The following is a 44,567-nucleotide window of genomic DNA, read 5'->3' on the forward strand; positions in this document are numbered from 1 at the left end:
AAAATTATTAATATGTTTTGAATTTGATTTTTTGATAATTGTAATTTATTTGAATTTTGTTATTTGGATTTTGGAATTTTATTATAAAGTAACTGCACCTTCTCTTACAACCTTAATTTTTTGGTTCACAACTTTTACAATTGTTGAGGGTTTGTTTGTAAATGTGTGAATTTTATCAATAACAATTCCATCAATCTGAGATTCAAATTTTGTGATAATATCTTCTGTTTTTAGTGCTTCTTTCTCTCCAGAGATATTTATACTTGTACTAATTATAGGTGTCCCAACTTTATTTATTATTTCGCGTGTAATCTCATTTCCTACAAGCCGAACAGCAATGGTTTTGTTATAACAAATCGGTCTTTGCCAATACTTTTTTTTTGCATTAAGTATAATTGTGAGAGGTCCAGGCCAGTATTTTTTTATCAATTCATTTTCAGAAGTAGAGATGCTGCAAACGAGAGAATGGATTTGTGAGAAATTACCAATCAAAACTATAAACCCGGATTTTTCTTTTCGTTTTTTCATTACTTCAATTTTTTTAATAGCAGTTTCAGATGATATTATTGCACCAAATCCGTATAGATTTTCAGTTGGATGGATTAGGATTTTTCCCTCTTGTAAAATTTGCGAAGCTTGCTTGATTTTTCTTTCTTCAATTCGGTTTACGAATATTATTTTTTTCATCTGAAAATCACTTTTTCTTTATCTCAATTCGGGATAAACCCGTCCCCAATTCAATTGGGGATACCCACCAGTCCCGATTTATCGCGACTCCGTCTCGGAGTTGGCGGGTAGCAACAGGTTTATCCTGTTGCTGCTTCTTTAAGCCACCTGAAATTTTCATGCTCCTTTGTGTCTGCTTGCTGACATGTGGGTTTCATCTGAAAATCCCTTTTTTGCCACGAATTTACCCTGTGAAATCCTTCAAAGAAGGAATCCCGACATATCGGGATTATTTCACAGGGCGAGCACGAACTAACACGAACAATATTTTACTTATAAAATTAAATCTATTTAAAATTATTAGTAATTTTCATTCTTCTTTCAGGCTCGGCGTCCAGACGGGTGCGTCTCAATTTTTTTCGGGACATGAACTTTTCATCTGAAATAGTACGCAGGTTACACACCCCGTCCTCCGATTTCATCGGAGTCCACCCCTCTCAAGAGGGGAAATCCCGATTCCCGCCTGCCATAGTCCCAATGGAATCGGGACGGCGGGCAGGTATCGGGAAGGGGTGTGTTATTTTCATTCTTTTTTGTGCCTCTGATTTATCGCTGGAATGATAAGCACGCCCTATCATCTTAGATAATCCAATGGGTCAACAGCCTTACCAACCTTGCGCAATTCAAAATATAAGCAATCCTCATCAAGAAATAAGTTATGCCCGGAATATGCAATAATTTGTCCTTGTTCTACTCTTTGTCCTTTGTTCACGGCTAATCTGTAATTGTATCCATAAAGGCTGTAAAATCCATTCTGATGATCAATAATAACTAAATTCCCTTTATTTTCAAACCAGTTAGAAAAAGCAACAATTCCTGAAGCAATACTTTTTACAGGGGTTCCAACTTCTGCTTGAATGTATATTCCTTTACTGGCAATTGTGGTTTTTGAATTATTTGGTCTTATAACTCCAAACTCTTGAATGATATTACCGCAAACAGGCCATATAATACCTTTTTTAAATTTAAAGCTATATTCTCTACCATGTTTTTCTGCTTCTATTTGCTCCAGAAAATCTTCCAATGAAGTAATTCCTTCCTTCAAACTTTTCATCTGATTTTTGTAATCATCCTGTAAATTAACAAGTAAATTCAATTCCTCCTGCTTAGATCCCTTTTTAGAAAGAGCATAATTGTAATTTTCCTGATTGCTTCTAATTCTATTTCTAATATTTTGAATATTCTTTTCTTTTTTTAAACTAATATTTTTTTGGGCTAAGTAGTCCCGGCTAAGATTACAAAGATTTGTTAGAATTAAATTTGAACACATTTTAATATTGGAAATACTTGAATTCCTTATACAGTTTTGATTCAGATAAATGCTACTTACATAAAATATATTTAGATTTTTTATGATATTGTTAAGCAGAATTTTGTTTTCTGAAATATCTTTTTTGCTTTTATTAATAATGGCATTGACTTCTTTTAGTTCATGCTCTTTAGAGATTTTCTGCTCATTCAAACTTTCTATAATACATCTTAGATTATAAATTTTCCTTTCTAATTCTTTTTCTATTTTTTCTTGTGCCTTTTTATCTTTATTAATTTCTTGCAATGCATTCTGTATAGATTCAATCTCTTGCTCTAATTCAGCAACACGCTCTTTAGTAGTTTGAGTGATATCTGCTATAGAGAATTGAAAGCATAGCAAAAAAGATAAGAAAAATATAACGTATTTCATAAAAATCAACTAAAAAAAACTGAAATATTTCTGTCAAAAAATAAAAAAATTTGACTTATTAAAATGATAAACAAAAAGAGTGTAATATAAATTTAGTTTACATTTAAGTATTAATTTTAAAAATGAAATTTAATGGAGGAAAAATGGAAAAGACTTATAAAGCCATAGATGGAAACACAGCAGCAACGCATGTGGCTTATGCTTTTAGTGAAGTTGCTGCAATTTATCCAATAACACCTTCATCGCCAATGGGAGAATTAGCAGATGCATGGGCTGCGCAAGGTAGAAAAAATATCTTTGGACAAACGCTTGATGTTATTGAGATGCAAGCTGAAGCTGGTGCTGCAGGTGCTGTTCACGGCTGCCTTTCTGCTGGTGCAATGACTACAACATTTACAGCATCTCAGGGTCTTATGCTAATGCTTCCAAATATGCATAAGATTGCTGGTGAGATGCTGCCAACTGTATTTCATGTTTCTGCTCGCTCTCTTGCCTGCCAATCCTTATCAATTTTTGGTGACCATTCTGATGTGATGTCTGCAAGAAATACCGGGTTTGCTCTTGTAGCTGCTGGTTCTATTCAGGAGACAATGGACCTGGCTGTTGTTTCTCATCTTGCAACATTAAAATCTAAAGTACCATTCCTTAATTTCTTTGATGGTTTCAGAACTTCCAATGAGATTCAAAAAGTAGAGATGATACCCTATGAGACAATGGCAGAACTGCTGGAAATGCAATATGTAAAAGATTTTCGCGAACGGGCAATGAATCCGGAAAAACCAATGATGAAAGTTGGTGCACAGAATCCTGATGTTTACTTTCAGGGTCGAGAGACTGTAAATAAGTTTTATGCAGTCACCCCTGAAATAGTTCAAGAATATATGGATAAGTTTGCAAAAAAGATAGGTCGCCAGTACAAGCTGTTTGATTATATTGGGGCTCCTGATGCAGAAAAAATTATTATTGCTATGGGTTCCGGAACAGAAACGATTGAAGAGACCGTAAACTATCTTACTCAGCAAGGAGAAAAAGTTGGTGCTGTCAAAGTTCGTCTGTATCGTCCATTTTCTGCAAAAGCACTTATCTCTGCTATTCCAAAGACTGTAAAGAAGATTGCAGTTCTTGATAGAACAAAAGAGCCTGGCTCTCTTGGTGAACCACTTTATCTTGATGTTGCTGTTGCTCTATCCGGAAAAGATATTAAAATTATTGGTGGACGATATGGCCTTTCTTCAAAGGAATTTACTTCAACTATGGTAAAGGGGGTTTATGACCATCTTGATGGCAAGTGCACTCATAATTTTACTGTTGGCATAGAGGATGATGTAACTGGCACATCGGTTTCTATTGGCGAAGAAATTGATGCAGAACCTAAAGGCGTAATTCGTTGTAAATTCTGGGGATATGGTTCTGATGGAACAGTTGGCGCGAACAAAAACTCTATTAAAATTATTGGTGATAATACTGATATGTATGCACAAGGTTATTTTCAGTATGATTCTAAAAAATCTGGTGGCGTAACTATTTCTCATCTTAGATTTGGAAAAGAGAAAATTCAATCTCAATATTTGCTAAACAATGTAGATTTCGTGGCATTGCATAAATCTTCTTATATTGGTCGTTATGATATTTTAGGAGGTATAACTGAAAGCGGCACATTCCTGCTTAATTCAAATTGGAAGGCTGATGAAGTATTTGAAAACTTAACAGAAGATATGCAGAAAGTAATTATTGAGAAAAAAGTCAAAGTCTATAACATAGACGCATTGAAGATTGCCCAAGAAGTTGGACTCGGTGCACGAATTAACACAGTAATGCAGGCAGCATTCTTCAAAATTTCTGGGGTGTTGCCAGAAGATGAGGCGTTGAAACTTATCAAAGATGCCATAGAAAAAACATTCCTAAAAAAAGGTGAAGAGATTGTAAAGATGAATTGGGCAGCTGTTGACAGAGCTTCAGATGCTCTGGAAGAAGTTCCAGTTCCTTCTAACTTAATTGGAATAAAATCAGCACCAATTCCGAAACTTATTCCTGATGACGCAGATGAGTTTGCGAAAAATGTTATTGACCCGGTTATGCACTTTAAGGGCGATACAATTCCAGTTTCTAAAATGCCTTATGATGGTCAAGTTCCAACAGGAACTACGCGATTAGAAAAACGAGGAGTAGCTCCATTTGTTCCAAAATGGAACCCAGAAAAATGTATACAATGCAATCAATGCTCATTAGTATGCACGCATGCAGCTATCCGTCCAAAACAGATAGACCCGAAAGATTTAGAAAACGCACCTGAGACATTCATTACTGTAAAATCAAAAACAAGAAATGATAGAAATCTTCAATACAGATTGCAAGTATATGTGGAGGATTGTGTTAGTTGTGATAGTTGTGTAGAGGTCTGTCCGGTTAAAGGAGCTATAGAAATGGTTCCAATAGAAGAAGCCCGCACAGCAGGTGAGACTGAAAACGCTGTGTTCTTTGATAATCTTCCTGATAATGTCCTTGATGGTGTAAAGCGAGAGTCAGTAAAAGGCAGTCAATTTCTTATGCCATATTTTGAGTTCAGCGGTGCTTGCGGTGGATGTGGTGAGACTCCGTATGTTAAATTAGCTACCCAGCTTTTCGGCAATAGAATGATAATCGCTAATGCAACTGGATGCTCATCAATTTATGGTGGAACCTTCCCGACAATGCCATACTGCAAAGATAAACAAGGGAAAGGACCTACATGGGCAAATTCCCTGTTTGAAGATAATGCCGAATATGGATTTGGTATGAGATTGGCTGTTAATGCAAATAGGAAACAACTGCTTAATAATATTGATGAACTTCTTGAGCTGGGAACCACATCTGAATTAACACAAGCTCTTAAAAAAAGCAAAGAACTCTGGAATTCTGTAGATGAGGAAGCTAAAGAAGCCGCAAAATCCGTGAAGAAAGCCTTACCAGAAGCACTCGCTAAAGCATCAGAAAGTACTAAGCCAATTATTGAAAAGATAATTGAATTGCAGGATTATATCGTTGAAAAAAGTGTCTGGTCTATTGGTGGGGACGGATGGGCGTATGATATTGGCTATGGTGGACTTGACCATGTGCTTGCGTGTAATAAAAATGTAAATGTTCTGGTCTTAGACACAGAGGTTTATTCCAATACTGGTGGACAGGCATCTAAAGCAACTCCAACTGGCTCAGTAGCGAAGTTTGCAGCAGCGGGAAAGAGAACCAAGAAGAAAGACCTCGGCATGATGGCAATGACTTATGGCTATGTTTATGTAGCTGGCGTGGCAATGGGTGCAAGTCCAAATCAATGTCTAAAAGCATTCTTAGAAGCTGAAGCTTATCCTGGACCTTCTTTGATTATCGCTTACTCACCTTGCATTGCACATGGAATAGATATGGGAAAAACCCAGGCAGAAGAGAAATTGGCCGTTGATAGTGGTTATTGGATTCTATACAGATATAATCCATTGCTTGCAAAAGAAGGTAAGAATCCATTGATTCTGGATTCAAAGAAGCCGAAATTAGAATATCAAGCATTTCTTGATAATGAAATTCGCTATCGCACTTTGACTCAACAGTTTCCTGAAATAGCAAAGAAACTTTTCAAACAAGCTGCAGAAGAGGCTAAAGAAAGATATGAGATTTATGAAAAGATGGCTGGTAGTTAATCAATAATTGTATTTGTAGATTAAAAAAAAGCCCTGAGAATTTTTCTCTGGGCTTTGCTTTTGGTTTTCTTTCAAAAATTATTCCGTCCCCGTCAGGGAATGGTCCCTGACAGCTCCTTTTACCATCCACAGAGTCGTCACGGACCACTCCGTGACGAAACAAAAACAGGTGAAGCGGTGGTTAGGCAGAAATTCTTTGGGAAACTATGGGCATTTTTATCGTTATTAATTCCGATAAATCTAATTTCCTACTGGCATTATCTATATCAATACCTACAAGATTATCTTCTGTATCATAATCCAGAACTATACCTTCTGAAATCTCTTCACTTTTTACGCTACTCTTAATAGATAAATCAATATAAAGTGAATCTGTTTCAGGAAAATATGTTAGTTTCATTTTTTAAATCTCCTATCCGGGAAGGCATTATGAATCGTTATTTTATCATCTAAAGTTACTACGCGAAGAAATTTGTCACCCAACTCAGGGATTATACCCCAAAAACGATATCTATTACCTTCCTGTCTTTCTACTTTAATTGGTTTCTCTAAAACCCGAATACACCATTCCTTTTTAAGATAAGGTCGTTTTATCAAGACCTTACTTTCAAAATATTTAGTAAATTTATATTTTAACATCACATACCTTATTTACTGAAGTTTTAGTTCAGAATAAAAGAATTTCTACCTACCATATATTAGACTGCACCATGCATAATATAACACACCTATTTTGAAATTAACACACTATAAAACAAATTCCTATCTATGACATTACCTTTTACAAATGCTTCATAAGTCATACAAAAAACAGAAATTTCAAAAAAGAGTTGTCAAATTTTTTCTAAAAAACTTGCAAAAAAATTACAATTATTCAATATTATAGTATTTTTCAGTATATCACAATATCACTGCAAGACGCATGATATTGTCCCTCAACACTATCTGAAAAAATGTGAACCAGCGAAAGACAAGAGTTAGTAAAATAGTTATTTCTTTTCTTTACAAACCATATCTTACTATCTATGGCGTAAAATCAATATTTCTATCTATAGAAAAGCAAAATTCTGTAAGTATATTTATTGCACTTTCAACATCTTTAATTGATACAACTTCTGTGTAAGTATGCATATATCTGCAAGGGATAGATACGAGACCTGTCGCAACTCCTTCTCTTGTAACCTGAATTACATTTGCATCTGTTCCTGTTGGACGAGAATTGGATTCAATCTGATATGAGATTTTTTTCTTCTTTGCAATATCAATAAGCATGGAAAATACTTTTGGATTTATGTTTGGTCCTCTTGTAATAGAAGCACCTTCACCAAGTTTAACTTCACCAGCTTTTTTCATTTCAACATCAGGCGTATCAGTGGCATGACAAACATCAATAGCAATTCCAATATCCGGATGTATTCCATATGCAGAGGTTCTTGCTCCGCGTAATCCTACCTCTTCCTGGACAGTGGCAACACTAAATAATGAGGCTTTAAGTTCATTTCTTCTTTTGAATACATTTTTCATCACTTCAGCCACGATAAATGCACCTATTTTATCGTCAAAAGCACGAGAGGTATAAATATCATTTCGCATCTCTTCAAAATTCGGGTCATAAGTTATTGGGTCGCCAATCTCAATGAGTTTTTTGACCTCATCCTTATCCTTTGCTCCAATATCAATGTAAAGCTGATGCGGTTTTGGAACTTTCTCTCTATCTTCTTTTTCAAAAAGGTGAATTGCTTTTTTACCAGTAACACCAAGCACATCACCATTTTTTGTATGAATTCTGACTTTTCTGCCCGGAATAATCCCAATATCAAATCCGCCTAACCTATCAAAATAGATAAAACCTTTGTCATCAATATACTTAACCTGAAAGCCGAGTTCATCCATATGACCGGCAAGCATTATTTTAGGGGGTTTATCAGGATTTACTGATGCAATGGCATTTCCATGCACATCAATTTTGATTTTATCTGAAAAGTTTTTCATTTCAGCAAACCAAATTTTACGCACCTTATCTTCATAACCTGATGGAGATGGTGTTTTCATCAGGGTTTCAAGAAATTGCATAGATTGCTTATTCATTGGTTCTCCTTGATTTTTTTTATGCTACACTTATACTTTTTAAGACTTTAGTTTAGAATTTATCTAAAATTCAGTTACTCTCTTAATTTTTGTCAATTTTTATCCAAATATTTCAATGCGAGTATAAGTACACCGAATCCTTTTAGGTATAAATTATACCAACTAAGGTCAATCATTTGTTTAAAAGCAAGCTATCAGAGAAAACTTTGTCAAAGATTCCATATAAATATTTTGGAGAGTAAGACGATTAACATTCTTGACAATAATTTACAAACTTTTTTAAAAACATTGAAGTAGAAATAAACTATTATTAAAATTAAATGTAGGAGCATATAATGAACAAAAGGAGTAATCTAAGATTAGTCTTTTTAATTATCTTGATAACATTCTTAGCAAACTGTGCCACAAAATATTCTACAATACACATTCCTGAAGAAATTAAGGTTGAGAGAATTCCATTAGCAGGTGCAGTCTCAAGTCGCGATTCAGAAATTTCAGGATTAGCCTGGTATAACGATTATTTGATTCTTCTTCCGCAGTATCCTTCTCGGTTTGAATCTGATTATGATGGGAAACTTTTTGCTGTATCAAAAGAGACAATTCTTTCCTTTTTAAAGGGGAAAACAGATTTGCCTATAACACCTATAGAAGTGGATTTTGTTGCTCCAGGAATTTCTGATAGGATTAATGGATATGAAGGTTTTGAAGCAATTGCTTTTTCTGGCAATAAAGTATTTATGACAATTGAATCTTCTCCCAATAATATGCTGGGTTATTTGATAAGTGGTGAAATCCAAAGTGATTTGAGCACAATTACTTTAAATACTGATAAAATAACAGAGATCCGACCACAGGCTTCAATAAATAATGCAACTGATGAAACTATGCTTGTTACATCAGATAAAATAATTACCATATATGAAGGGAATGGAAAAAATGTAAATCCCAATCCAATTGCGCATATTTTTGATTATGAACTTAATCTTATTGATTCTGTTCCATTCCCGAATATTGAATATCGCATTACTGATGCGACAAATCTTGATGTTGCTAACTATTTTTGGGTTATAAATTACTTTTATCCTGGAGATGAAAATGCATATAATCCATCCGTGGATTCAATTTCAATAGTTTATGGAGAAGGGGCAACTCATTCTAAATATACAACAGTAGAAAGATTATTACGATTAAAATATTCTGAATCTAAAATTACTTTGGTTCAAGAACCACCTATCCAATTAGAACTTATTGATGATGACAATTCGCGAAATTGGGAAGGGATTGTCAGATTAGATGATATAGGTTTTTTGCTTGTAACAGATAAATATCCTGAAACTATTCTGGGATTTGTCCCAAGATAAATTAGGTTTTATTTGATTTTAATATAATGGGATTTATGATACCTATGATTTTGATGAAAGTGATGATGGGGTAATGTTATTGAATCCACTTTTTTCTATAAAGCCAAAGTAAAAGTTTCAAGAGCTCTCGAATTGTCATTGACAGAATTTCATAAAGATTATCTTAATTTAAGGTGTTAAAAAAACTTGACTTTTTACTGAATAGTTTAGTATTTGTGTTTAATAAATTATTTTGTGATATATTGTTTTGATAGTTAAAATTAGTGAGAATTAATTAGTATAATGAAAAAACAACATTTAAGAATTAAAGATCTTCCTGAATTCAAGCGTCCACGAGAAAAGCTTGAGAAGACAAATATTAATTTTTTAACAAATTCTGAGTTATTATCCATTTTATTGGGAAGTGGTGTTAAAGGAATAAATGTAAAAAAGGTTGCAGAAAATTTATTAAACAAATTTGGTGATAATTTATTAAGTGCCGGCACTAAGGATTTAACGAAGATAAAGGGTATTGGGAAGGTTAAAGCAGAACAGATTGTATCCGCTTTTGAGTTGACTAAAAGATTTATTATAAAAGACCAAAGCAAAATTGCAATACACAATTCTAATGATGCTTTTAGTTTGTGTAAGGACCTTACTAATAAAAGGCAAGAGCATTTAGTGGTTTTATATTTAGATCCGCTAAATCAGTTAATAAAAAAGGAAATTATTTCTATTGGAACGGTTAATTCAAGTTTAGTGCACCCAAGGGAGATATTTGCTCCAGCATATATAAATAATGCCACAGCAGTTATTATAGTTCATAACCACCCTACGGGAGATTGTAATCCAACTATAGAAGATAGAAAGGTTACAGAGAAATTATTAAGGGCGGAAGAAATATCTGGAATAAAAGTAATAGACCACATAATAATTTCTAAAAAAGGATATTTTAGCTTAGTAGACAATTATAATCAAGATAATAAAGTTAATTATTTTAAGAGTGGTTATGAACAAATAAGTTTGTCTGAGTATTATCCCTTTTTTCAAAATAAAGAATATTTAGAAACAAGTCTAAAAAAGTATAAAGACCCTTCTTTTAATTTTAAAGATATAAGACAAACAGATGGTATTCACGGTTTACATATCTATCCAGCAGTTATGGCATATCCAATTGCTGATTATCTCATAGATACTTATAGCAAAGAGGATGACATTGTTTTAGACCCTTTTATGGGCGCAGGTACGACACTTGTAGAAGCAAATCTAAAAAAGAGATATTCTTATGGAATAGATATTAATCCATTAGCAGAGTTTATAACAAAAGTCAAATTAACACCTTTAGAACCTTCAATATTAAAAAATGAACTTGAAAATATATTAAAAAATGTAAATATATTAGAATCTGATATACCAAAAGTTAAAAACATAAATCTATGGTTTAAGGATTATGTAATTGAGGAACTTGGAAAACTAAGACATGCAATATGGCAAATTGAGAATAATGACATTAAAGATTTCTTTAAGATTTCTTTTAGTGAAACTATTCGTGCTGTATCCAATTGTAGAAATGGTTTTAAACTTCACAGATATTCAGAAAAAGATTTAGAAAAACATAACCCCAAAGTAAAAGAATCTTTTTTTAAAAAATCAATTGATAATATTTATAGATTAAATTCTATTAAAGATAAGTTATCAGAAAAATATTGGTTTAAAATAGTAAAACATATCTCTGAAATCAAAGATAAAGAGATAGATTTGATAGTTACATCACCACCCTATGGAGACAGCAAGACCACAGTAGCTTATGGACAGTTTTCCCGATTTTCATTGGAATGGTTGGGATTAGAAAATATAAATGTTGATAGAGAAAGTTTGGGCGGTAGGATAATAAAAGACCCTGTTTATGATGTATATTCTGAATCATTGTTTAATACATTAGACAAAATATCAATACAAAGTAAAAAGAGAGCTAAAGAGGTTTTTGCATTTTTTTATGATTTAAATAAATATTTGAAGGAATTTGCCAGAGTTGTCAAACCTAATGGATTTATATGTGTCGTTATTGGAAACCGAACTGTCAAAGGATTTCAAATACCAACTGATGAAATTATTGTTGAATTGTGTATAAATAACTTTTTGCATCACAAAACCATTATAAGGGAAATTCCAAATAAGAGAATGCCAGCAAAAAATAGCCCTACAAATATCGCTGGACAAACTGTTAGTACTATGCTTGAAGAATTTATAATTATTCTTGAAAGGAAATGAATATGAGTAATGATTTTCAGGAATTCCAAAAATCAATTAGGAAAAGATTTATGCCATCGGGTAAACAGTTATCAGAATTTGCTCAGGAGAAGTTGATAATAAAGGATGTTGAAAAGAATTTTAATTCTTATTTGCGAAAGTTACTAAATAATGAATTTGAACTATATAAAGAATACGAAAAAAAATGCACTCTTAAAATATTTGAAGAAGCCTTCCAAAGAAAATTATTTGAATTTCCCAAAGATAACTCTCAAAAGGCTTTCTTAGGATTTTTTGACCAACATTATGATGATTTTTGGAAAGTATTCCTAAGTATAAGTCAATCAAGAAAAACAAGAGCTGGTGGGAGTTTTGAAAAGCACTTAAGATTCTTGTTTAGTAAAATAAATTATCCTTATGATATGCAAACAACATTAAATGGAAGGGTTGATTATCTCTTTCCAAGTGAAGAAGTATTTAAAAAAAACAGAACTGTATGTTTAATTATTTCTGTAAAGAGAACCCTGCGAGAAAGATGGCGACAGGTAATAGGAGAGTTATCTTCAATCAATGCAGGAAAAATTTATATCGCAACGCAAGAAGAAAATATTGCAAAAGCAAAAATCCATGAAATGAAAAAACATAATATCAATTTGGTGGTCTTTGATGAAGAAAAGGAGAAAAACTTTTTATCTGAATATAATGTAATTGGCTTTACAGAGTTGATTACAGTTCATCTGCCTGCACAAAAGATTTTGTGGGAGAAATTTATTTAGAAATTTTTAAACAATATCTCTCAAAATTAATTTATGCTTTATTTAGTTTTAAAGAAACAACCCCCGCCCCAAGATAACACATTATCGCAAGAATAAATACAATCTTAAACCCAAAAAGAATTGCAAATAAAGTAGCGAGAATTGTACTTATTACTGAGAAAAATCCGTTTATTCCCCAAGCCCATGGAACTTTGAAACTTTCTATTCTTTTAATTTTTGATAAACCTTGTGGAAAGGGAATTCCCATAAAAAATCCTAAAGGTGCCAGCAGAATTATGGTTACCAATATTTTTATTATCACATTAGCATTCATAAAAACAGGCAGAATAATATCAAAAACTATAAGATACAAAATTATTATTGAAACGATAAGTAGAGTCGAATATAAAATTCTCTTTTCAGCATTAAATATTTTATCAGAAAAGTAGCTCCCAATCCCTGAAAAAACAAGCAAACTTGAAATTATTACACTTAATGAATAAGTGGGATGAGATAAAAATAAAATCAATCTTTGAATAAGTGGCATCTCTATAAAGAAAAATCCTATCCCGATTAATCCGAAAAAGAGGAGTATCTTTATATTTAAACCTCTTTTACCTTTCTTCAGAAACAGCAAAGGAACTACTATCAACACAAGGCTTATAATTATAACTGGAATAAGAAGAAGAATTAAGGTTAAATATCCCCATTCAGTAAATGGTATTTTATCAGTGCCGTATTTTAAAATATACTTTAAGGTTTTGTATTTGAAAAAATTATAAAAATATGGTCTGTTATCACTTGCTGGTTTAATATCAAAATCGTATTCGTCCTCAAAGTCAGATGCATTCTCAGATAGTAAATTTTTTGCAGCCAAATAATAAATCGGTGTATCAAGTTTTACAAATCTGTTCACTTCGTTCTCTTTTATACCATCATAATATATGATATCAAAAAGTCTTGTTTTACAAAATTCTTTTGTTTTATTTATCATATCTTCAGAAATGGGGGCTTTTGATATAATTAATGTTGCTGCCTGAATGGTTCTAATATAGAGAATGTGCTTGCTAATATCTTTTATATCTAAATTCTTTAATGCTTGAATACAGATATTGAGCATCTTGAGATTATCTCGTGGAGGATTAACAACCCATCTTGTAATAGATAAAAGTCCATTTTCCTTTAGGTGCAGAAAAAACTCTTGTATTGACTCAACAGTATAAAGATTGGTCTCATTTAAGGCATAGATACCGGATGCTGCTGTGTTATATGTATCTAACATTGAAATTTCTATCAGGTTGTATTTTTCATTTGTTGATTGTATAAAACCTCGTGCTTCCTTATTTATAATAGTTACTCGTGGATGGTTATAAATATTTCCTGAATAAGTTGAATAATCTTTTTTCATAAGTTTTACAACTTTTCTATTCAACTCCAGTCCTGAAATATTTTTAAAATCGTGTAATAACGCTTTTAATATTCCTTCACCACCACCTACTCCAACAATGAGTACTTTTTCTTTTTCAGAATCTTCTAATAAATTGTAAGGTAAAGCAGATGGGATATAATTAAGATATTGTATTTCTTTCTTTTCTCCATCAAAAGGAGTTATTGCACTCATTGATTCACCATCAAAAAATATTCCTTTCTGTATTGGAACTTCATAAGGAGATAATAAACTAAGCCCAACTGTTGACCGCAATCCTTCTGCTTCAACCACCTGAACAAGTCCAAGTGGAGAATATCTTTCTTTTTCAATTTTTGCATTGGGGAGGTTCAGTGTTTTTGATATGGACTTATATTGGGATATTTTTTTCAAATGTAAATAATTAACTGATAGAGAAAAGACCGCTACTAATACTGCTGAAAGGATAAAGATTACTATGAATTTAGTTTTATTGAGATTTAATGAAAAAAATATCGCAGTAAGGAAAGAAATAATTGTTATTCCAATTAGTATAGAATAGGGATGAAGCAGATATGAAAATAGCACAACAAAAATGGCACCAACTCCTGAACCAATCAAATTAGAAAAATAGGTTTTCCCAATGGGAAATTTTGTTAAAGCAATTCCAATTACTGTTGCTCCGAAAAAGAATGGAATTCCCATTGCAATAAAATATTGTAGAAAGTAGTATAATTGGCGATTATCTATTCCAATTTCAAATGGATTAAACGGAGTTTTGCAATATAAAATAAATCCCAGGCACATTGAAAGTGGATAAAGAAAAAGAGCAGTCAGAACAAAGGTATTGAAATGTTTGTCAATCTGATTTTTTAAAAGTGCGATGGCAGTTCCACTTGCTCCAAAACCCAGTAATGCCAGACTTATTATAAATGCGGCAAGATTTTGCCATTGGGTAATAGCAAATATTCTTGTAAGTATTATCTCGTAGCAAAGGATTGTAAATGAAGTAAAAAATACTACTGGTTGGATAAATTTTGTTCTCATTACCATAGTGGATAATTCCTATTTTATTAAGAACAGTACACCGCTCGTTTATATACAAATAACTAAACACACCCCGACAACTAAAGTTGTCACCCCTCTCAAGAGGGGATTTTTGTCAAGCATATTTATGGTCGGATAAAGTCCCATCTAATATGAGGGGATTTAAGGGTGAATTAATAACATTTATTTTGATTTTTTCACTTTCTGTATAAATTGTTGGGAAAATCCAAATTTAGATTTTATACTATTTTAAATAAATCATATTAAAAAGGGATACAAATCTAACTATAGTAATTACTGATAATTCAATCTCTTCTCTTCCTATTGGTTTTTCCATGTTAGGAACTTTTTACATACCAATATTTAGTTCCTTTAAGAAATTCATCAACCCCTTTTTTCTTAATTTTTCTTAGATTTTTTATATGAGCATCACCATGATTTGCCTTCAAGAAATCCAATTTTTTACATGTTTCAAATTCGCCACATTCCCAACATCCTTCAATTCCTTTTTTCTGACAGCATTTTCTTATCTTACAGAAAGGCGGACCACCACCACCTTTACAGGTTTTTTTACATCGTAATTTTACTAATGCACCCAATACTTCATAACATTTTGGGTAGTTTTTGTAAACCTTAAAAAATGAAAGAGCAGACAAAGATTCTGCAGTCTTATCAAACTTAGATTGTCTTAACTCTTTTCTAAGGTCTCTTGCCAGGTCCGCAACCTCTCCTTTGTGAGCAAAGCAATCTCCACAATAAAGACCACAATATGCAATAAGATTTGTATTTTCTTCACACATTTTGATTTTCTTCTTGTTTTATTTATAATATATGAGATCTGCAAAATAGGTAATTTTTATTTTTTATGAGACATTATAAAAAATTCTTGATTAACCTCAACCTCTAACTCCTTCTCCTATTCATCCTTCGTAGTTCATCCTTCGCAGTCTTGCTACGGAGAATGGATACTATGGAGAACGGGCAAGGAGAAGGAGAATTCTGTCTTCCTCTCCTTTTAGGAGAGGATTGACCTGCCTGCGCGTAGCCGCTTCGGCGAAGGCAGGGGTGAGGTCAAAAAAAACCTTATTTTGCAGAACGCATTATTTATAATGAATATCCTTTATTTTCTGATAAGAGGCACAAATCTAACTTGGGTGATTACTTCTGTTTCAATTAGCTCCTCACTTTTCTTTGTTATTACAAGCAGATTTTGAACTCTAAAAGGTGGACCAACAGGGATGCACATTATTCCACCAATTTTAAGCTGTTTAATAAGCGGGGGAGGAACAAATTCCGCGGTACAGGTTACTATTATTGCATCATAAGGAGCATATTCTTCCCAACCATAGTAACCGTCTCCGAACTTTGTCTTGATAGTATCGTATCCTGCTTTTTCTAAAACCTTGTTTGTTCTGAGATACAATTCTTCTATTATTTCTATAGTATAAACCTCTTTTACTATTTCTGATAAAATTGCTGCCTGATAGCCTGAACCAGTTCCAACTTCAAGTGCTTTTGAATCCTTGTTTAATTTCAACAGCTTGGTCATCAAAGCGACAATATAAGGTTGAGAAATAGTCTGACCATATCCAATTGGTAAAGGTCGGTCCTCGTATGAAAACATGCGATATAGTTCAGGCACAAAAATATGTCTGGGAACCTCTCTCATAGCTGAAAGAACAGTGGTATCTTTTATTCCTCTATTTTCTATCTGGATTTTAATCATCAACTCTCTTTCTCTTTTATACTTTGTTTCGTTATCTTGGGCACAGCTAAGATTACTTAATAATAGTAGAAAAATTATACAGATGAAATATCTCTTATTTTTTGACATAAACATTTAAAATAGTTAGAAATATACCATAAAACATTAACTAAAGCTTTTATATTCTCTTTCTCATTTTCCTTTTATTATTTTCCAATTCTGGTCAGTTTCAGGTGTTATTGTCCCTATGTCTTTAATGTAATCTGTTAGAATGTTACGCATCTCTTCGCTTGATTGAAAAATTATCGGTGCACTCTTTGCACCTGCTGCATTTATATGTCCACCGCCACCATTTGCGCGATAGCTATTTATTGCTACTTTGTATATTTGATTCATTTCAAGAGGTTTACCAGTTTGTAAAAATTTTAATTCTTTTATTCTTTTTCCAATTTCTTCAGTAGCATCAATCATATAACTAATGCCTTCTGCCATATCGTACTGATAGCCTGCGATATCGGGATTAGGATTGACATCACATCCATCCCAGATATAGTAGCGAGAGGAATATTCCAGGAAATCTTTTATTTGCTGCCCCGTCATCTTTATGACATAGAGAAAATTCTCATAAGGATACATAGCATAAATGTCTTTGACACGAAATGGACCAGGTGGTACGTATAAATTCTCATTAAAACAGGCAGCAAACGAAATATCCGCATCCGTATAATCCATTTGAGCTTTATTTATGATTTCAATCATTGGAGTATCCTTGAAACGAGAATATTTTCCCGTTAAAGTATCAGTAAGTATTGCAATTTCACCTCGGATATACTCAAGCATTTTGTTATGATAATATTCTGTGAGTTTCAAGATTTCTTCTGCAGGTTCTTCATCTTCAACTGATTCAACCCATCCATCTTTATCTATAATTTTCCAGGTACCTTCAACTTGTTCAAGAATTAGTCTTGCAACACCTAAATTTTTAGCCCAACATCCAGAATTTATTTGTAACGGTTTATTTAGACTTTTTTCCTTGCTCATATATTTTAAACCCTGTTTATAGTCATTCGGAACAATTTTATGTGAATGACCACCAAAAACAATATCAAATTCCGGAATCTTATCGGCAACTAAGCCTGAAGCGTTAGCAACAGGCAAGCCTAATTTCTCCGATTTATAGGCGTCTTCTTTTGCATTGAAACCAGAATGAAAAAGTCCTACCAAGATATCTACTCTGGGATATAAAATTGTCGCAAACTTTTGTGCTGTTTTAACCATATCTTTCCAGGTAATTCCAGGATAATAGGTCGTATCAAGCATAGTAGGTATGCCAGGAGTTGTTAAGCCAATAATACCGATTAAAAAGTCGTTTTCTTTAACTATTGTATATGGTTTGAAAAATGTTGTTCCATCATCTAATTCTGAATTTGCAGAGAGCCAGGGGAAATCAGACTCTTTCTCAACACGAGTGTATACAGTAACTCCTTGTTCAATTTCATGATTACCTACTGCAAACGCATCATAATCCATATGATTCATTGTTAGAATAAGAGGGTTTGGTTTATCTGTTTCTATTTTGTTAAAATAGTGAGCAAGAGGGGTTCCCTGAAGCACATCACCAGCGTCAACTAAAATTACATTATTATGTTTTGCACGATATTGCTTAATTCTGGAATAGACTTGTGCAAAACCCACTTTTGCAGGCTGGTCATTAAAGTAGTCGTATGGATAAATTCTACCGTGTACATCTGTTGTCTGTAAGATATACAATGTATCAATTTGTTGACTAAATAAGCAAGTTGAAATAAAGAAAAAGATGATAACAATGATTTTTTTCATAATTTTCCTCTTTTGTGTTTTCTTATAGTGATTTATTTATTTTTATATTTTTCTTTTTTCATTATCTCTTTAATCTTTTTTTCTTCCCACTCTTTTCCAAATATTCCATGTGTTCCAAATGTGCTAAAGCCATGTGCAAATAATCCAATTCCCCAACCCAAAAGGGGCCAATAAAACCAGAAGTTATGGGGAGTAGTAATAATGTTTATTATGAATATTCCAATGTTTACAATTATATAAACAAATAAATGCTGATAAAAAGCCCTTATTTCAGTAACTCTCTGTTTTGCTCGTTTGTAATCTTCATTTTCATTCATGTTGTCTCTCCTCTCTTATTCTTTGATTCAATCAATTATGATTCAATCAATTATCTAAAGAAGTTTTTTTGTCCACTAATTTACTTTTTCATAAAAATATATTTATAAAATCTCCGATTATATATAAGATGGAAAATTCCAATTACCATCATCACGATGCCAGACTCAACATGCCAGAATAAGATGTTAAATGGTAAAGATATTGGTAATCCAAAATTTACTCTTATTATTAGTAGGATTCCTAAAAGAGAAGAAACCATAAAACTTATTAATAGAATACAATTCCAGATTATTAAATGTGTTACACGAGTAAAAATTTTAAGTTTAAATAAAGTAAATGTGATTAGATATAATACAATTAACACAATAGAGATTGGAATAAAGTGATATTTTCTTACGAGGAGTTCTTTTTCGGTTTCTAAAATTCCAATATCAACTTCTCGTTTATTTGTAAGAGAATCTGAAATCTCTTTTGAGATTTTTTCTCTATTTTCTGGAGCAGGTTGTGAACGGTCACAGATGCTGTTACTGTCAGTATCTATGTATGCCCCACAAATTCCAGGGTATGGACAGTTTTTTTGTCCAAAAGGACAGTCGTCCCAGGCAAAGAGAGTAGAAAATATAAAAATACCTATAAAAAGAATGAGTAATTTTTTCATTATGAAACAAAAAAAATTTATAGACATAATTTCAGGCAAGTTTTATTTATAACTAATATGAGTTTTATTCAAGTAAGAGATCTCAGTTTTCATTACGAAACGCAAAGTGAAGACATCTGGATATTGATACTCGTGAGTCTCTGGAAAATTCTTTATCACAATTTAATGGAACACTTATCTTTGTCTCGCACGATAGATATTTTATCAATAAGCTGGCAACGAATATTATAAATTTGGATAATTTGAAATAATTTTATGAAACGGAACACAGAATTTCAAAAATTTAGGATTTCATTATTTTTACTAATTGGTATTGCTATTATTTTCTTTACTGCAGTTTCTCTCTCATCAGAAATTCTATCAAGCCGTTATTTATTTATAACTTTTCATAAAGATGAAAGAAAAGTTGCCGAAAAGATATTACCACAATTCTCAGAAATTGTTGAGTCAGTTAATAGAGAAGTGGGATTTTATCCCGATATATCGGGAAAAGTCAAGTTAATCTTATGTCATAGTAAAAAAGATTTTAAAGAATATATTTTGAGGTTTAAAGATTTGCCGGAAAGGAGCCAGGCATTTGCTATTCCACAAAAGGCTTTAATAATAATTCGTAATCCAAGAGATATGCAGATAAATAGCAATTTCTTCCAGGTTTTGACACACGAATATAATCACATATTGTTGCACAATATAGCAAAGGACATTTCTATTCCACTTTGGTTTGATGAAGGATTTGCTCAATACTTTGCTAAACAGTGGGATATAAGAAGAGAGTTTATATTTGTCAGAAATGGGATTATAGGAAATTTATTAGATCTTAATGCATATAATTATAAATATCCTGAATTTCAAGACCAGGCAGAAATATTTTATTTACAGAGCTATTACACAATAAAATATATGATAAACAGATTTTCAAAGGAAAAATTTCAGGATTTTTTAGAGGCTTTACAGACCTCTAAAGATTTTGATAGAACTTTTTTTGATATTTTTCAGATTCAATTGTATAGATTTATAGTTGATGCAAGAAAGTCAATAAAGACACATACAATTTTAACAGTCTTTTATTCTGGATTTGGATTACTTTGGACGATTATACCGATACTCGTACTTATTGCATATGTTAGAAAAAAAATGTTAGGAAAGAGGGTAAAGGAGATATGGGATAGAGAGGAAAATTCGGATAAAGATTTTCCATCGAAAGAAAATGGGCTATAAGGCTGTAGATTTACAATGATTAACATTGAATCAATTTACAGTTCAAAGACCTTCAAGGTTTTCAAAACCTTGAAGGTCTCTAGTGTTGGCAGAGTCGTCACAGACCATTCCGTGACGGAAACCTATAAACTTATGGTTCAGGTAATATACCTGAACCAGCAGGGTATTAATAAAAAAAAGCGAGAGCATTTCATTCTTGCTTTTCAAATTATAGTGACGGATGTGCTCATCCGTTTGATAGAGCTTAGGAGATATATGCATTGGCCTAAAATTTGCTATGATTTCGTAAGATATTTCATCCAAGCGTCACCATTACTACTCCAGAAAATGCCATTATCATTCCAATAAATTTTCGCAATGTGAATTTTTCTTTTAAGAAAATAGCAGCAAATATTAATACAAATATCACACTCGTTTGATTAATTGCAGCGGCAATACTGGCATATGTAAATTTTATTCCTCCCATCCAGGTAAACATTGCAAAATAATTTCCAAGTATTGCTCCGGGAAGCATATATTTCCAATTTTTTGAGGGACGAAATGCACTAAAGAGTTCTTTTCTTCTTGGATGAAATAACGCTATAATACTCATTACAATTGCAGCAACAACAAGTCTTATCATAGTTACCCAGAGGATTGGTGCTCTGTTCAAAAGTGGTTTTATCATTACGATGCTAACTGCCATAAGTGCAATTGATAGGGACCCCAGTAATATTCCAAGAATTAGATTTTTTCTTGGTATTGAATGGTTTGGCAATCTGAGAGATGAGATTAATATTGCACTAATAATCATTAGGGCACCCAAGAGTTGTGTATAACTTAAACGCTCACCTAAAAAGAAGAAGGTGAGCCCAATGACTATTGGTGTATAAAGGCAGTCAACAATTGCTAATAAACCAGCACCTAATAGGTTAAGACTTTTGAAAAAAAGAGTGTCTGCAATTACAACCCCAATAATTCCACTTATTATTAATAATAAATAATCTTTAATAGGTGCTGGTAGCAAAAGGGTTCTATGCATAACCAAAAAAGTGAATAAAAAAAGTGCAGAGCAAACGGAATTTTTGAACAAGTTCAGTGAGAGTGGTTCAGTAGATTCACCGCTTTTTCTGAACAAGATAACCGCTGTTGCCCAAATGATTGCGCAAATTAACGATAAAATTTCACCGGAATATGGAATGCTCATAGATTGAGAAATATCAAATGTCAAATTCAAAATACCAAATAAAATTCAAAATCCAAATGTCAAAAGTAAAAATAATTTTGTTATTTTTAACTTTTGGACTTTGTTTGTTATTTGTCATTTGCCCGTCCTCCGCAGAAGCTCTGCTTCGGAGGATGGATAATTTGGATTTTATTTGACATTTGTTATTTGTTCACCCTGTGGAATACGAAGTCCCGATATAATCGGGATTCCACAGGGTAAATTTGTAATTTTTGTTTTAGAATTCGTCTTCACTTTTTGCTGAACGAGTCATAAGTCTCTTTAATCCTGCTTGAGGTGAAAGGTCATTGAAAAGAATATTGTATATTTCATTAGTGATAGGCATTTCAATACTCATCTTTCTGCCTAATTTATATGCTGCCTGTGTGGTTTTGATTCCTTCTGCAATCATCTCCATACTTTCTGTTATTTCTTTTAAGGTTTTGCCTTTAGCAAGCTGTTCGCCCACAAATCTATTTCGGCTATACTTGCTTTCACAGGTAACTATAAGATCGCCAATCCCGGAAATACCTGAAAATGTATGTGGATTTGCACCACATTTTATACCTAAACGAGTAATCTCGCGAAGACCCCGGGTAATCAAAGCGGCTTTGGAACTATCGCCCAAATTCATACCATCAGCAATTCCTGCACCGATTGCAATGACATTTTTTAATGATGCTCCTAATTCAACTCCAATTATATCAGCACTAGTATAAACTCTGAAATGATTAGTCATAAATATTTTTTGGATTTCGTTTGCGAAATCTTCACTGATAGATGCGGCAACGATTGTAGCAGGTAATTTTTTGCTAACTTCTTCTGCATGGGTTGGGCCAGATAAGGCGGAGATGTTTTCTGGCAGCGCATTTGTTTCATCAATAATGACTTGAGACATTCTCATTAATGTGTCAATCTCCAATCCTTTAGTTACGCTTACTATATGTTTGCATTTTAGTTCACTCTTAACTTTGGAAATAGTGTTTCGGACGAACTGCGAAGGCACAGCTATCACAGTAATGTCACCAGAAGAAACAGTCTCGTTAAGATCGTTGGTCACCATTAAATTTTCAGGAAAGGGACAATCTGGAAGAAAGAATTTGTTTATACGATTTTTTTGCATTTTTACGGCACGTTCTCTTATCCACTCCCAACCTTTAACAGAGAATCCTTTTTCTGCAAGAAGAATGGCTAATGTCGTGCCCCAACTTCCCATACCAATTACTGAAATATTTTTCATTTAGTGACTTCCTTTATTTTCATAATTTTTTTACTATAATTAGAAGGATGATAAATATGTTTCAAGTTTTTTGAAAATTAGCACTTTTTATTAAAGAGTGCTAAAATAATTTGACATTCATTTTAGTAAGAATTATATTTTCTATAAATGAAGAAAGAATCTAAAATATAAAGATGAATATAAATAAATTTACATTAAAAGCACAAGAAGCTATTCAGTCAGCTATTCAACTAGCTCAAGAATTTGGGCATCAAGAGATTTCTCCTGCACATATCCTGGCTGTGCTTGTGAAACAACAAGATGGGATTATTCCATCTATTTTAAACAAATCTCTATCATATCGGGATAAAGAAAATTTTTATAAAGATATTGAAACAATTTTAAATAAAAAACCTCAAATCTCTGGTGGAACACATCAGCCTTATCTATCTGCAGAACTGAATAAAATTTTTAATGATGCACAAAAAGAAGCAGATAGATTAAAAGATGAATATCTCAGCACAGAACATATCTTCCTTGCAACAATTAGAGATAAGAATGAACTTACAAATTTGTATAAAAAGTATAATATTTCTGAAAAGGATGTTTTGCAAGTATTAAAAGAAATTCGTGGAAATCAGAGAATTACAGACCAGAATCCAGAGGCAAAATATCAGGCATTAGAAAAATATGCGAGAAATATTACGGACTTAGCAAGAAAGGGCAAATTAGACCCAGTTATTGGACGGGATGAAGAAATCCGTTCGGTTATGGAGATCCTCTCCCGTCGCAGAAAGAACAATCCTGTGTTAATTGGTGAGGCTGGTGTTGGTAAAACCGCCATTGTAGAGGGATTGGCAAGCAGAATTGTTGAAAACGATGTGCCAGAAACTCTAAAAAATAAAGATATAATTGAATTAGATATGGGAGCACTCCTTGCTGGAGCAAAGTTCAGAGGAGAATTTGAGGACAGATTAAAGGCTGTATTAAAAGAGGTGCAAGCTGCTCAGGGCAAAATAATACTTTTTATTGACGAGTTGCACACAGTTGTTGGAGCCGGTGCTACTGAAGGAGCTATTGATGCCTCAAATATGCTAAAACCTGCTCTGGCAAGAGGTGATTTGCATTGTATTGGAGCAACAACATTGAATGAATACAGAAAATATATTGAAAAAGATGCTGCATTAGAGCGAAGATTTCAACCTATAATGGTCTTTGAACCTGATGTAAATGATACTGTTTCAATATTAAGAGGAATCAAAGAAAAGTATGAAATCCATCATGGAGTAAAAATTAAGGATTCGGCTATTATTGCAGCTGCTACACTCTCCGAACGATACATAACAGACCGTTTCCTACCAGATAAGGCAATTGACCTGATTGATGAAGCTTGTGCTCACATTCGTTTACAAATTGATAGTTTGCCTGCTGAATTGGATGAGATAGAAAGAAAAATTCGTCAGTTGCAAATTGAAAATCATTCACTTCGTAAGGAAAAAGATGTGAAGTCCATTGCCCGACAAAAGGAGATTCAGAAAAAATTGGCGGTATTGCAGGAAAAATCAAATCATATTAGAACACGATGGAATCTTGAAAAAGAAATAATTAGCAACACAAGAAGACTTAAAGAAGAGATTGATAGTGCTAAAATTGAGATGCAAAAGGCAGAGAGAGAGGGGAATCTTACAAAGGCGGCGGAGCTAAAGTATGGCAGATTAAGAGAACTTACCAGGAAATTAGAAGAGAAGAACCATAAATTAGAAAACCTTCAAAAAGATACTCGAATCTTAAAAGAAGAGATTGATGCGAATGATATTGCTGAGATTGTTTCTAAATGGACTCATATTCCTGTTTCAAAAATGCTTGAGAGCGAAACCAGTAAGCTTTTGCGTATGGAAGAGGAATTGCATAAACGAGTTGTTGGACAGGATGAGGCTATAAATGCTGTTGCAAATGCCATTCGTAGGAATCGTGCCGGGATTAGTCCTGAACATCGCCCAATTGGAACTTTTATGTTTCTTGGTCCAACTGGTGTTGGTAAAACTGAATTAGCAAAAATTCTGGCAAAATTTCTGTTCAATTCAGAAAAAGCTATGATTCGTATTGATATGTCAGAATTTATGGAAAGACATACTGTTTCTAAATTAGTTGGTGCTCCTCCCGGATATGTTGGATATGAAGAAGGCGGTCAATTAACAGAAGCAGTAAGAAGAAGACCCTACAGTGTGATTTTATTTGATGAAATTGAAAAAGCTCACCACGATGTTTTTAATATCCTACTTCAGATAATGGAAGATGGAAGACTTACTGATGGACAAGGCAGGACAGTAGATTTTTCAAATACTGCGATAATTATGACATCCAATATTGCTTCCGAGCAGTTTTTCAATGAGAATAGCAAGAATGAAGTTTCACGACCAGTTTTGATGAAAGCTTTGCAAGCAAATTTTCGTCCAGAATTCCTTAACCGTCTTGATGAGATAATAATTTTCCATAGACTGACTGAAGATGATTTAGTTAAGATTCTTGACATTCAAATTGCTGATTTACGAGAAAGATTATCACATCAAGGTCTGGGGTTGGAGATTTCTGAACCAGCTAAGAAATATATAGCACAACACGGTTTTGATTCGCAGTATGGAGCAAGGCCTTTAAAAAGACTTATTCAAAAAGAAGTTGAAAACAAAATTGCTATTGAATTACTAAAAGGTTCGCACACAAATAAGAATACAATTCAAGATTCTGATAAAACAGATAGAGTTTTTATTGACATCCAAAATGGGAAAATTTCTATTTTGGTAAAATGAGAATATAATAATTAAATAATAATAATTGGAGGAAAGATGGCTAAACAACTGGAATTCGGCCATGAAGCCAGAGAACAACTAAAAAAAGGCGTTGATGTATTAGCCAATGCTGTAAAAACTACACTCGGTCCACGAGGACGAAATGTAGTTCTTGAAAAAAGCTTTGGCTCGCCCACAATTACAAATGATGGTGTAACAATTGCAAAAGAGATTGAGCTGGAAGATAAGTATGAAAATATGGGAGCACAGATGGTTAAAGAAGTCGCAACCAAAACTCATGATGTAGCTGGAGATGGAACTACAACCGCTACTTTGTTAGCACAATCTATCATTGATGAAGGATTTAAACATGTTACAGCAGGTGTTAATCCTATGTTTATGAGAAGAGGTCTTACTAAGGCTTCTGAAACTATAGTTAAAGAGATTAAGAAACTCAGCAAACCAACCAAAACCTCAGAAGAAATTGAGCAAATTGCTACTATATCAGCAAACAATGACCCAGAAATAGGAAAGTTGATTGCAGAAGCAATGGGAAAAGTTGGAAATGAAGGTGTCATAAATGTTGAGGAATCTAAAACTATGAAAACTGATTGGGAAGTTGTTGAGGGTATGCAGTTTGATAGAGGATATGTCTCACCTTATTTTGTAACAGATGCGGAAAAAATGGTTGCAGAATTGGAAGATGCTTATATCCTGCTTCTGGACAAGAAAATATCTGTTATGAAAGACCTGCTTCCTATTCTTCAAGAAGTGTCTCAAACTGGCAAACCGCTTTTGATTATTGCAGAAGATATTGAAGGTGAAGCTCTTGCTACACTCGTAGTTAACAAACTAAGAGGCACTCTTAATGTCTGTTCTGTAAAAGCACCTGGATTTGGTGATAGAAGAAAAGAAATGCTTAGAGATATTGCAATTCTTTCTGGTGGAACTGTGATTTCAGAAGAGGTTGGTTTGAAATTGGAAAACACAAAATTGCACGACCTTGGAATTGCTCATAAGGTTATCGTTGATAAGGAAAATACTACAATCAGAGAAGGGAAAGGAAAGGATAAAGATATTTCTGGAAGAATTCAACAAATCAAAAGACAGATTGATGACACTACTTCAGATTATGACAAAGAAAAACTACAAGAAAGACTTGCAAAGCTATCAGGTGGTGTGGCTGTTTTAAATATTGGGGCAGCAACAGAAACTGAAATGAAGGAGAAAAAACACCGTGTTGATGATGCTCTTCAGGCTACCCGCGCTGCTGTTGAAGAAGGTATAGTCGTTGGCGGTGGAGTTGCTTTACTTCATGCTGCAAAGGCAATAGACACACTAAAATTAGAAACAGAAGAGAAAATCGGTGCTGAAATACTTAAAGCCGCACTTCAAATGCCGGTTTATCAGATTGCCAGGAATGCTGGCGTGGCTGGTGATGTTGTTGTAGAAAGACTGAAAAATGAAAAGAATCCTAACATCGGATATAACGCTGCAAAACGAGAATATTCTGATTTAATGGCTGACGGCGTAATTGACCCAGCAAAGGTTACCCGCTCTGCTGTACAAAATGCTTGCAGTATTGCCGGACTTTTCCTTACGACTGAATGCATTATCTCAGATATTCCTAAGAAGGAAGAACCTACTCCACCAATGCCTCCAGGAGGATATGGCGGCGGCGGAATGTATTAAGAATCAAGTAGCACGGAACTCCGTTCCGTAAAAGCCAAAAGGCAAAAATTAAAAGGCAAAAGTAAAAAATGAAAAATCTAAGCGGTGTCTAAGTTCAAAAACTTGTGGATACCGCTTTTTATTTTGCTAAATAGCAATAATTAAAAAAAGGAGTTATGATGAAAAAAAAAAATTTAACTATCATCCTTGTCGTCTTCATCTTAGCAAGTTTATCTTTTTCAAATGTTATAGCTGATATGCAGCACTTTGGAAACACTAAACTTGGTGAGAAAGACCACACATGGACAATCGTGGATATAATCACTCCTGTTAGTATTCCTCTTGGCCATCTTTATGGATTGGATTATCACGATAGTTATCTATGGGTAGGTGATGATTCTGGTGGGCTAATTTATCAGGTGGACCCAGCAGATGGCTCAGTTATATCGTCATTTCAGGGTGCACCGGAATCAAATCATGGCTTAGCTTGGGATGGCACTTATTTTTGGGTAGCTGGAGATTATCAGGCTGATGGAAATATTTATAAAATGACCCAAGATGGAACTGTTATAGCTACAATTCCAAATCCGGGCGGCGATTATAGTGGAGGATTAAGCTGGCATAACGGTTATCTCTGGGTAAGCGTTTATTACCCTAATACTCAGCCGAATATTTATGAAATTGACCCCTCTGATGGTTCAATCGTTGATTCTCTGAGTACGGTGGGCATTCAGCCGCAAGGACTTGTTTTTCAGGATGATAACACCCTTTGGAACAGTATGGATGACAATGATGATGACCCAGAAAGGTGTACGGCTTATAATCCAGCAACAGGTGATACGATTTGGTCTTTCCTTGTTCCTACGACTAAACCACGAGGGCTTGCCTGGGATGGTACATATCTTTACTTAGTTGCAAAACAAGCTGAAGCAGGTTGGGATCAGGTTATTTATAAAATTCTACTTGATGGTGGCGGAACACCAGAGATAAATATTCCAATTACTAATCATAACTACGGCACAGTAACAGTTGGCGATTCTGCAACCTGGAATGCCACTGCACAAAATATTGGAACAGCAGATTTAGTAATTGATAATGTATATTTCACAGGATATAATATTTGTGTTACCTGCCCTCTTGAATTTCCAATAACTATCAATCCTGGAAATCAAGAAGAAATACCATTTATTTATACACCAATAAATCCTGAACCTTTAAACGCAATTGCAACAATAGAATCTAATGACCCATTACACCCAGAAGTTGATATTACTTTAACAGGAAATGCGGTAAATCCGGGACCAAGTATTTATGTGCCAATAACAAGCCATAATTACGGTTTAGTGCGAATCAATGCAATAACCCGCTGGTTTATGGAGATTCAAAACATTGGAGATGAGACCTTAGTTATTGATAGTATTTACTGTGACGATACTCACTTTACTGTGGATTCTGATGTAAGTTTTCCAATAAATATCGGCGTTCTTGATACTATTCAAATCGGCGTCTGGTTTAATCCTGAAGAAGCCATTTTATATGAAGGAACATTGTTTATAGAAAGCAATGACCCTGATAACAATCCATTTGAAGTTACTTTAGAAGGGACTGGCGATGATTCACAATATGAAATTGGAGAAACTTTATGGCAATATCATATTACGACCAGCTGGGATAATAGTCCCAAAGCTATTGCTCCCATACAGGACATCAATGGTGATAATATTAGCGATGTTATAATTTGTTCAGAAGATAATTATATTCGTTGCTTTAATGGAAATTCTTCTGGAGATGCTGATGTTCTTTGGGAAAAGGAAATTTATTCAGGTAATATCTATTCATATAGAGGATTGGATATTATAGAAGATATTAATAATGATGATTATCAGGATGTTATTGTTGCCACAACTGGTGGAGATAGATCAATAAGAGCAATTTCTGGAAAAACCGGTGTAACAATCTGGGTTCACGATACACATGAATACGGTGGTGGAGGTTGGGTTTATCAGGTAGATTGCAGATATGATTATAATAATGATGGAATTCTTGATGTTTTAGCTGCAACAGGTGATGATGCAGATGATACAGGTCCCAAAAGAGTATATTGTCTTGATGGTTTAACCGGATTATCAATTTGGGAATACTCATTAGGTGGACCTGGTTTCTCTGTAATTGGAATTGAAGATTGCACAGGTGATGGACAGCCAGATGTATTAGCTGGTGCTTCTAATGAAGGTGAAACCATAGGTTATGCTTATGGCATTAATGGAACAACAGGTAATATAATTTGGACATATACTACAACCTCTACATCAGTTTGGGCATTAGAACAATTAAATGATATCAATGAAGATGGTATTAAAGATGTGATTATCGGTGATTTCTCCGGGCATTTTTATTACCTTGATTCCACAAATGGAACAGCACTTCATACCGGTACTGTTGGTGTAGCAATTATACTCCAATTTGTAAAATTAAATGATGTTAATGGCGATGGGAATCCTGATTTTGGAGTTGCTCATAGCAGTAACAGTATGGTACAAGTGATTGATGGATATTCTGGAGCTTTTGTCTGGTCCCATTCTGTTGCAGACCAACCGTGGAATGCATCCAGAATTGCTGATGTAAGTGGAGATGGAATTGATGATTTAGTTGTTGGAACTCTTTACTCAAATAATTATGCTTATTTCCTTAATGGAGTAGATGGCTCAGAAATAGAATCTATTAGCACAGGAACACCAGTTGATGCAATTGCAGCAATCCCGGATATTGTTGGAGATGGTTCAATGGAAATGGTAGTTGGTGGAAGAAATGGCTGGGTATATTGCTATTCTGGTGGACTTGATGCAATAGTTGGTGTTGATGAGCAACAAACCCAGAATGATAATTTTATATTGTTGAAAAATTATCCAAATCCGTTCAGTAGTTCAACTACAATTTCTTTTAATTTAGCCACAAAACCACACGAAAATGCACAAATAAAAATTTATAATATAAAAGGTCAGTTAATAAAGAATTTCGAACTCCGAACTCCGAATTCCGAACTTACAAAGATTGAATGGAACGGAAAAGATCAGTCAGGTAATTCTGTTTCAAATGGTGTTTATTTCTATCAATTGGAATCTAAAAATTATAAATCTGATATTAAGAAAATGATTATACTTCGCTAATCCCGATGTATCGGGATGTATAATAAATTGTGATAAGATAATAGATTTTGAAATCATTCATAGGCGGAATAGAAATATTCCGCCTTTTTATTGACATAATAATATTGTATTTTTTGATTTTCCAAAATAATTATTTCTTGGAGAAGATGTGCGGTATTGTAAATTTCTAATAATTTTTATAGCGTTGTCTTTATTATTCTCAATTGTAGGTGAATTAAAAGCACAAGATGTAGTTTCTGCAAAAATTGAACCTGAAACAATCAAAATAGGACAAAAAGGTCAAATTAGTGTTAATTTTTTAATTCCTCCCGGACATCATCAAAGTCTGGAAAAGGATTATTTTTTTATCAAACCTGAAGAGAGGAGAGGTATACATTTTGAACCTACTATTTATCCAGCCCGTCTTGGCTTGGCAAAGCCGGGACAGGAAGGTAAAAAAGATGATAATGGTATTATAAATTATCATAATAAAGTTACATTAACAAAAGAATTTACTATCACTAAAGAGATTAAACCTGGCTTCCACCAGATAAAAGTGATAGCTGGATATCAACTTTGTGATGATGCTGGTATGTGCCTTTTTCCCGAAGAAGTTGAATTGGTATTACCTGTTATCTTTGGTAGTATCAGCCAAAAAGATAGTATTCCTACTCTAAAGGAAATAATTTCCACAAAGCATATTACTTCAGACTATGAGTTTAATGAAATAAAGAAATTATTAGATGATTTTGATATTGCAGGTGTTGCAGCAGGATATCAAAAAAGCGATAAGTTTATCTCTTTCTTAGAAAGTGGAACAAATGTGAATTCATCTACTTCAAATCTATTTGCTGGCAAAAGTATTTGGTTGATTATTCTTCTTATTTTAATTGGAGGCATAGCACTTAATCTTACTCCCTGTGTTTTGCCGATGATACCAATTACAATCGCTGTGCTTGGAGCTGGAACCCAGGCAGAATCAAAAAAGAGAGGATTTTTAATTGGAGGAATATATGGATTTGGAATGACATTAGCCTATGGAACGCTGGGGTTAATCGTTGTGCTTACTGGATCGCAATTTGGCACTATAAATTCTTCTCCCTGGTTTAATATTATAATTGCAGCTGTTTTCATTCTTCTTGCACTTGCTATGTTTGATATTATTCCAATAGATTTCTCAAAATTTAGAAGCGGCAATATACAAGGAAAAGGTAGAGGAAAGTTTATAACTGTTTTTGTGCTGGGTATTATTGCAGCAATACTTGCAGGTGCATGTGTCGCCCCTGTCCTGATTTCTGTCATTTTGTATTCTACAACGCTTTATGCCAAAGGAAATTCGGCAGGACTATTGCTACCATTTTTACTTGGAGCAGGAATGGCAATCCCCTGGCCATTTGCTGGTGCTGGTCTTTCATTCCTTCCTAAACCTGGGAAATGGATGGAATTGGTTAAATATATTTTTGGTGTTATTATTTTTATTATAGCAATTTATTACGGTTATACAGGAGTAAAGATATTTCAGAATAGAATGAAGCCTGTAGAACAGGTTGCAGTCACCAAAGAAAAATCCACTCTTCCATGGACATATTCACTTACTGAAGGACTGGAAAAAGCAAGAAAAGAAGGAAAACCCATTATGATTGATTTCTGGGCTACATGGTGCAAAAACTGTTTAGTAATGGATGCTACAACATTCAAAGCTGAAAAGGTTGTTAAAAAACTTGATGATTTCATTGTTGTTAAATATAAAGCAGAAAATCTTAAAAAATCTCCAACAAAAGAAATTCTTGATTATTTTGGAGTGATTGGACTACCGACTTATGTTATGCTTATTCCGAAATAAAATGAATTTACTATAAATTGTTTCACAAAGTAAAAAATGGGTTCTGCAAAATATGGAAAATTCACCTAACTTGTCATTCCCGTGTAGACGGGAATCCAGTAGGAATAAAGGTTTGTGGATTCCCAATCAAGTTGGGAATGACACGCGAATGCTATTTTGCAGAACGCATAAAGTAAAAAAGATATGGAGAAATATGGAATAAATTTATTGACGGTTTTTAGCAAAAATTAACAGTTTTTAAAAAAATGATAGAGTAAGAATATTCCGCCTTTTTTCTATTAGCATCACTATTTTTTGAAGGAAGTTATCAAGATATTCTATAATATTTGACAAAAAATTATTAATCAACAAATTTAACTAAAAGCAGAGCAAGTTAGCTCCGATTAATCGGAGCATTTTTTGTATGAAAAAAATATAGTATGAAAAATAATGAAATTTTAGAAGATATTATTAAAAAAGTATGCAAGAAAATGAATGTGCAACTCTATGATTGGAAATTAAGAGGAATTCGTAGTAATCAGTCTCTGGTCGTCTATATAACCCGGAAAGATGGTGTAACTTTGCATGACTGCCAGAGAGTTAGTCAGGAGATTGAGGATGAATTGGATATGAGAGACATATTTGATTCAAGATATGTTTTGGAAGTTTCTTCTCCTGGACTTAGTAGAAATTTGAATACTCTTCAGCATTTTATTGATGCTGTAGATGAACTGGTTAAGGTTAAATATCTGAATAATAAGAATAAAATAGAGACAGTAAAAGGTATTCTTGCATCGGCTGATGAATGCTCTATCTCTATTAAATTAGATGAGAAAAAAAATATTAATTTATTTTATGAGCAGGTAAAAAACGCAAGAACAGTTTTTAACTGGACCGCTGAATTCTCTAAAAAAGAAAGTAAAAAGAATTAGGGAGCAAAATGGGATTTAATTTGATTGCAATTATTGATGAATTTGCAAGGCTTAAACAGATAAAAAAAGAAGTTATTGCAGATATTATTAAAGATAGTTTAGAAGCAACATTATCAAAGAAATTAAATCCAGATTGTAAACTATCTGTTGAAATTGATTTTGAGGAGAACAAAGTAGTTGCCAGATTATTAGCAAAGGTAGTTGAAGAAGTTAAGAAAAATTTTGATGAAATCAATCTTAAAGATGCTCAAAAGATTATTCCAACCGCACAGGATGATGATTATATTCCAGTTGAAATTCCTATTACTGAATTTGGCAGGAAAACAATTCAATCGGCAAGACAGGCTATTATTACCAAGATAAGGGAGTCAGAAACTGAAAAAATCAAAGTTGATTATGAAAAACAGAAAGGACAAATTGTATCAGGTATTGTAAAAAAAGTGGAATATAATGGTTATATCGTTGATATAGGTTTCACAGAAGGGCTACTCCCAACCGAAGAGCAAGTTGAGACTGAATTTTATAAAATCGGTGATTATATTAAGGCATATATTGCTAATATTAGACATCAAAAAGGAAGAGTAAGGGTAATACTTTCAAGGAGGAGACCAGAGTTTATTATAAAATTATTTGAAAGTGAGATTCCAGAAATTTTGGACGGGGATGTTGTGATTAAGAAAATCGTAAGAGAGCCAGGATATAGAACCAAAGTTGCTGTTTATAGTACTAACAAGAATATTGATGCATTTGGAAGTTGTGTTGGGCCAAAAGGTATGAGAATAGAAGAGATAAAAAGGGAACTTCACGGAGAACAGGTTGATATAATTGTTTGGAGTGAAAATCATGAGCAACTCATTAAGAATAGTATTGGAAGTGAGTTGGTAAAAAGGGTCTATTTAGCTGATAAAGGGAAATTCGCCCAAATAATTACTGATGAAAAAAACAAAAATATTGCAATTGGCAAAGGTGGTAAAAATATCAAATTAGCCGCAAAACTTACTAATTATAAATTGGATGTTTTATTAGAAGATGAATATGAAGAAATCTCAGCTAATGAACGCAGAATTACAAGCACAGTCTTTGAACTTGAAGGTGTTACTGAAAACATTGGAATGATATTACATAATGCAGGTTATACCTCTGTTCAAGACATCCATCTTGCTTCTATGCAAGAACTTTGCCAGATTGAAGGAATTGGTGTAAAAATAGCTGAAAAAATTAAAGAGTCTGCCAGGTATTTTTAACCCTGTTAAAATAGGCTAAATTCAAATATATGAAAGTAATAATTCAGATAAGAGTTCTAACAGGGCGAGATGGTGAATAAAGCAAGTAATGCAGGACATATTCCAAAGCGGACTTGCGTTATCTGCAAAAGAAAAAGAGAGAAATCAAATTTAGCAAGATTTGTAATAAAAAATGATTCTATTGTTTTCTATTACAAACAAAAAATGCATGGCAGAGGATATTATTGTTGTTCAGATGTAAATTGTATGAATAAACTTGAAAAATGGATGAAAAAAAGAAAGAAAAAATAATTAACTTATTAAGACTGGCAAGAAAGGCTAAAGCAGTTGCTTTCGGCAGAATAGCAGTGAAAAAGAGCATTGCCGGCAGTAACACCAGCTTGATATTTTCAGGAAAGAGGAATAGTAATTTTCTACGACGAAACTGTGAGATATGTAAGCAAAAAGGTATTCAAATTTCCTACCTTTTTCCCGATGAAGAATTAAGTAAGATTTTTGGCAGACAAAAATTGACATTAGTAGCTATTAATAACAAAGACTTTACCAAAGGTATTAAGATAATTTTAGATAGTTGAAGGAAATAAATGGATCAAATAAGAGTTTATGAGTTTGCGCGAGAATTAAAAATTTCCCCACAAGCATTGATGTCAATTCTAAGGGATATGAAAGTGGTGGTAAAAAGCCATATGAGCTATATTGATGAAAAGTCTGTTGAAAAGATTCAGAAAATGTTTTCTGAGCAAATGAAAGCCGCAAGCACAAGACAAAAGCAAAGAAAAAGCTATCAGGAGCAGTTGCGTTCTAAAAGATTTAAAGAGTCTAGAAAATATGAAAGAGCAGAGGTTGCTGGTACTGAAACTAAAATCCCAAAAGAACCATCAAAAAAGACAGAGACCGCAAAACCATCTCCTAAAACAACAAAGGTAAAGGAAACACCATCCATATCAGAAAAGAGGCCTTATCCATCAAAACCTGCAAAAGAGAAGAAAAAAGAAAAAGTTAGATATAAAGACAAGAAAGCAAGACTTCGTGAAGAACGAGAAAGAAAATTTTTTGACCAGCAACAAATAAAAGGAAATATTAAAGCAACGCTTACAAAAGATGTAAAAGTAAAAAAGCGTAAGAAAGGAAAAATAGCAGGAGAACAGAAAACGCAAAAAATTGTAATTAGCGAATTTACTTCAGCTTCTGAATTAGCGAAAATTATGGGTAAAAATCCAATTGAGATTGTTGCCAAATTTATGGAGCTTGGGAAAATGATTACGATCAATCAAAGATTGGATAAAGATTCATTAATAATGATCTGTGATGAATTCAATTTTGAAGTTGAATTTGCTGAGCAATACGGAAGGGATATTTTGTCTTTAGAACGAAAAGAGACAAAGAAAGAAAAAATAAAAATACGACCACCAGTAGTTGCTGTTATGGGTCATGTTGACCACGGGAAGACATCAATACTTGATTGCATAAGGAAAAGTAATGTTATTGCTGGTGAGGCTGGTGGAATAACTCAGCATATAGGAGCATATCAAGTAGAATTTCAGAATAAAAAAATTACTTTTATTGATACACCAGGTCATGAAGCTTTCACTGCTATGCGAGCCAGAGGTGCAGATATTACTGATATTGCTATAATTGTAATAGCCGCTGATGATGGGGTTATGCCCCAAACAATTGAAGCGATTGACCATGCAAAAGCCGCTGATATACCTTTAATTATAGCAATTAATAAAATTGATTTGCCCAATGCAGACCCAGAGAAAGTAAAAATTCAACTCGGAAAGCAAAATGTTAGATTGCAAGGTTGGGGTGGGCCTGTAGAGTATGTTGAATGTTCTGCGAAAACCGGAGAAGGAATTGATAATTTGTTAGACACAGTTCTCTTAGTTGCTGAGGTTGAAGAATTATCAGCAAGGTATTCAGGTAATGCAGAAGGGGTTGTTGTTGAGGCAAAATTGGACAAAGGCAAGGGACCAGTAGCTACAATATTGGTGCAAAATGCTGTTTTAAAAACTGGTGATTTTGTAATATGCGGTGCTCAATTTGGAAAAATTCGGTTACTGCTTGATGAACGGGGGCAACCTGTGCCTATTTGCTATCCATCTGGAGTTATTCAGATTTTAGGTTTAAATGGAATTCCACAAGCGGGTGATACTCTAAATGTTGTGCGTGATGAAAAAATTGCAAGAGATATAACATCTAAAAGACAATACATTATTAGACAACGACAGATAGCAAGTGGCAAAGGTGTAACTTTGGATAATCTCTTTGACCGAATTCAGCAAAGCGAGTTGAATGTCCTTAATGTTATCGTAAAAGCAGACACAGATGGTTCCGTTGAAGCGATTTGCGATGCTCTTCAAAAAATACAATCTAAAGAGATAAAAGTCAATATTGTTCACAAAGCAGTTGGCGGAATCGTTGAGGCTGATGCAGACCTCGCAGCTGCTTCAAACGCAATTGTTATCGGCTTTCATGTCCGTCCAAATGCTGAAGCAAGAAAATCTGCTGAACTCAATAAGGTTGAAATACGATTATATGATGTTATTTTTGAAGCAATTGATGATGTGAAAAAATCCCTTGAAGGTTTACTGGCACCTGTCATTCATGAAGAAATTATTGGGACAGCAAAGGTTAAGCAAATTTTCAAAATATCTAAAGTTGGCGTTGTCGCCGGATGTTATGTAACAGAAGGGAAAATTATTAATGGTGCCTTTGTAAGACTTTTCCGTGAAGAAATCAAAATTTACGAAGGGAGAATAGCCTCTCTTAAAAGATTTCAGAATGAAGTAAAAGAAGTTCACGAAGGTCAAGAGTGTGGAATCGTTATTGAAAACTTTAATGACATCAAGGTTGATGATATCATAGAAGCTTATATAAAAACAGAAGAAAGAAAAAAAATAGAATAACCTAAATTAATGCCTGTAAAAAGTATAATCGTTGAACTTTACCTGCCCTTATCAAAATCTTTAAAAAATAAAAGAAGTATTGTAAAAAGCATAACACAGAGAATCCATAATAAATATAATGTTTCAATTGCTGAGATTAATAATAATGAGAAATGGAAAAATGCTACAATCGGTATTTCTATAATTGCCAATGAAATGTTATATATTGAAAAAAAATTATCCGATGTTATCCATTTTATTGAAGACACTTATATGGATGTTGAGATAACTAAAATTGAGGATTACTATTAATGGCACAATTCCGTCAGAATAGATTGAGTTCCCTTATTAAGCAAACCGTTGCAAAAATAGTTCGGTTTGATTTACGCGATAAAAGAGTAAAAAGTGTTGTAATTAAGGATGTAAGAGTCTCAGCAGATTTGCATTATGCAACAATATATTTTTCAATCTTAGATGGTGATATGGGAAAAAAGTCGGCTCAAAAAGGTTTAGATAGAGCTACGAAATATATCAGAATGAAATTGGCTAAATCCCTTAACCTAAAATATACTCCAGAATTGAATTTTGTTTATGATACAATATCTCAAAATGCTCGTTCCATAGAAAGGCTCATAGAAGAAGAACGAAAAAAATATGACATTAGATGAATTTAAGACTGAATTAAAAAACCTTATTTATACTAATCAAAATTTTGTTATAACAACACATGAGAATCCAGATGGTGACGCTATTGGTGCACAATTTGCCATTTATCTATTCCTAAAAAGACATGGCAAAAGTATTAGAATCATAAATCAAGACCTACCTCCAAATAAATATGATTTTCTCGGTTTATCAGATAAAGTTGAAACCCAAATCCCCGACGCTAACAATCAAATTGTCTTTATGCTTGATTATAATGAAAGAAAGAGAGCAGGGAAAAAAATTCAGAATGTGCTTAATAACTATCAGCAATTAGTTTGTATTGACCATCATACCAAACCAGAAAAAGTACCAAATGCTATTTTTTACATTGATACAAATGTTTCTTCAGCGTGTGAGATTATCTATTTGCTCCTAAAAGAGGAAATTAAATATTTTTCATCCCCTTGGAAAAGAAAATTTGCTAATTGCCTTTATACAGGCCTAATTTATGATACTAATAATTTTGCAAATAAGAATGTGTCTCACCAGACATTTACAGTAGCGAGCGAACTGCTTGCCATAGGTGCAGATAATAATCTCTGCTCTCTTAATATCTTTGAAAATAGAAGCACAGATGAATTAAAACTCCTGGGTAATACTTTGTCAACATTGAAATTCCACAAAACAGGACGAAATGTAAGCATTGCTTTTTACATTACGACTCAGAAGATGCTAAAAGGTTGTAATGCAGATATGGAATTGACAGACGGTTTCTCAAAAGAGGTTAAGCCTTCTAATGGACGAGACGTTGTTATTTATTTTCGTGAATTAAATACCGACAATTATCGGGTTTCACTTAGGTCAAAAGATTTGAATGTCCAGAAAATTGCAGAAAAATTTGGCGGTGGGGGACATAAATTGGCAGCAGGCTTTGAAACAAAAATTGAATTGGAAATGTTGAAAAATAAATTGTTTGAACTGATTAACCACGAAGGAAAATGACAAATTTCAATCCCCGATTCCTGAGCTCGTCAGGAACGGGCTTACTCGGGGACAAATTACAAATAATCCGCCATCACCGAAACGGAGTCCCGATAGAATCGGGTCTGGCGGACAAATGCCAAATGAAAGTCATACTTTGTGGTGAAAAATTTGCTTGTGAACAAAAAGTATTTCGGAGTACGAAAACGACTCCCGCTTTCGCGGGAGGAACTTTTCGCTTGTGCTACCTTGCTTAAAGTTCGTCTTCCGATAAATCGGAATCCTCGTTTCAGCACTCCTGTCTATAGTGGTAAAAATCAGCCTATGAACGGTATTTTAAATATAGATAAGCCAGCAGGCATTACATCGTTTGATGTGGTTAGAAAAATCCGTTATCTTACAGGCGTAAAGAAAGTTGGTCATTCAGGTACGCTTGACCCATTTGCAACTGGAGTTCTACTGGTTTTTGTGGGAAGAGAAACGACCAAACACATTTCAAAATTTTCAAATTTAGATAAAGAATATTATGCAAAAGTAAAATTTGGGGAAAAGACAGATACTGCTGACTTAACAGGCAAAGTTATTAAAAGAAAACCTATTCCAGAATTATCAATTTCTCAAATAGAATCAGTTTGCCAAAATTTTATTGGCAAAATTCAACAAATTCCTCCAATGTATTCAGCGATAAAAAAAGATGGAATTCGTCTCTATAAACTTGCGCGAAAGGGAAATACTATTGAAAGAGAACCACGGAGAGTTGAAATAAAAGAATTGGAATTGTTAGAGTATAATAAACCGTTCTTAAAATTTTCTTCAGTTGTATCTAAAGGTACCTATATTCGCACATTAGCAGAAGATATTGCTGAGAAACTTGGCACAATTGGACATTTAGTTGAGTTGCGAAGAATGGGAATAGGGAAGTTCTCTGTAGAAAATGCTTTAAACTTCAATAAATTGACAACCAAAATTGTACAAGAAAACATTGAAAAAGATCTTTTTTTATTTTAAATGAAAAGCATACACAAAATTAAGCATAAATTGAAAAATCTTGTTGTTACTGTTGGCACATTTGATGGGGTGCATCTTGGACATCAGAAGATTATGCAAACTCTTGTGAAAAGAGCAAAAGCAATTGATGGTATTTCAGTTGTAATAACTTATCACCCTCATCCGTTAGAAATTCTGAACAATAAACATTTTCCATATCTGCTTACCGAAAAAATAAAAAAAGAAGAATTTCTCAAAAAGATAGGTATAGATTATGTCCTCTGGCTTGACTTTGATAATAGATTAGCAAATCTTTCACCCGAAGATTTTATTAAAGCGTATTTTGTTGATAAACTATCAGCTAAAGAAATCATTGTTGGCTATGATTGGCATTTCGGTAAGAATAGAACAGGTAATTATCACTTATTGAAAAGGTACGAAAAGGTATATGGCTATAAAACGGATATTGTAAAAGAAGTGAAAATCGGAAAGAAAATCGTGTCCAGCACTAAAATCCGGGAATATATTAGAGACGGAAAAATAGAGTCTGCTCAAAAAATGTTAGGGCGATATTATTCTATTTTAGGTAAGGTCGTTCCAGGCGATAAAATTGGCAGGCAATTAGGATTTCCAACCATAAATCTTGAACCAGTAGAGCCAAGAAAGTTGCTCCCTCAATGTGGCGTGTATTTAACAAAAACTGAGTTCAAACAAAATAAAATGTGTGGTCTAACAAATATTGGCAAAAAACCAACTATAAAAAAGAATAATAGGAAAAAATTCATAGAAACATATATTTTTGATTTTGATAAAGAGATTTATTCCAAAAAGATTGAACTCTTTTTTATAAGAAGAATTCGGGATGAAAAAAAATTTGCAAGTAAAGAAGAACTCATAGAACAAATAAAGTTAGATGAAAGCATTGTAAGATGTATAATCCAAAATATGAAATTATAAAAAATAAAGTTATAGCTATTATAACAGCGGCAGGAAAAAGTGTGCGAATGAACTTACCAGTGAAAAAGCAGTTTATGCCACTTGCGGGTAAACCAATTATAGTCCATACAGTAGAGAAATTTTTAAAAGCAGAAATTTTTGATAAAATAATTATCACAATCAGTTCAGAAGATAGAAAACTCGCTGAAAAAATACTCTTTTCTAAATATAATTTTCCTAAAAAGAAATTTATCATTGTTGATGGAGGCGTAACAAGGCAACAATCCGTATTTAATGCATTAAAAATGTGCCCCGAAGCAACTGATTATGTTGTAATTCACGATGGGGTTAGACCTCTCGTAAAGGTTAAAGAAATTCAGGAAATTGTTGAACTGACTGAAGAAAAAAGAGCAATTACACTCGGCATAACAGCAAAAAATACTATTAAGAGAATTAAGCAGAATAGAGTCATATCCACTTTAGATAGAAAACAGTTATGGGAAATTTTTACACCTCAAGCATTCTATTATGACTTAATTTATAAAGCACATAAAAATGCAGAAAACAAAAAGCTCGAAGTAAATGATGATGCAGAATTGGTAGAAATTCTTGGTAAAGATGTTTTTGTTTTACAGGGTTTGCCAGAAAATATAAAAATTACTGACCAATTTGATTTGAAAATTGCTGAGGCGATATTACAAGGTGTAGAAAAATGAAAAGGATAAAAAATATTTTGGCAAAAATCTTACAAAAAATCCCGAATTTTCAAATCAAAATCCCGGTTACTGGACTTGGTTGTGGAGTTCTTGGCTTGGTCTTTGCCAAACAGACCATTAAAATGGGAAAGATAGCAGCACATCTTTTAAAAAGTCTTGAATATCGTGGATATGATTCTACCGGAGCTATTATTCAGAATGATAAAGGAAAGATTGTAGTCAGGAAAGATGTAGGTGCACCTTCTGAACTTGTTAAAACTTTGGGAATAGAAAAGCTATCAGGAAAAATATTCTGCGGGCAGGTTAGATGGGCAACTTTTGGTTCAGTTAACAAGGAAAATTCTCAACCTCATGAAGTAAAGTGCAAAAAGCATATCTACGGGGCTCATAATGGAAATATTACCAATACCTGCGCATTAAAACAGTTTCTTATTGATGAAGGACATGATGTTATAAGTAATAATGATGGAGAAATACTGGTTCATACTGTTGAGCAATATTTTGATATGTATATTGAGAAATTTCCAGATAAAAGACATTTAGAACCACAGATTCGCAAGGATTCTATGCGAAAGGCAATAATTGAGGCAAGCAAAAAGTTAGAAGGCTCTTATGCTGCTGTGATAGTTGACCCTGTTACAGAAATTGTTTACGCAATCAAAGCAGGAAGCAGTTTATATGTTGGAATAGGCGAATATGAAGGTAACAGATTTATCCTTGCATCTTCTGACTTAACTGCAATTTTACATTATACAAAAGTATTAATCAAAGTATATGAAAATGAGTTTATTGAATTTTCGCACGACAGATATCAAATATATGCATTAAAAGATATAACAATACATCAAAAGGATGGAACTTATAAACACTACAAAGAAGGTGAGAAGATAGATGTTAAACCAAAGCGTAGTAAGTTAAGAGCTGCAGATATTAAGCTCTCACCTCCATTTAAATATTTTATGGAACAAGAAATTTACGCTGAGGTAGAAAGCTGTAGGAAGCTTATTCAATTTATAAAGAATGGAAGTGAAGACAGCAAAAAAATTTGTAGCATTTTAAAAAATAGTAAGGCGTTAAATAACTATCAAACAATTTGCAAAAGTATCACCGAAACATCTAACTTTGAAAAACAGACAAAAATTTTTCAAAATTTCCTTTCTGACAAATCCTTTATAGAAATAAAAAAAGAATGTAAAAAGAAGATTCCAGAATTATTTGATAAATTTACTGACCCAGATTTTACAAAGATGGAGTTTTATTCTGATAATTCAACTGTTTTTTTAGAGATAATTGGGAATGAAATTTCTGAAGATTATCTTTTATTAGCTAAAATAATGGATGCCATTGATGAACAGCGTGAAACTTTAAATTTTCAGAAAAAAATAGAGCGTTTTCTTGAAATGATAACTAATGCCTGGGATAAACATTGTAATATTTACGCTGCAAGTTGTGGCACATCTTATCATGCTGCGAAAACCGCTGCCCTGTTTTTTAACGAAATCGCCGGAGTTGAGATAATACCTATTATACCAGGTGATTTCCGCGGCCAATATTCAAAGTCATTGCGAGATAAGGACATAATCATTGGCATAAGTCAAAGTGGCGAAACAAAAGATCTAATAGATATTTTTAGCAATGTAGAAAAATTAGGCAAAGATATTTATAGAATTGCCATTGTAAATAATGTAAATTCCACCCTTGGACAAGAGAAATCACAACTCTGTCTGCCTATTAGATGTGGTCCCGAAATGGCAGTTCCTGCAACAAAAAGTTACATCAATCAAATTACTCTTTTATATTATTTAGCAATACGAACCGCTGAAGTTAGACTTAAACATATGAAAGCTAATTCGTATGATAAGAAGGAAATAGGGAAATTAGAGCAACAGATTACACAGCGTTTTGAGACACTTGATTATATTCCAAACATTATAAGCGAAACGATTAATACAACCCAAGCTCAGATTGAAAATGTCGCCGAACAAATCTTTCTTGAACCCAGCATACATATTTTGGCAACAAAATTAAGCCCCGTTGCACAAGAGGGTGCTTTAAAAATCCGCGAAACAGTTTTGAATCATACAGAAGGAAGAGAAGGAGCGGAATTTAAACACGGACCAAATACAATACTGGGAGAAAATACAGTTTTTGGAATATGGAGTATAGAATCTTTGATGAAAAAGTATAATAAAGCAATTGAATTTATCTACTCTGAAACCAAAAGCGATGATGTGATAACTGAGGAAGATATTCCAAAAGTGATAACCGCGCTTGGTGATTATGTTTTTGATAGAGTTAGACCTTTTAACTTATTACCTCATTCCTTAAAACTCTTTGAGCGAACAGTTAAAAAATTTGATTTCTTCGCTTCTCTGTATAGAAATTACCCTTTGATTTATATCACTGGACCTGAAGAGCGAGATGTTAGATTAACAATTTCGCAGATTAATACACATAAAATTCGGGGTGCCAATAGCTTTCTTGTTGCTGAAGAAAATGATGACTTACTCCAGAACATCAGTTCAATTCCATCAGCACATCCAGACTATAAATGGGGTTATATTGAACTTCCAAAAACCGGCGATACACTTCTAACAGTTTTCTCAAGCATTGTTGTATTACAACTTTTAGCTTTGAGAATGAGTATAAAAAAGATGAAATATCTTAATAAACTCCATGTGCCCAGACATGG

General features: G+C 33.4%; 34 protein-coding genes. 21 read left to right on the forward strand and 13 right to left on the reverse strand.

The features are described 5' to 3' along the window. Positions 1–81: 81 nt before the first annotated feature. Entirely contained in the window at positions 82–687 is a 606-nt protein-coding gene (locus U9R23_06325) for an L-threonylcarbamoyladenylate synthase (GenBank protein MEA3476033.1), read from the reverse strand. Positions 688–1,300: 613 nt separating this feature from the next. Continuing rightward, complete coding sequence (locus U9R23_06330; GenBank protein ID MEA3476034.1) at positions 1,301–2,407, reverse strand: peptidoglycan DD-metalloendopeptidase family protein; 1,107 nt, start codon at positions 2,405–2,407, stop codon at positions 1,301–1,303. Between the two features lie 143 nt (positions 2,408–2,550). Between U9R23_06330 and nifJ the strand changes: the two genes are divergently transcribed. Beyond that, complete coding sequence (gene nifJ / locus U9R23_06335) at positions 2,551–6,075, forward strand: pyruvate:ferredoxin (flavodoxin) oxidoreductase (protein MEA3476035.1); 3,525 nt, start codon at positions 2,551–2,553, stop codon at positions 6,073–6,075. Between the two features lie 181 nt (positions 6,076–6,256). On the opposite strand, the gene U9R23_06340 is transcribed toward nifJ, so the two are convergent. The 3 genes from U9R23_06340 to U9R23_06350 form a co-directional block, all read right to left on the reverse strand. Further along, positions 6,257–6,475, reverse strand: coding sequence for a DUF2283 domain-containing protein (locus U9R23_06340; GenBank protein MEA3476036.1), 219 nt, complete (start codon positions 6,473–6,475; stop codon positions 6,257–6,259). Next, positions 6,472–6,714 (reverse strand): hypothetical protein, encoded by a 243-nt coding sequence (locus U9R23_06345; GenBank protein ID MEA3476037.1) that lies wholly within the window; start codon positions 6,712–6,714, stop codon positions 6,472–6,474. The genes U9R23_06340 and U9R23_06345 overlap by 4 nt, the downstream gene beginning before the upstream one ends. Positions 6,715–7,098: 384 nt before the next feature. Beyond that, entirely contained in the window at positions 7,099–8,163 is a 1,065-nt protein-coding gene (locus tag U9R23_06350) for a M42 family metallopeptidase (protein ID MEA3476038.1), read from the reverse strand. 335 nt (positions 8,164–8,498) lie between these two features. On the opposite strand from U9R23_06350, the gene U9R23_06355 reads away from it, so the two are divergent. The 3 genes from U9R23_06355 to U9R23_06365 all read left to right on the forward strand — a co-directional run bounded on the left by U9R23_06355 (position 8,499) and on the right by U9R23_06365 (position 12,529). Next, positions 8,499–9,524: a hypothetical protein gene (locus U9R23_06355; GenBank protein MEA3476039.1), complete on the forward strand. Its 1,026-nt coding sequence runs from the start codon at positions 8,499–8,501 to the stop codon at positions 9,522–9,524. A gap of 282 nt (positions 9,525–9,806) precedes the next feature. After that, positions 9,807–11,774, forward strand: coding sequence for a DNA repair protein RadC (gene radC, locus U9R23_06360; protein ID MEA3476040.1), 1,968 nt, complete (start codon positions 9,807–9,809; stop codon positions 11,772–11,774). A 2-nt stretch (positions 11,775–11,776) separates the two neighbouring features. After that, on the forward strand, positions 11,777–12,529 hold the full coding sequence (locus U9R23_06365; GenBank protein ID MEA3476041.1) for a type II restriction endonuclease: 753 nt from the start codon (positions 11,777–11,779) through the stop codon (positions 12,527–12,529). 31 nt (positions 12,530–12,560) lie between these two features. Here the strand turns inward: U9R23_06365 and U9R23_06370 are convergent, their stop codons facing one another. The 6 genes from U9R23_06370 to U9R23_06395 form a co-directional block, all read right to left on the reverse strand. Continuing rightward, positions 12,561–14,960: a hypothetical protein gene (locus U9R23_06370; GenBank protein MEA3476042.1), complete on the reverse strand. Its 2,400-nt coding sequence runs from the start codon at positions 14,958–14,960 to the stop codon at positions 12,561–12,563. A 338-nt stretch (positions 14,961–15,298) separates the two neighbouring features. After that, complete coding sequence (locus tag U9R23_06375) at positions 15,299–15,760, reverse strand: DUF3795 domain-containing protein (protein ID MEA3476043.1); 462 nt, start codon at positions 15,758–15,760, stop codon at positions 15,299–15,301. Positions 15,761–16,080: 320 nt separating this feature from the next. Then, entirely contained in the window at positions 16,081–16,794 is a 714-nt protein-coding gene (locus U9R23_06380; protein ID MEA3476044.1) for a protein-L-isoaspartate(D-aspartate) O-methyltransferase, read from the reverse strand. A 63-nt stretch (positions 16,795–16,857) separates the two neighbouring features. Beyond that, positions 16,858–18,504, reverse strand: a complete 1,647-nt coding sequence (locus U9R23_06385; protein MEA3476045.1) for a 5'-nucleotidase C-terminal domain-containing protein — start codon at positions 18,502–18,504, stop codon at positions 16,858–16,860. A gap of 32 nt (positions 18,505–18,536) precedes the next feature. Then, complete coding sequence (locus U9R23_06390) at positions 18,537–18,821, reverse strand: 2TM domain-containing protein (GenBank protein MEA3476046.1); 285 nt, start codon at positions 18,819–18,821, stop codon at positions 18,537–18,539. 80 nt (positions 18,822–18,901) lie between these two features. Continuing rightward, the gene (locus U9R23_06395; protein MEA3476047.1) at positions 18,902–19,480 is read right to left on the reverse strand and encodes a hypothetical protein; all 579 of its coding nucleotides are present in this window, start codon (positions 19,478–19,480) and stop codon (positions 18,902–18,904) included. 255 nt (positions 19,481–19,735) lie between these two features. Here U9R23_06395 and U9R23_06400 point away from each other — a divergent pair, with 255 nt between their 5' ends. Then, complete coding sequence (locus U9R23_06400; protein ID MEA3476048.1) at positions 19,736–20,698, forward strand: hypothetical protein; 963 nt, start codon at positions 19,736–19,738, stop codon at positions 20,696–20,698. A gap of 295 nt (positions 20,699–20,993) precedes the next feature. Here U9R23_06400 and U9R23_06405 read toward each other — a convergent pair whose 3' ends face one another. Continuing rightward, on the reverse strand, positions 20,994–21,884 hold the full coding sequence (locus U9R23_06405) for a DMT family transporter (GenBank protein ID MEA3476049.1): 891 nt from the start codon (positions 21,882–21,884) through the stop codon (positions 20,994–20,996). Positions 21,885–22,140: 256 nt separating this feature from the next. After that, a complete protein-coding gene (locus tag U9R23_06410) occupies positions 22,141–23,142 on the reverse strand; it encodes an NAD(P)H-dependent glycerol-3-phosphate dehydrogenase (GenBank protein MEA3476050.1) in 1,002 nt (333 codons plus the stop codon). A gap of 173 nt (positions 23,143–23,315) precedes the next feature. Here U9R23_06410 and clpB point away from each other — a divergent pair, with 173 nt between their 5' ends. From clpB to U9R23_06490, 16 genes are all read left to right on the forward strand, one after another. Further along, on the forward strand, positions 23,316–25,928 hold the full coding sequence (gene clpB, locus U9R23_06415; protein ID MEA3476051.1) for an ATP-dependent chaperone ClpB: 2,613 nt from the start codon (positions 23,316–23,318) through the stop codon (positions 25,926–25,928). Positions 25,929–25,964: 36 nt separating this feature from the next. After that, the gene (gene groL, locus U9R23_06420) at positions 25,965–27,599 is read left to right on the forward strand and encodes a chaperonin GroEL (protein MEA3476052.1); all 1,635 of its coding nucleotides are present in this window, start codon (positions 25,965–25,967) and stop codon (positions 27,597–27,599) included. Positions 27,600–27,757: 158 nt separating this feature from the next. Then, complete coding sequence (locus U9R23_06425) at positions 27,758–30,745, forward strand: FlgD immunoglobulin-like domain containing protein (protein ID MEA3476053.1); 2,988 nt, start codon at positions 27,758–27,760, stop codon at positions 30,743–30,745. A gap of 148 nt (positions 30,746–30,893) precedes the next feature. After that, positions 30,894–32,567 carry a cytochrome c biogenesis protein CcdA gene (locus U9R23_06430; GenBank protein ID MEA3476054.1) on the forward strand — a complete coding sequence of 558 codons (1,674 nt, stop codon included), beginning with the start codon at positions 30,894–30,896 and terminating at the stop codon, positions 32,565–32,567. Between the two features lie 419 nt (positions 32,568–32,986). After that, on the forward strand, positions 32,987–33,478 hold the full coding sequence (locus U9R23_06435; protein ID MEA3476055.1) for a hypothetical protein: 492 nt from the start codon (positions 32,987–32,989) through the stop codon (positions 33,476–33,478). Between the two features lie 8 nt (positions 33,479–33,486). Beyond that, a complete protein-coding gene (nusA, locus tag U9R23_06440) occupies positions 33,487–34,722 on the forward strand; it encodes a transcription termination factor NusA (GenBank protein MEA3476056.1) in 1,236 nt (411 codons plus the stop codon). A gap of 69 nt (positions 34,723–34,791) precedes the next feature. Further along, positions 34,792–35,013, forward strand: a complete 222-nt coding sequence (locus U9R23_06445; protein ID MEA3476057.1) for a DUF448 domain-containing protein — start codon at positions 34,792–34,794, stop codon at positions 35,011–35,013. Next, positions 34,986–35,297 carry a 50S ribosomal protein L7ae gene (locus U9R23_06450; protein MEA3476058.1) on the forward strand — a complete coding sequence of 104 codons (312 nt, stop codon included), beginning with the start codon at positions 34,986–34,988 and terminating at the stop codon, positions 35,295–35,297. Before U9R23_06445 ends, U9R23_06450 begins: the two co-directional genes overlap by 28 nt. A 9-nt stretch (positions 35,298–35,306) precedes the next feature. Continuing rightward, positions 35,307–37,631: a translation initiation factor IF-2 gene (infB, locus tag U9R23_06455; GenBank protein ID MEA3476059.1), complete on the forward strand. Its 2,325-nt coding sequence runs from the start codon at positions 35,307–35,309 to the stop codon at positions 37,629–37,631. Positions 37,632–37,640: 9 nt separating this feature from the next. Continuing rightward, entirely contained in the window at positions 37,641–37,922 is a 282-nt protein-coding gene (locus tag U9R23_06460) for a DUF503 domain-containing protein (protein ID MEA3476060.1), read from the forward strand. Beyond that, positions 37,922–38,278, forward strand: coding sequence for a 30S ribosome-binding factor RbfA (gene rbfA / locus U9R23_06465; GenBank protein ID MEA3476061.1), 357 nt, complete (start codon positions 37,922–37,924; stop codon positions 38,276–38,278). The genes U9R23_06460 and rbfA overlap by 1 nt, the downstream gene beginning before the upstream one ends. Continuing rightward, positions 38,265–39,257 carry a bifunctional oligoribonuclease/PAP phosphatase NrnA gene (locus tag U9R23_06470; protein MEA3476062.1) on the forward strand — a complete coding sequence of 331 codons (993 nt, stop codon included), beginning with the start codon at positions 38,265–38,267 and terminating at the stop codon, positions 39,255–39,257. Before rbfA ends, U9R23_06470 begins: the two co-directional genes overlap by 14 nt. A gap of 141 nt (positions 39,258–39,398) precedes the next feature. Further along, positions 39,399–40,244, forward strand: a complete 846-nt coding sequence (truB, locus tag U9R23_06475) for a tRNA pseudouridine(55) synthase TruB (protein ID MEA3476063.1) — start codon at positions 39,399–39,401, stop codon at positions 40,242–40,244. After that, complete coding sequence (locus U9R23_06480) at positions 40,245–41,180, forward strand: bifunctional riboflavin kinase/FAD synthetase (protein ID MEA3476064.1); 936 nt, start codon at positions 40,245–40,247, stop codon at positions 41,178–41,180. Next, positions 41,153–41,875 carry a 2-C-methyl-D-erythritol 4-phosphate cytidylyltransferase gene (gene ispD, locus U9R23_06485; GenBank protein MEA3476065.1) on the forward strand — a complete coding sequence of 241 codons (723 nt, stop codon included), beginning with the start codon at positions 41,153–41,155 and terminating at the stop codon, positions 41,873–41,875. The genes U9R23_06480 and ispD overlap by 28 nt, the downstream gene beginning before the upstream one ends. Beyond that, on the forward strand, positions 41,872–44,567 hold a 2,696-nt coding region (locus U9R23_06490; GenBank protein MEA3476066.1), incomplete at its 3' end, for an SIS domain-containing protein. The genes ispD and U9R23_06490, both read left to right, overlap by 4 nt.

Source organism: Candidatus Cloacimonadota bacterium, assembly GCA_034722995.1.
GTDB lineage: Bacteria > Cloacimonadota > Cloacimonadia > JGIOTU-2 > JGIOTU-2 > JAGMCF01.

Coding starts and splice junctions, on each gene's coding strand:
- U9R23_06325 (MEA3476033.1), bottom strand. CDS start 687: ATGAAAAAAATAATATTCGTAAACCGAATTGAAGAAAGAAAAATCAAG.
- U9R23_06330 (MEA3476034.1), bottom strand. CDS start 2,407: ATGAAATACGTTATATTTTTCTTATCTTTTTTGCTATGCTTTCAATTC.
- nifJ (MEA3476035.1), top strand. CDS start 2,551: ATGGAAAAGACTTATAAAGCCATAGATGGAAACACAGCAGCAACGCAT.
- U9R23_06340 (MEA3476036.1), bottom strand. CDS start 6,475: ATGAAACTAACATATTTTCCTGAAACAGATTCACTTTATATTGATTTA.
- U9R23_06345 (MEA3476037.1), bottom strand. CDS start 6,714: ATGTTAAAATATAAATTTACTAAATATTTTGAAAGTAAGGTCTTGATA.
- U9R23_06350 (MEA3476038.1), bottom strand. CDS start 8,163: ATGAATAAGCAATCTATGCAATTTCTTGAAACCCTGATGAAAACACCA.
- U9R23_06355 (MEA3476039.1), top strand. CDS start 8,499: ATGAACAAAAGGAGTAATCTAAGATTAGTCTTTTTAATTATCTTGATA.
- radC (MEA3476040.1), top strand. CDS start 9,807: ATGAAAAAACAACATTTAAGAATTAAAGATCTTCCTGAATTCAAGCGT.
- U9R23_06365 (MEA3476041.1), top strand. CDS start 11,777: ATGAGTAATGATTTTCAGGAATTCCAAAAATCAATTAGGAAAAGATTT.
- U9R23_06370 (MEA3476042.1), bottom strand. CDS start 14,960: ATGAGAACAAAATTTATCCAACCAGTAGTATTTTTTACTTCATTTACA.
- U9R23_06375 (MEA3476043.1), bottom strand. CDS start 15,760: ATGTGTGAAGAAAATACAAATCTTATTGCATATTGTGGTCTTTATTGT.
- U9R23_06380 (MEA3476044.1), bottom strand. CDS start 16,794: ATGTCAAAAAATAAGAGATATTTCATCTGTATAATTTTTCTACTATTA.
- U9R23_06385 (MEA3476045.1), bottom strand. CDS start 18,504: ATGAAAAAAATCATTGTTATCATCTTTTTCTTTATTTCAACTTGCTTA.
- U9R23_06390 (MEA3476046.1), bottom strand. CDS start 18,821: ATGAATGAAAATGAAGATTACAAACGAGCAAAACAGAGAGTTACTGAA.
- U9R23_06395 (MEA3476047.1), bottom strand. CDS start 19,480: ATGAAAAAATTACTCATTCTTTTTATAGGTATTTTTATATTTTCTACT.
- U9R23_06400 (MEA3476048.1), top strand. CDS start 19,736: ATGAAACGGAACACAGAATTTCAAAAATTTAGGATTTCATTATTTTTA.
- U9R23_06405 (MEA3476049.1), bottom strand. CDS start 21,884: ATGAGCATTCCATATTCCGGTGAAATTTTATCGTTAATTTGCGCAATC.
- U9R23_06410 (MEA3476050.1), bottom strand. CDS start 23,142: ATGAAAAATATTTCAGTAATTGGTATGGGAAGTTGGGGCACGACATTA.
- clpB (MEA3476051.1), top strand. CDS start 23,316: ATGAATATAAATAAATTTACATTAAAAGCACAAGAAGCTATTCAGTCA.
- groL (MEA3476052.1), top strand. CDS start 25,965: ATGGCTAAACAACTGGAATTCGGCCATGAAGCCAGAGAACAACTAAAA.
- U9R23_06425 (MEA3476053.1), top strand. CDS start 27,758: ATGAAAAAAAAAAATTTAACTATCATCCTTGTCGTCTTCATCTTAGCA.
- U9R23_06435 (MEA3476055.1), top strand. CDS start 32,987: ATGAAAAATAATGAAATTTTAGAAGATATTATTAAAAAAGTATGCAAG.
- nusA (MEA3476056.1), top strand. CDS start 33,487: ATGGGATTTAATTTGATTGCAATTATTGATGAATTTGCAAGGCTTAAA.
- U9R23_06445 (MEA3476057.1), top strand. CDS start 34,792: ATGGTGAATAAAGCAAGTAATGCAGGACATATTCCAAAGCGGACTTGC.
- U9R23_06450 (MEA3476058.1), top strand. CDS start 34,986: ATGGATGAAAAAAAGAAAGAAAAAATAATTAACTTATTAAGACTGGCA.
- infB (MEA3476059.1), top strand. CDS start 35,307: ATGGATCAAATAAGAGTTTATGAGTTTGCGCGAGAATTAAAAATTTCC.
- U9R23_06460 (MEA3476060.1), top strand. CDS start 37,641: ATGCCTGTAAAAAGTATAATCGTTGAACTTTACCTGCCCTTATCAAAA.
- rbfA (MEA3476061.1), top strand. CDS start 37,922: ATGGCACAATTCCGTCAGAATAGATTGAGTTCCCTTATTAAGCAAACC.
- U9R23_06470 (MEA3476062.1), top strand. CDS start 38,265: ATGACATTAGATGAATTTAAGACTGAATTAAAAAACCTTATTTATACT.
- U9R23_06480 (MEA3476064.1), top strand. CDS start 40,245: ATGAAAAGCATACACAAAATTAAGCATAAATTGAAAAATCTTGTTGTT.
- ispD (MEA3476065.1), top strand. CDS start 41,153: ATGTATAATCCAAAATATGAAATTATAAAAAATAAAGTTATAGCTATT.